Origin of the sequence: Consotaella salsifontis, from assembly GCF_900167365.1 — a bacterium.
Lineage (GTDB): Bacteria > Pseudomonadota > Alphaproteobacteria > Rhizobiales > Rhizobiaceae > Consotaella > Consotaella salsifontis.
In genome coordinates, this window is sequence record NZ_FUXL01000003.1 from 336474 (window position 1) to 392946 (window position 56473).

Here is a 56473-nt window from a genome sequence, read left to right on the forward strand (position 1 = left end):
AGCCCCGGCAGCCAAAGGATTAGGCAGAACAGCGCAAGCGCCAGCCTTGGCCAACGCAGCCACGGCTGCGCCAGCTGTCCCGCTTGCATCGGGCCTTCATGCGTCGTCATCGCTCGCGGCTCCGAAGGCGGGCAGGCCCGGCCGGCGCGTCACGCATCAAGCGAAACGGACGCCACCCGGCGATTGCGGAAGCAGAGCGCGACCCGGCCATTCAACAGCTCCAGAGCACGATTCCCGAAGATTTCCCGGCGCCAGCCGGACAGGGCCGGCACGTCGGCTTCGGCGCCCTTGGCCGCGAGCTTTTCCAGATCGTCGGACGAGGCGATCATCTTGCCGGCGACCGAATGTTCGTCGGCGGCGATCTTCAGCAGTACCTTCAGAAGCTCGACGGCGGCCGCCGCGCCCTCGGGAGGCGTCGGCTGGCGAGGCACGGGCGGCAGATCTGCCTTCGGAATGGCGACGGCCCGGGCCACGGCGGCGAGAACCTCGCGGCCGGTCTGAGAGCGTTCCACCCCCCTGGCGATCGTGCGCAGGCGGGCGAGGGCGGCCTCGTCCTTCGGCTGCTGCTGGGCAATCTCGTAGATGGCTTCATCCTTGAGGATGCGGCCGCGCGGCTGGTTCCGGGACCGGGCCTCGCGCTCACGCCATGCCGCGACCTCCTTGAGGACGGCCAGCTCTATGGGCTTTCGCACCCGCATCCTGAGGCGCTGCCACGCGTTCTCCGGGTCGAGATCGTAGGTCTCGGGGGCCGAGAGAACCGCCATTTCCTCTTTCAGCCAGTGGACGCGGTTCTCCCGCTCGATCTCGCCCTTCAGCGCGCGATAGACGTCGCGCAAATGCGTCACGTCCGCCAGGGCATAGTCGAGCTGCTGCTTGGAGAGCGGACGATGGCGCCAGTCGGTGAAGCGCGACGTCTTGTCGATACGCTCGCCAGTGGTCTTGGCGACCAGCGCGTCATAGGCGATCGATTCGCCGAAGCCGCAGACCATCGCGGCGATCTGGGTGTCGAAGAGAGGCGCCGGGATCAACCCGCCGAGCTTGTGTATGATCTCGATGTCCTGCCGCGCGGCATGAAACACCTTGATCACCAGGGGCTCCGCCATGAGACGCCAAAAGGGAGACAGGTCGAGCCCCTCCGCGAGAGGGTCGATCAGGACAGCCAGTTCGTCCGAGGCGACCTGAATGAGGCAGAGCTCGGGCCAGAAGGTCGTTTCGCGGATGAACTCCGTGTCGACGGTGACGAAATCAGCCTTGGTGAGGGTGCGGCACGCCTCATCGAGGCCCTCGGTGGTGGTGATCGGGTCCATTTGCCCGATTTAGCCTATGTCGCGGACCTTGGAAAACGATCCGCGCCGTAAAAGATGAATCAGACACAGAAAAAAAGCCCCGCCACCTGATCCAGGCGACGGGGCTTGGAAGACGTCGAGGCGGTCAGCGCACGACGTAGACGATCTGGTGTGAGCCGGGATCGACGAGGACCGGCTGGCCGTTCACGTAGACATACTGGTAACTGTAGTCCGGAATCTGATGCAGGACGACGGTATCGGGCAGCGTCGCGCCCACCACGGGCTCGCCTTCCAGGTAGACGGGGTCGACCCGGTTGCTCCGGACATATTCGATGCGCTGTTCGGGCGGGTTGAGCGCTGCGCCGGTGGCCGCGCCCGCTGCACCGCCGACGACCGCGCCGACCGGGCCCGCGATGATCGCGCCGGCCATGGCGCCGCTCGCCGCGCCCGCCGTGGTGCTGGCGCCCTGGTCGTTCTCATAGGTCACGACCGGCACCTGAAGATCGGACCGGTGCTCGGTGATGACCACGGTCTGGCCACTCATGTCGGTGGTCAGATACTTCGAATAGACCCAGCCCTGCGCGCCGTTGGCGCTCACCTGGCACCAGGAGCCGCTTTCGGTGCAGCCCATCAGCGAGGCGCTGCCGCTCACTGGGATCACGCCGACGATGTCGTAGGTCGGGCCGGGGCCGGCGCGCACGTTGAGGTCGGTCGTCGCCGATACCGCCGTCTGGGCGAGCGAGGGGGTGGCCGCCGCGCCCGCGAGAGCGATGGCTGCGGCGATCGTGCTGATTCTCATGGAGAGGTTCTCCTGACTGAATGGTTCCTTCGGCGCGCTTAACCGTCCGGCGCGCGTGGAGGTTCCCGCGAAAACCACCGGTCGCCGCACGCCTATTGCGCTTCGCCCGGCCAGCAACCTTGACATCCCGGGGCGCGCGTGCGCTTGTCCGACCCCGATTTCAATGCGCCAGGAACGGCTGGCGGCGTCCTCGCCGCGGCCCGACAGATTCAGGACAAGACCCATGCACCGCTATCGCACGCATACCTGCGCGGAACTGCGCCAGGAGGATGTCGGAGCGACGGTTCGCCTCTCCGGATGGGCCCACCGCATCCGCGACCATGGCGGCCTTCTGTTCATCGACCTGCGCGACCATTACGGCCTGACGCAGATCGTCATCGACCCGGATTCTCCCGCCTTCAAGACGGCCGAGCTGGTGCGCGGCGAATGGGTGATTAAGGTCGACGGAGAGGTCAAGGCGCGCGCCTCGGAGGCGGTCAATCCCAAGCTGCCGACCGGCGAGATCGAAGTCTTCGCCACCAGCATCGAGGTGATTTCGGCCGCCAAGGAGCTGCCGCTGCCCGTGTTCGGTGAGCCGGAATATCCCGAGGATATCCGACTGAAGTACCGCTTCCTGGACCTCAGGCGCGAGACGCTGCACAAGAACATCGTGCGGCGCACGCAGATCATCACCAAGATGCGCACGCTCATGCAGGAAGCGGCCTTCACCGAGTTCCAGACGCCGATCCTGACCGCTTCCTCGCCCGAGGGCGCGCGCGACTTCCTGGTGCCCTCCCGGCTCCATAACGGCATGTTCTATGCGCTGCCCCAGGCTCCGCAGCAGTACAAGCAGCTTCTGATGATCTCCGGCTTCGACCGGTATTTCCAGATCGCGCCCTGCTTCCGCGACGAGGACCCGCGCGCCGACCGCTTCTATGGTGAGTTCTACCAGCTTGACGTGGAGATGAGCTTCGTCGAGCAGGAAGATATCTTCCAGACCATGGAGCCGGTGATCCGCAAGACCTTCGAGGCCTTCGCGGACGGCAAGCCGGTCTCCGAAACGTTCCGGCGCATTCCCTATGCAGAATCGATGCGCAAATACGGCTCCGACAAGCCGGATCTTCGCAATCCGATCGAGATGCAGGCGGTGACGGAGCATTTCGCCGGTTCGGGCTTCAAGGTGTTCGCGAACATGATCGCGAATGACGAGAAGGTTGAGGTCTGGGCGATTCCGGCCAAGACCGGTGGCAGCCGCGCCTTCTGCGACCGCATGAACTCCTGGGCGCAGGGCGAGGGGCAGCCGGGACTCGGCTACATATTCTGGCGCGAGGAAAACGGCGCCGTGGCGGGCGCGGGACCGCTCGCCAAGAACATCGGCGAAGAGCGCACCGATGCGATCCGCACCCAGCTCGGGCTTGAGGCGGGCGACGCCTGCTTCTTCGTCGCCGGACGCCCCGACAAGTTCATGGCCTTCGCCGGCGCGGCGCGCACGCGGGTCGGCGAAGAGCTGAACCTCGTCGATCGCGACCGGTTCGAACTCGCCTGGATCATCGACTTCCCCTTCTACGAATGGCAGGAGGAGGAGAAGAAGATCGACTTCTCGCACAATCCGTTCTCCATGCCGCAGGGAGGCATGGAGGCGCTGACGAACCAGGACCCGCTCTCGATCAAGGCCTTCCAGTACGACATCGTCTGCAACGGCTTCGAGATCGCTTCGGGCGGCATCCGTAACAGCCAGCCGGAGACGATGGTGAAGGCCTTCGAGATCGCCGGCTACGACCGGGCGACCGTTGAGGAGCGCTTCGGCGGCCTCTACCGCGCGTTCCAGTATGGGGCGCCGCCTCACGGCGGCATGGCGGCCGGCGTCGACCGCATCGTCATGCTTCTGTGCGGGGCGAAGAACCTGCGCGAGATCGCGCTCTTCCCGATGAACCAGCAGGCCTACGACCTTCTGATGGGCGCCCCGGCCGAGGCCACGCCCGCTCAGCTCCGCGAGTTGGGCCTGCGCATCGCGCCGCAGACGAAGTAGCGGCCAGGACGGGTCGAAAGACCCGTTCCCCCAAAAGGCCATTCCAAAAAGAAGCGGCGGTGGAGAGAGCTCCACCGCCGCTTCTTTTTCTTCAACTCCTCAGGAGTTCTATTCGCTTACGGGCTGGTTCGCCTCGACCTTCACTTCCAAGAGGGTCGGGATGGTCTGCGGCGCGGCCATGGCGGCGCCCATGATCTGGGCCGCGGCGATGGGCTGCGCGGGCTCTGCCTGGATCGAAAGCGACTTCGGGTCCTTGAGGAACGTCGAAACGGCGTCCTCGATCTGCTTCTGGAAATCAGGGTTCTTGAGCGATGCCAGCATAGGCGAGAGGCTGCCCGTCAGCGTCTGGACATACTGGTCGCGCGGCTGGCCGGCCTTTTTGGCATAGAAGTCCAGCAGTCGGTTGGCGAGGGAGTCATCCTCGTAGGAAAGGACGATCCGGCTCAGCTGGAGCTGGGCCATCAGGCCCATGACCGCCATTCCGGCCGCCTGCTGGCCCTCGGGCTGGCTCTGCATCTGCTGGCGGAGCTGGCTCAGGGAGGCGATGAATTCTGGCGTATAGCCAAGCACCTTGTAGGAGAAGTTGAACGTGCCGGCGTCGTCCGCCTTGATCGTGAGGGGCTGAAGCGTCAGCTCGCCACTGCTCTTGGTCCAGCTGCCCTTGCCGGAGATATTGCCCGAAAGGTGGTCGTAGCCGATCTCTCTCAACGTGCCGGCCGCCCTCGCGTCGGAGTCTTCCGGCACGTCCATGTCGATCGTGCCGAGATCGAACTCGCTGCTGATGGCGCTGTCGCTCGTCGTGTTGGTGATCTTGGCGTCCTTCGTCGTGAAGGCGGTGCGCCCGTCGTCCTTGATCTCGAGCTGGTCGAGCGTCAGGTCGCTGAAGAAGACGTCGGCCGCCGGCGCGGACTTCGGGTCGGTCGAGGTCCCGGCGATCGTCAGGTCCTGGATCTTCAGACCCTCGACGGACCAATCCTTGCCCGTCATGTCCTTCTCGAATTCGGCGACCGTATATCCCTCCTCGGGCGAGCCCTCGACGCCGGAGAACGTAAGATCGCCGAGGTCCACCTTCTCGTCATTGGCCGCGACGCTCGCGCCCGAGAGGATGACGTCGTCGCCATCGGCCTTGGCGTCGGAATAGGTCAGGGTGAGCTGGCTCTTGGCCAGGACGGCCGTCAGACGACTGGCGAAGGCATTCGCGTCCGCAGCCAGGGCGGAGCCGCCCGAGACGAGGAGGAGCGCGGTGCCGGTCACGAGATGCGCCAGTCGGATGGGGGTCTTCATAATGTTTTCCTCAGAGGCGGAGTCGGGTCGATGGTAAAGTGCGCGGCAACAGCCGGCCTGCCCGCCATTTGGCGATTTGTCGCGCCGCGGCAAGAGCCGAGCCCGAAATTCATGGCTGCCTTATGTCGCGGGATGAGAAGCTAGGGTTAACAGCTGCCCGTCAAGCTTCTGGACAACTCTGTTCCGGCCTTGTTCCCGGTGATTGTGTGCCGTAAACAGACGGCCATGGGGAAAGACGCAGATCCGCCGAGCGGGGACATCGAAGCCGTCGATTTGAAGACGGCGCTGGAAGAGCGCTATCTCGCCTATGCGCTCTCCACGATCATGGGACGGGCGCTGCCGGACGTGCGCGACGGCTTGAAGCCTGTCCACCGGCGGATCGTCCACGCCATGCGCGTGCTGCGGCTCGATCCCGGCGAAGGCTACAAGAAATGCGCGCGCATCGTCGGCGACGTCATGGGCAAGTTCCACCCCCACGGCGACGCCTCGATCTACGACGCCTTGGTGCGCCTGTCGCAAGACTTTTCCGTGCGCTACCCGCTGGTGGACGGGCAGGGCAACTTCGGCAACATCGACGGCGATAGCGCCGCCGCCATGCGCTACACCGAAGCGCGCATGACCGACGTCGCCGTCCTGATGCTACGCGGCATCGACGAGAACGCCGTCGACTTCCGTCCGACCTACAACGAGGAGGACAAGGAGCCGGTCGTTCTTCCCGGCGCCTTCCCGAACCTTCTCGCCAACGGCTCCTCCGGTATCGCGGTCGGCATGGCGACGGCCATTCCACCGCACAATGTCGCGGAAATCTGCGACGCCGCCCTGAAGCTGATCGAAAAGCCGGACGCCGATATCGACACGCTCCTGCGCTACATTCAGGGGCCCGACTTCCCGACTGGTGGCGTCGTCGTCGAAAGCCCCACACAAATCCGCGAGGCCTATGCCACCGGCCGGGGCGCCTTCCGGGTGCGCGCCCGCTGGGAGAAGGAGGAGGCGGGGCGCGGCGGCTATGTCGTCGTGGTCACCGAGATCCCCTATCAGGTGCAGAAGTCGCGCCTTATCGAAAAGATCGCCGATCTGCTCTCGGCGCGAAAGCTGCCTCTGCTCGCCGACGTGCGCGACGAATCGGCGGAGGACGTGCGCATCGTTCTCGAGCCGAAGAGCCGGACCGTCGATCCGCAGCTCCTGATGGAATCGCTTTTCCGGCTCACCGAGTTGGAGAGCCGCATTCCGCTCAACATGAATGTGCTTTCCGGCGGCAAGGTGCCGAAGGTGCTTTCGCTGAAGGAGGTGCTGACCGAGTGGCTGGCGCATCAGCGCGAGGTGCTCGTTCGGCGCACCCAGTTCCGGCTCGACCAGATCGAGCGCCGGCTGGAGATCGTCGCCGGCTATCTGATCGCCTTCCTGAACCTCGACGAGGTCATCCGCATCATCCGCGAGGAGGATGAGCCCAAGGCCGAGTTGCGGCGTGTTTTCGAGCTGACGGATCTTCAGGCCGAATCGATTCTCAACATGCGGCTGCGCTCGCTGCGCAAGCTGGAGGAGATGGAGCTGAAGCGCGAGCACGAGGCGCTGACGATCGAGAAGGCAGAGAAGGAAGCGCTGCTCGCCTCTGAGGAACAGCAGTGGGAGGGCGTCGCGGGCGAGGTGCGCGAGGTGCGCGAGACCTTCTCGAAGAAGACCAAGCTCGGGCGCCGGCGCACGCTCTTCGCCGAGGCGCCCAATCGCGGCATGGAAGAGATCGCCGAGGCGCTGATCGAGCGCGAGCCAGTGACGGTGGTCCTTTCGGAAAAAGGGTTTCTGCGCGGCCTGAAAGGTCATCTCTCCGACTTTTCGGGACTGTCGTTCCGAGAAGGGGACGCGCTTCGCGTCGCCTTTCCGGCGATGACGACCGACAAGCTGGTGTTCCTGACGAACGGCGGACGGGCCTACACCATCGGCGCCGACAAGCTTCCCGGCGGGCGAGGGCAGGGCGAGCCGATCCGCCTCGCCTTCGACATGGAGAACGAGCAGGACGTCGTCACCGGCTTTTCCGCCTCGGCTGAGGCGAAGCGTCTACTGGTCTCTTCGGACGGCACCGGCTTCGTCATCCGCGAGGCAGAGATGCTGTCCTCGACGCGCAAGGGCAAGCAGGTGATGAATGTCGGCGACAAGATGCGTCTCGTCGCCTGTGTGCCGGTGACGGGCGACAGTGTCGCCATCGTCGGCGAGAATCGCAAGATGCTGGTCTTCCCGCTGATCCAGGTGCCGGAAATGACGCGCGGCCGCGGCGTGCGCCTGCAGCGCTACAAGGATGGCGGGGTTTCGGACGTCAAGACGTTCGCCATGGGCGAGGGGCTCATCTGGCACGATGTGGCGGGGCGCGAATTCCGCCGCTCCGAGGACGACCTCATCGAATGGCGTGGTGATCGGGCGCAGGCCGGGCGAATGGTGCCGAAGGGCTTCCCGAAGAGCGGAAAGTTCGGATAGCAGCCGGGGAGATTGGTTGCAGTAGCCGGGCTTGGCGGCTCGGCGGTCCGTCGGGGTCAGCGGCCTTCGTAGCGCTCCCATCCGTGGGGTGTCAGGTGCTCCTGGGGCTGAAAGCGGATCTTGTAGGCCATCTTGCGCGAGCCCTCGACCCAATATCCGAGATAGAGGTAGGGCAGTCCGAGAGCCTTGGTGCGCCGGATATGATCGAGGATCATCAGGCTGCCGAGGCTGCGGTCCTCGAAGTCCGGATCGTAGAACGAATAGACCATCGACAGGCCGTCGCCCATGACGTCGGTCAGTGCCGAGGCGATCAACTCGCCGCGCCCGCCCGCCGGATCATTCGGATCATCGCGGCGGTATTCGATCATCTGGGTCGCGACCTGAGTGTCCTCGACCATCATCGCAAAGTCCAGGACGCTCATTTCCGACATGCCGCCGCCCGTGTGCCGGGCGTCGAGATAGTGCCGGAAAAGGCTGTACTGCTCGCTCGTCGGGCTGGCCGGCCGCATCTCGGCTCTGATGTCGGCGTTTCGCGCAAGAACCCTCTTCATTGACCGACTGGGAAGGAAGTCATCGACCAGGATTCGCACCGAGACGCAGGCTTGGCAACGCTCGCAGGCGGGGCGATAGGCGATGTTCTGGCTGCGCCTGAAGCCGCCCTGCGTCAAAAGGTCGAGCAGTTCGGGCGCGCGATCGCCGATCAGATGGGTGAAAACCTTTCGCTCGTGCCGGCCTGCCAGATAGGGGCACGGCGAAGGTGCGGTCAGGAAGAACTGCGGCGCCTGGGCGTGCGCTGTCATGAACGCGCTAATCCTTTTCAGAGGTCATAGAACCAAGGACTGACGAGAGAGAATGTTAACCACACCAGGATGACCAAGGGAACACCCGCTTTGACGAAGTCGGAAAAGCGGTAGCGCCCTGGTCCCATCACCAGAAGGTTCGTCTGGTAGCCGATGGGAGTCGCGAAGGACGCGTTGGCGGCGAAAATGACGCAGGAGAGAAATGCCGCAGGCGGTGCGCCGAGGCGCCTTGCCATGTCGAGGGCGATGGGCGTGAACAGCACCGCCGTGGCATTGTTGGACAGAAAGTTCGTCAGGACGGCGATGACGAGGAAGAGGCCGGACAGAAGATAGGCCACCGGCAGGCCGGAAAGGGCAGTCACCGCGCTTTCGGCGACAAGCGCGGCTCCTCCCGTGCGCTCCAGCGCCGTCGCCGCCGCGATCGACGCCCCCACCAGCATGAAGATCTGCCGGTCGACCGCACGGGCCGCTTCGCCGGTGGTGAGGCATCCCGTCGCCATCATCGCCACAGCGCCGACGACGGACGAAACCTCGATGGGCAACACGCGCAACGCCGAGAGAAGCACCACCGCCAGGAAAATCGCGACGGCGAGCTTGGCCTTGGTCGTCTGTGGCACCGGCTGGACCGACCATTCGAGCAGCAGGAGGTCGTGGTTGCCGCGCAATCGCGAGATGTTTTCGCGCCTGCCGAACAGAAGAAGCGTGTCACCCGGCTCCAGGCGGATGTCGGAAAGGGCGGCGCGCGCCATACGCGCCTTGCGTTGAAGGCCGAAGGGCGTGATGCCGAATTGCGTCCTGAGCCCTGAGAACTGCATCGTCCGCCCGGCAAAGCGCGAGCCCGGCGCGACGACGGCTTCCACCATCACCGTATCGGGGCCGATGCGCTCCTCGGTCGCTGCCTCGCCCGCCGGTGCGATGGCGCGGATCGTCAAATTGCCGCGCGACAGCGCCCCGGTGATCGCCTTGCGCGTTGCAGTCACGATCAGGCGATCGCCTGCCATCAAGGTGATTTCGTCGAAAGGGGGGAGGATCGGCTGCTCGCCGCGTAGGATCATGCGCGGAGTGAGTTCGCCGAGCCCTGGAAAAAGGCCGGCGCGGGCCGAAAGTCCGAGAAAGGGATGGTTCTCTCCAAGGACGATCTCTCCCATGAACTGCTTGCCGGACAGCGCGGACGCGCTTTGCTCGTCGCTGTCGCGCGGCGACAGGATGCGCGGCATCACGCCGAGCACGTAGACCCCTCCGACCAACGCTATGCACAGACCAGGCAGCGTGATGTCGAAGAAGCCGATGTTGATCCCCGCGTGGGCGGCGACACCGGCCACCAGCAGGTTGGTCGATGAGCCGATGAGGGTGGTCATGCCGCCGAGGATGGTCAGGAACGACAGCGGCATGAAGACATGCGGCGAGGCGATGTTCCGCTGGGCCGCCAACATGGTGAGGATCGGGATGAAGATCACCACCACCGGCGTGTTGTTGAGAACCGCGCTCAAGGCCGCCGCACCCAGCAGGACGATGCTGATGCCGCCGGCGTCGCCCGCGTTGCCGAAGCGCGTCAGGGCCTGCGCGGGGCCTGCCATGGCATTCGTGGCGAAGAGACCCTGGCCGATGATGAGCAGCGCCAGGACCGTGATAAGCGCGGGGTTGGCAAACCCGGCCAAGAGATCGGCCGGCGAAACAAGGGCGCCAGAGGGGTCGGCATAGGGGAAGAGGCCGAAGAGCAGCAGGAAGGCGGCGAGGGAGCACCCCGCCACTGCCTCCACCGAAAATCGATCGCTTGAATAGCCGACGACACTGGCCGCCAGGATGAGATAGGTGAGCCAGAGATGAATGCCGTGCATTGCCTGCGTGCCGTCCCCCGTGAAGTCTCCTTCATCCCCCGAAGAACGGCCCGACCGCAAGCCCCGGCTGCGGCGGGATGCGTTTCCGCCGCTTGCGCTTACGCCTATTCGTCGCGGATCATCACCGTGCCGAGCAGCAGATCATGGGCGAGCTGCTTGCGCGCGGTGAGCAGTCCGAAGAGCAGGATGGCGGGCGTGAGAATCACGTTGCCGGCCCAGAACAGGACGCCGTGGAGGATGGCGAAGAGCGGGTCGATGGGACCGCCATCAAGGCGCTCGATCTTGATGCCGGCGAGGCGCATGCCAGGGGTCGCGTGGCCTCGCGAGCCCATGGTGAAGCCGACATAGATCGCGGCGACCAGCGGCACCAGGACGGCAAACAGCATCCAGCCGAGGCCTAGCGTCAGGATTCCCAGCAGAAATACGATGATGGACGCCGGGATCGTGAGGAGCGCGATGAAGAAATAGTCGAGGAGGAACGAGACGATCCGCCGCCGGCGCACGCCGCGATAGGCGCGCGGCTCGTCGAGTCGCGTGTCGAAAACGAAGCCTGCCGCCTGGTCGCTCATCATCCTTGTCTCCGGTTGCGGGACCTCGCCTTCGGGTCCCGCAATTTCAGATGGTGAGCGCGTCCTCCGATTTCAAAGCGTCGCCGGAGTCGTCATCTCGCCTTGAGCCGGGCGGCGACCTTCGGAGCGAAATAGGTGAGAATGCCGTCGGCGCCGGCGCGCTTATAGGCCGTCAGCACCTCCATGGTGCCGCGTTCCTCATCGAGCCAACCATTGCCGACCGCGGCCATCATCATCGCGTACTCGCCGGAGGTCTGGTAGGCGAAGGTCGGCATGGAGAATTCGGCCTTGAGGCGCGTCAGGATGTCGAGATAGGGCAGTCCCGGCTTGACCATGATCATGTCGGCGCCTTCGGCGATGTCCTGCGCCGCTTCGCGCAATGCCTCGTCGCCGTTGCCGTAGTCCATCTGATAGGTGCGCTTGTCACCCTTGAGCATCGAGGCGGAACCCACCGCGTCGCGGAAGGGGGCGTAGAAAGCTGAGGCGTACTTGGCCGCGTAGGACATGATGAGCGTGTCGCGCAGGCCGTGGCCGTCCAGCGTCTCCCGGATCAAGGACACGCGCCCGTCCATCATGTCCGAGGGGCCGATGATGTCGCATCCCGCCTCGGCCTGGACCAGCGCCTGGCGGCAAAGCGCCTCGACCGTCGGGTCGTTGAGGATGGTCTCGCCTTCCATGAGACCGTCGTGGCCGTGGCTCGTATAGGGGTCGAGGGCGACGTCGCACATGATGCCGATGTCGGGAATGGCGGCCTTGATGGCGCGCGTCGCGCGGCAAACGAGATTGTCGGGGTTGTAGGCTTCGCTGCCTGCCTCATCGCGGCGGGAGGGATCGGTGTAGGGGAAGAGGGCCAGTACAGGAATGCCGAGATCGGCCGCCTCGCGCGCCGCATCCACGGCCCGGTCCACCGAATAGCGATGGACACCCGGCATCGAGGCGACAGGCTTCACGATGTTGTTTCCGTCGACGACAAAAATCGGCCAGATCAGGTCGTTGATCGATAGCGAGGTTTCCCTGACCAGCCGGCGCGCCCAGTCGGTCCGCCGGAGCCGTCGCATTCTTCGCCCGCCCGTGACCGTGTCGATGCGCTGGGTGAGTTCGCTGGCTTTGCCCTCGATACGGTCCATAAGGTGCGGCCTCTATTTTGAAGGAATTGTGTGGTGCCGGGCGGACGGATAACCGGCCCCGCCGGCCGGCTTGAGTTGATGCGGCGCAGACCGGGTCGGTCACGGCCTGATCCGCGAACGCGTGGGGTATAGGCCCGAAGGCGAGGCTCGACAACGTGCGCAAGATATCGGAGACATTGAGGCAAAAGGAAGCGAACGCCCGTTGAAACAAAAAATCCAAAAAGGGAGCGCCGCGCCGATGACCGTTCCTGTGCGCCCCGGCGACAAGGCTGCGGCTCTGAACCGCATTCTCACCACCGTCCTCAAGCGGGGCTTCGGCCTCTTCCTGTTCGGGGGAGGGATCTACTACTGGGTCCGGCTGGTGGGCATCTTCGACGGTGCTCTCTGGCGCTTCGATCTCATGCCCTTCGCCTGGCAGGTGGCGGCGCCGGCGCTCGCGGTGCTCTATCCGGTCGCCGGCATCGGCCTCTGGACGCTGATGTCCTGGGGGCCCGTGATGTGGCTGCTGGTGGCCGGCGCCGAGGCGATTATGCATATCGGTCTGCCCTTCCTGTTCAGTGGCAAGCTCTTCTTTCTGGGTTTTCACCTCTTTGGGCTGGCGATGCTCGGCGTTCTTCGACTCGTGGGTGAGCTGGAGGCTGCGCAACGGCTTAAATCCCGCCCCAGCAGTATACCCGATATTAAGCACGAGATGTGATCCGCCAAACGTAACAACCTGTTAAGCCTGGAGTTTAAGTCGAATTTTAGAGGCGAGGGCTAATGTCGTGATCAAGATGGGACCAAAAAAATAATCCCCATCACGATCAACAGCGGAGACAATACTATGAAGTACGTTCAGGCGAAGCCCGAGCCGAAGCAGCCGACTGAAGAGAAGACCGAACTCAAGAATCTCTACCTCGAAACGCTTCAGCTCGTCGAACGTCTTCATCGGCGCCTGCTCGACGTGATCAAGGACGAGTTCGATCGCAACGGCCGCACCGACATCAACGCCGTCCAGGCGCTGCTCCTCTTCAATATCGGCGATGCGGTGCTGACCGCTGGCGAGCTGCGCTCCCGCGGCTTCTATCTCGGCTCCAACGTCTCGTACAATCTGAAGAAGCTCGTCGATCTCGGGTTCATCGATCATCAGCGCTCGCGCGTCGATCGCCGCGCGGTTCGGGTGCAGCTGACGGAGGCCGGCCGCGAGGTCGCTGGTGTCGTGGCCGAGCTCTACGAGCGTCACATCGGTTCGATCGACAAGGTCGGCGGGCTCGACGAGCAGGAATTCCAGAAGATGAACAAGGCCTTGCAGCGCCTCGACCGGTTCTGGAACGATCAGATCCTCTACCGGCTCTAGTCCCCTCAGGCGACCTCCAGCGCCTCGGGTCGGACATTTCAAGAGCCAGCCTCGCCCCGGACGTGTCAACGTTCCGGGGCGCTGCCGTTTCGATTTGGCCCCCCGGAGAGCTTGCCCGAACCTTGCCGTGCGCCTAATGCGTTGACGCCGCTGTGATCCTGGATGTTGGCAATCTTCATGCTTTGGCCATATTGGATGGTATCTACGATGACTGAAGCGGTGGAGAAGGTGTCGGCGCGATGCCCGAAAGCCATCGCTTGATTGAACGCTGCCCGAGGCACCCAGCGGGCCGCCACGTCCGAGGATCATGATGAACGAAGCTCGTCGCAGCAAACAGCAGGCCACGCTGTCCCGCCGCACCTTTCTCGCGAGCGCGGCCTTTGCGGGGTCGTTCGCAGCGGTGCCGGCCTTTGCCCAAAGCGCGTTGAACGACCTGCTCGCTGCTCCGACGCGTGGCAAATGGGACGACCAGTTTGACACGCGCTCGACAGGCGCGCGGACGGTCGCCACCAATCAGCCGGTTTTCTCGCCGATGACGGTTGCCGCGACCGAGGAGGCGATCGCCCGCTACCAGCAGATCGTGTCCTATGGCGGTTGGCCTGAGGTGCCGGAGGACGCCAAACTTCAGCTCGGCGTTCAGCACCCGTCCGTGGCGACACTGCGTCAGCGGTTGATCGTATCCGGCGACCTACCGGAGAGCGCCGGCGTTTCGACTGCCTTCGACACCTTCGTCGACGCGGCGGTCAAGAGATTCCAGGCGCGTCATGGCCTGCCGGCCGATGGTGTCGCCTCGACCTATACCTTCAAGGCGCTGAATGTTCCCGCCGGCATCCGCCTGGGCCAGCTGCAGACCAATCTCGTGCGTCTTCAGTCGATGTCGGGCTATCTCGGCGACCGCTTCGTGATGGTCAACATTCCGGCCGCCTCCATCGAGGCGGTGGAGAACGGTGTGGTCGTCCAGCGCCATACCGCCATCGTCGGCAAGATCGACCGCCAGACGCCGATCCTCAACTCCAAGATCACCAATCTCAACCTCAACCCGTACTGGCACGCGCCGGCGTCGATCGTAGAGAAGGACATCATTCCGCTGATGCGGAAGGATCCGACCTACCTCGAAAAGTCCGACATCCATATCTATGCGCCGGACGGGACGGAAATCCCGCCGCAATCCATCGACTGGAACACCAACGAGGCGGTGAAGTATCTCTTCCGGCAGAACCCAGGCAAGAACAACGCCATGGCTTCGGTGAAGATCAACTTCCCCAACCCCTATGCCGTCTATATGCACGACACGCCGCAGCAGAGCCTGTTCTCGGAGCTCCTGCGATTCGATTCGTCGGGCTGCGTGCGCGTCCAGAACGTGCGTGACCTCATCGTCTGGCTCGCGCGCGACACGCCGGGCTGGGACCGGCAGTCGATCGAGCGGGTCATCGCCTCGCGTCAGCGCCAGGATATCGATCTGACGACACCGGTGCCGGTCTACTTCACCTATATCAGCGCCTGGGCGACGGATCCGAGCGTCATCCAGTTCCGCGACGACATCTATCATCGCGACGGCGCGGATCAGCTGGCGATGAACGACCTCAACGCGGCGCCGCCCTCGGCGAACGGCGGGCAGTCGGCGGAGATGCCCTTCTAGGGCGAAGCGCCATCTCCAGAATTCGTGCGGCGGCTTCGGCCGCCGCTTGCATTTGTGACGGGTGACGCCGCCGCCTTGGCTGTGCTATCGACCGATCCTGACAATTCTCGATCGGGCCGCCGTCGTTTCGCGCCCGACAGGTTGGAGCCCGCCAATGTCTGATGCCGCCCGCACCGGGGTTCTCCCCGAAGACAGTTTCTTTTCCGCGACGATCGCCGACAGCGACCCCGAACTCTACGAGGCGATGCGCGGCGAGCTTGGCCGCCAGCAGCACGAGGTCGAGCTTATCGCCTCGGAAAATATCGTGTCGCGGGCCGTGCTCGAGGCCCAGGGCTCGGTGCTCACCAACAAGTACGCGGAAGGCTATCCGGGGCGGCGCTATTACGGCGGCTGCGAGTTCGTCGACATCGCCGAGACGCTGGCCATCGAGCGGGCGAAGAAGCTCTTCGGCTGTGAATTCGCCAATGTGCAGGCGAATTCCGGCAGCCAGGCCAACCAGTCCGTCCTCTTCGCGCTGTCCAAGCCCGGCGAGACGATTCTCGGCATGAGCCTCGACGCCGGTGGCCATCTCACCCACGGCGCACGGCCGAACCTTTCCGGCAAGTGGTTCAATGCCGTCCAGTACGGTCTCGACCTGGAGACGGGCATCCTGGACTACGACCAGGTGGAACGACTCGCCAAGGAACACAAGCCGACGATCATCGTGGCGGGGGGCTCGGCCTATTCCCGGCAGATCGATTTCGTTCGCTTCCGGCAGATCGCCGACGAAGTCGGGGCGATTCTCTGGGTCGACATGGCCCATTTCGCCGGCCTCGTCGCGGGCGGCAAGCACCCGAGCCCGTTCCCCCACGCCCACGTCGTCACCTCGACCACCCACAAGACCCTGCGCGGGCCTCGCGGCGGGCTTGTCCTGACCAATGACGAGGACATCGCCAAGAAGATAAACTCGGCGATCTTCCCCGGTCTTCAGGGCGGACCGCTGATGCACGTCATCGCGGGCAAGGCGGTGGCCTTCGGCGAGGCGCTGCGCCCGTCCTACCGGAACTACATCGCCGCCGTCGTCGACAATGCCAAGGCGCTGGCGGAGACCGTTCGCGAGGGCGGGCTCGAGATCGTGTCCGGTGGCACGGACACCCATCTGATGCTGGTGGACCTTCGGCCGAAGATGCTGACCGGCAAGGCTTCCGAGAAGTCGCTCGGGCGCGCTGCCATCACCTGCAACAAGAACGGCGTGCCCAACGATCCGCAGAAGCCGACCATCACCTCGGGCGTGCGCCTCGGTACGCCGGCCGCGACGACGCGCGGCTTCGGTGTCGCCGAGTTCCGCGAGGTCGGCCGGCTGATCGTGGAGGTTCTGGACGGGCTCAAGGCGGCCAATTCCGAAGAGGGCAACGCCTCGGTCGAAGCCAGCGTGCGCGACCGCGTTCGCGAGCTCACCAACCGTTTCCCGATCTATCCGGGGCTCGGTTGAGCACGTCTCATGCGCTGCCCCTACTGCGGATCGCAGGATAGTCAGGTCAAGGACTCGCGTCCCGCGGAAGACGGCGGCGCGATCCGTCGTCGCCGCGTCTGCCCGGATTGCGGCGGCCGCTTCACCACCTTCGAGCGGGTGCAGTTGCGCGAGCTGACCGTGATCAAGAAGAGTGGCCGCCGGGTCGCCTTCGATCGCGACAAGCTCGCCCGTTCCGTCCATGTGGCGCTGCGCAAGCGCCCGGTGGAAGCCGAGCGCATCGAGCGCATGATCTCCGGCATCGTTCGCCAACTCGAATCGTCAGGTGAGGCCGACGTGACGTCGGAGCAGATCGGCCGCCTCGTCATGGAGGCGCTGCGCGGCGTCGACGACGTTGCCTATGTGCGCTTTGCCTCCGTCTATCGCGATTTCCGTGAGGCGAAGGACTTCGCCGACATGGTGGGCGAGCTCGCCGGTGCCGGCATCGCCCAAGGTACCTTGCGTCTGGCGGAAGAGGGCGAAGGCGGGGCCGCCGAGGCGACGACCAAGGCTCCGTCATGACCTTTTCCTTCGAGACGGCCGGCTTCGACCGCCGCATGATGGCGGCGGCGATCCGCCTGTCGCAGCGCCACGCCGGGCGCACCGGCACCAATCCGTCGGTCGCCACGCTCCTGGTCAGGGAGGAGCATGGCGAGCCGGTGATCGTCGGGCGCGGCATCACGGCACTGGGCGGACGTCCCCATGCGGAGACCATGGCGCTGGCTGAGGCCGGCGAGCGGGCACGTGGGGCCACCGCCTATGTGACCCTTGAACCCTGTGCCCATCATGGCCGCACGCCGCCTTGCGCCGAGGCGCTCGTCGAGGCGGGCGTCGCCCGTGTCGTCACGGCCGCCGCCGATCCCGACCCCCGCGTCAGTGGGCGAGGCCATGCGATCCTGGTGGCCGGCGGCATCGCTGTCGACGCTGGCGTTCTTGCCGCCGAGGCCGAGCGGGCGATGGCGGGATATCTCTCGCGCCAGACGCGGCGCCGGCCGCTGGTGACGCTCAAGATGGCAGTGTCTGCTGATGGTTTCATCGGCCGTCTTGGCGCGGGTCAGATCCCCATCACCGGCCCCATTGCCAACGCGCAGACCCATCTGCGCCGGGCGCGGGCCGACGCGATCCTCGTCGGCGTCGGCACGGTGATCGAAGACGATCCGCAGCTGACCTGCCGCTTGCCGGGGCTGTTCGACCGCTCGCCCGTCCGAATCGTTCTGGACCCCCGGTTGAAGATTCCCGAGACGGCGGCCGTCGTGCGCACGGCGGCGGCGGTGCCGACCATGCTTGCCGTTCTCGGCGAGATCGATCCGTCTCGCCATGAGGCGCTGCGCCGCGCCGGCTGTACGATCCTCGCCTGCGAGGCCGATCCCGAAAGCGGCCGCATTGCGCTGCCGGAGCTTCTGGAGGATCTGGCGGCGCGTGGACTCTCCACCGTCCTCGTCGAGGGTGGGGCGATGACCGCCAAATCCTTTCTCAACCAGGATCTCGTCGATCGCCTGGTCCTCCATCTCGGTCAAGTGGCGCTCGCCGAGGGCGTTCCCGCGCCGATCATGCCGGATGCGGCGGCTCGCCGCTATCGTCTCGTGCGGCGGGCGCGCTATGGAAGCGACGAGATGATCGAGTTCGAACGGCGGGGGCCGGAATGTTCAGTGGAATCGTAACCGATATCGGAACCGTCGAGCAGGTGACGCCCCTGGCGGAGGGGCGCCGCTTTCGCGTCATGACAAACTATGATCCGGCGACCATCGAGATCGGGGCGTCCATCGCCCATGCCGGTGTCTGCCTCACTGTTACCGCCCTGTGCGAGCCGGGCTCGAACCAGCACTGGTACGAGGTCGAGGCTTGGGAGGAGGCTCTTCGGCTGACGACGCTCGGCCAGCTGGCGACGGGCGGGCGTGTCAATCTCGAACGATCGCTGAAGATGGGCGACGAGATCGGCGGCCATTTGGTTTCGGGCCACATCGACGGCAAGGCCGAGATCGTCGGGCGCGCCGAGGAGGGCGAGGCGGTTCGTTTCACCATCAAGGTGCCGGACGATCTGAAGCACTACGTCGCCCGAAAGGGCTCCGTCGCGCTCGATGGCACCTCGCTGACCGTCAACGGCGTTGATGACGATACCTTCGATGTTCTCATCATTCGGCACACTCTCGCCGTCACCACTTGGGGCGAACGTGAGGTCGGCGACGAGCTCAATCTTGAGGTGGATCAGATTGCGCGGTATGCGGAGCGCTTGTTCGGCACCGCCGTCCGGCAATCCTGAGGCTGGCTCGGCGGTCCGAACGCCTCTACAGTCCGGCCCCGCTTCGGTCGTTTCCAGGAACGGGCTTCGCGCCGAAGGACAGTAAGCTCCGCCCGTTCATTTTCGTCACCTCAAGGTCGTCCCCATGTCGTCCTCGTTGAATCTTCTGATCGTCGAAGCCCGGTTCTACGATCATATCGCCGATTTCCTTCTGGAAGGCGCCAAGGCGCGGCTGGAGGAGGCGGGCGTCACCTACGACGTCGTGACTGTTCCGGGCGCGCTGGAAATTCCGCCCGCGATCAGCTTCGCCATGAATGCGGCCGATGGCGACGGCGTCGAATATGACGGCTATATCGCCCTTGGATGCGTGATTCGCGGCGAGACCTATCATTTCGAAATCGTCGCGGGCGAGTCGGCGCGGGCGCTGATGGACCTTTCCGTCGGAAGCGGCGTCGCCATCGGCAACGGCATCCTGACCGTCGAAAACGAGGAGCAGGCGCTGGAGCGGGCCCGGCCCGACCGCAAGAACAAGGGCGCCGCCGCCGCCGAGGCGGCGCTGACCATGATCGCCCTCAAGGACGAACTGGGAGCCTGACGCATGAGCGACGCACGACAGCCGCGAACAGCCAACAAGCGTGGTGCCGCGCGCCTCGCCGCCGTGCAGGCGCTCTATCAGATGGACGTCGGCGGCACGGCGCTGCTGGAAACCGTGGCCGAGTACGAGGAATTTCGTCTTGGCCAGGAGCTGGACGGCGACACGTACCGGGACGCAGATGCCGCCTGGTTCCGCGACGTCGTTTCAGGCGTCGTGCGCGCGCAGAAGAACATCGATCCGCTGATCCATGGGGCGTTGACGCCGGACTGGCCGCTTTCGCGCCTCGACGCGACGCTGCGCGCGATTCTGCGGGCCGGCGTCTACGAGATCCTCAACCGGCGGGACGTTCCGGTCGCGGTGGTGGTCACCGAGTACATAGATATCGCCCGCGCCTTCTATGAAGAAGAGGAGCCGCGCCTCGTCAACGCCGTGCTCGACCGCATCTCGCGCGACGTACGCGGCGAGGGCAGGGGCGAGAGGAAGGGCTCGGAGGACAGCGCTTCTTGAGCGTCGCGGCGGTCCGCTCCACAGCCATGCGGCAGACGCGCCGCAACGCCCTGGTGCTGGCGACGGCCCAGGCGATTGTCGGTGGCGGCACTCCGGCGGCCTTCGCCGTGGCCTCGCTCGCCGGTTCCTGGCTTCTGGCCGACGACAAGACCCTGGCGACGCTCCCCGTGACCGGCTTCAATGTCGGCGTCGCGGTGATGGCACTGCCGGCCGCGGCCTTGATGCGCGCCATCGGCCGCAAGAACGGGTTCATGGGCGGGGCGCTCGTGACGGCGGCCGGGGGCCTTCTCGGCGCCATGGCGCTGTTTCAGCAGCAGTTCTGGCTGCTCGTCCTGGCGATGGCGGTGGTTGGTGCCGGCGGCTCCTTCGTTCAGCAATACCGCTTCGCCGCCATCGACGGCGCGCCCGCCGCGTTTCGCCCGCAGGCCATCTCCTGGGTGCTCGCCGGCGGCGTCTTCGCGTCCGTCATCGGGCCGCAGATCGTCCGGTTGACGCAGAACGCGTTTCTGCCGATCCAGTTTGCCGGCGCCTATCTCGGCATCGCCGTTCTGGGGCTGATCGGCGCCGCCATCCTCTCCACCCTCCACATCGCCGAGGCTCCCGCCGCGCCGGTTTCCCATGATACGGCACCGCCGCGTTCCCTTTTTCGGATCGTCAGCCAGCCGCGCTTCCTCGTGGCGCTGATCTGCGGCGTCGGCAGCTACTCCATGATGAACTTCGTCATGACCGGCGCGCCGCTCGCCATCATCGACTGCGGCTACTCCGAGGACATCAGCACCCTCGGCATCCAGTGGCACGTCATGTCCATGTATGCGCCGAGCTTCTTCACCGGCGCGCTGATCGCGCGGTTCGGCAAGGTGCCGATGATTGCCCTTGGCCTTGTCATGGTGGCGGCGAGCGCGGGCGTTGCGCTGCAGGGGACGGAAATCTGGAATTTCTGGCTCGGCCTTGTGCTTCTCGGAACCGGGTGGAACTTCGCGTTCATCGGCTCCACCGCGATGGTGACGGACTGCTATGGCATCGCCGAGAAGGCGCGGGCGCAGGGCTTCCACGACTTCATTTTGTTCGGCGCGGTGGCACTCGCCTCCTTCTTCTCGGGACAGGTGCTGGCGAGTTCGGGCTGGCAGACGATGAACATCATCGTCTTCCCGGTGGTCGCGTTGTGCCTGATCGCTCTTTCTATTTTTGCATGGACGAATCGTCGCGGTTTAGCGGAGGATTAGGCTTCGCGGGCATCCCCGGCGCTTGACGGATGGGCGACCTGATATAAAGAGCGTCACCGGAAGCCACGCGCGCCTGCTCCGCAAGGAGCGGGCTTCGTGCGCTGTTAGAAGAGACCGGCGCCATGGCCGGCAGGTTGGGGACACGGCATGACGACAGTTCTGCTTTTGGTGATTTTATGCGGCGTGCTTTCGATCGCCTATGCGATCTGGGCTACCCGCTCCGTGCTGGCATCGGACCAGGGCACGGCGCGCATGCAGGAGATCGCAAGCGCGATCCGCGAGGGCGCGCAGGCCTATCTTGCCCGCCAATACATGACCATCGCCATCGTCGGCGTCATCGTCTTCCTGGTCAGCTGGTGGCTCCTTTCGATCTATGCCGCCATCGGCTTTGCCATCGGCGCGGTGCTCTCGGGGGCCGCCGGCTTCATCGGCATGAACGTGTCGGTGCGCGCCAATGTCCGCACGGCGCAGGCGGCCTCGCGCTCGCTTGCCGCCGGCCTCTCCGTCGCCTTCAAGTCGGGCGCGATCACCGGCCTTCTGGTCGCCGGCCTCGCCCTTCTCGGCGTCTCGGTCTACTTCTATGTCCTCACCGGGCCTCTCGGCCTCGCGGTTTCCGACCGCACCGTCGTTGACGCGCTGGTCGCGCTCGGCTTCGGCGCGTCGCTGATCTCCATCTTCGCCCGTCTCGGCGGCGGCATCTTCACAAAGGGTGCGGATGTCGGCGGCGATCTCGTCGGCAAGGTCGAGGCCGGCATTCCCGAGGATGATCCGCGCAACCCGGCGACCATCGCCGACAACGTGGGCGACAATGTCGGCGACTGCGCCGGCATGGCGGCCGACCTTTTCGAAACCTACGCCGTGACCGTCGTCGCGACGATGATCCTCGGTGCCATCACCTTTGCCGGCACTGCTGTCGTCGACAGCGTGATGCTGCTGCCGCTCGCCATCTGCGGCGCCTGCATCATCACCTCGATCGCTGGCACCTTCTTCGTCAAGCTGTCGCCGAACGGCACGATCATGGGCGCTCTCTACAAGGGCCTCTGGGCCTCGACGCTCCTGTCGATCGTCGGCCTTGCCATCGCCACCTGGGGCACGGTCGGCTTCGGCGACATTGGCCAGACCGCCAAGGGCCTCGAGATCAGCGGCCTCAGCCTCTTCTTCTGCGGCATCATCGGCCTTGCCGTCACCGGTCTCATCGTCTGGATCACCGAGTACTACACCGGCATCAACTATCGCCCGGTGCGCTCGATCAGCCAGGCGTCCGTCTCCGGCCATGGCACGAACGTGATCCAAGGCCTGGCCGTCTCGCTCGAGTCGACCGCGCTGCCGACGATCGTCATCGTCGCCGGCATCATCTCGACGTATCAGCTCGCCGGCCTCTACGGCATCGCCATCGCCGTGACCACCATGCTCGGCCTTGCCGGCATGATCGTGGCGCTCGACGCCTTCGGCCCCGTGACCGACAATGCGGGCGGCATCGCCGAGATGTCGGGCCTGCCGTCGGACGTTCGTAAGTCCACCGACGCGCTCGACGCCGTCGGCAACACCACCAAGGCCGTGACCAAGGGCTACGCCATCGGATCGGCCGGCCTCGGCGCCCTGGTGCTCTTCGCCGCGTACAACTCCGACCTTGCCTATTTCGTCGAGCAGGCCTCGGCGGGCAACGGCAGCGGCGAGTTCAGCTACTTCCAGGGCGTTGCGCCGGACTTCTCGCTGACCAACCCCTACGTCGTGATCGGCCTCTTCCTCGGCGGTCTCATCCCGTTCCTCTTCGGCGGCATCGCGATGACCGCCGTGGGGCGCGCGGCGAGCGCCGTCGTCATCGAGGTGCGCCGTCAGTTCAAGGAAAAGCCGGGCATCATGGCCGGCACCGAGCGTCCTGACTACGCCCGCGCCGTCGACATGCTGACCCGCGCCGCCATCCGCGAGATGGTGATTCCCTCGCTTCTGCCGGTCCTGGCTCCGATCGTGGTCTACTTCCTGGTCTATGCCATTTCCGACAAGAGCCAGGCGTTCTCGGCGGTCGGCGCGATGCTCCTCGGCGTCATCGTCACCGGCATCTTCGTCGCCATTTCCATGACGTCGGGCGGCGGCGCCTGGGACAACGCCAAGAAGTCGTTCGAGGACGGCTTCGTGGATTCGGCCGGCGTCAAGCACTTCAAGGGCTCCGACGCCCACAAGGCTTCGGTGACGGGCGACACGGTGGGCGATCCCTATAAGGATACGGCTGGTCCGGCGGTGAACCCGGCGATCAAGATCACCAACATCGTCGCCCTGCTGCTCCTCGCGGTTCTCGCGCACCTCTAAGCGGCCTTCGGTCCAGACTGGACCGGCGACAATCGACCTTTGGACCCGGCGTCACAATCGTGGCGCCGGGTCTTTCTTTTCCGCATGGGGCTTCGGGCGACTGCCTGCAGCGAGGGCCGACGGCCGCTTCGCTGAACGAGAGTGCGAAACGGAAGTCCAGATACGACGAAGCCGCCGCGATGGGCGCGGCGGCTTCGGTATGGGTCTTGATTGTGAGCTGGCGTCAGCCGCCGAAGATGCCCTTGGCCGCGTTGCCCGCGCCACCTGCGCTGCCGGTGTCGGACAGGATCTGCATCAGGAAGCTCGAATCGGCGCCGCCCGTGGGCGTGGTGCGCGAGACGAAATCGAAGACCTTGCCGTCCTTCAGGCCGTAATTGGCGATCCGCCCGACCTGATTGTCCTTGTTGAAGTAGATGGCGAGGATGTGCTGATCGACCACCTTCGGGCGCATGAAGGCGAGGGGGCGCACCCGCTTCTGCGAGAAATAGTAGAAGACCTCGTTATCGAACGTCGCCGTGGTGGAGGGAGAACCGAGCGCGAGAAGGACCTGCTCGCGGCTGGAACCCACCGGCACCATCTCCAGCGTCTTCTCGTCGATGATATAGCCCTGGTTCAAGACTTCGCCGGTCTGACAGCCGCTGACGATCGCGCTCGTGCCGATCATGGCACAGACCGCGACGGGGCGGAGGAAACGGGCTGAACGGATCACGCGACAACTCCTTCTCTGCGGACATGCAGAAGATTCGAGGCTGCGCCGCAAAATGCGGCGGTTTAGCGTCTCAACCGCAGTTTTCGGCGTGCCCTCGATAAAGCACCTCGCCAAACGTTGCAATCGCGTCGATGCTGTGTCAGGGGCAGGCTTGGGAAAGCAAAACGTCCAGGGCGATGTTCAGGCTCTTCGAGGCAAGAAAACAAAATCGCAAGATCGTCGATCGGCTGTACGCCGAGATTGTCGAAGCAGCGCGAGAACCGGCTCTCTATATCGAAATGGGCTTGGCCGATACGGTCATGGGTCGATTCGAGGCGCTCACGATCCATGTCTACCTGATTCTCGCCCGTTGCCGGGGCGAACCATCTCTGCAGGCATTGGCGCAAGACCTGGTCGACCGCTTTATCGCCGATCTCGATCGATCGATGCGTGAGTTAGGGGTTGGCGATCTTTCTGTACCGAAGAAGATGCGCCACTTTGCCGGCATGTTCTACAAGCGCGTCGCCGCCTATGACGCGGCGATCGTCGCGGGCGACCGTGAAGCGCTGGGGCAGGCCCTGGCCGCTCATGCGCTGCCCGAGGCAACTTGTGCGGATGCCGCTGACCGCCTGGCCGACTACATGCTGACCAGGAAGTCGAGCTATGAAGCTTTGGCTGCGGAGAATTTTCTCCGTGGCGAGCTGTCACCTTAGGTCCTCACCATGTCATTGTCGAACAACAGCGCGGCCGCGCCGATCCATGTTCCCGTGCCGGGGCGGCCCCATCGCGATAAGCTGTCGATTGCCTGGGAGGCGGACCAGAAGGCCCTGGAGGCGCTGGCAACCTATCTCGACATCTTGAAGGTGGAGAGCTTCGCGCTCGATCTCGCCGCCTCGTCGTGGCGAGGCGAGGGGGTGCGGATCGAGGGGCGACTCACGGCGTCTGTCCAGCAAGCCTGTGTCGTCACCCTCGAACCCGTTCCACAGATCATCGACGAGCCGGTCGATGCCTTCTATGTGCCGGTCGGGTCGAAACTCGCCCAGCGGCTCGAGCGCTCGCAGGCCGAGACCGAGGTGGAAGTGGACCCCGAGGGCGACGAGACACCGGAAATCTTCTCGGGCGATACGATCGACGTCGGCGGCCTCGCCACGGAGATTCTTGCCGTGGCGCTCGATCCCTATCCCCGTGCGCCCGGTGCCGCCTTCGAGGTGGAGGAGGACGGCGAGGACGATACGGTTTCGCCTTTCGCGGTCCTCAAGGGGCTGGGCTCCGGCACCGGCGGCAAGTCGGAATGAGCGCGTGGCTGCAGTTGTCACAGGCGCCAGAATGACTATCTTGCGCGCCGCAGACGCGGCGAGCGCCCGTCATGGGACGAAAGCGAGCGAATATTGAGTTCTTCCTCCGCTATCACGGTTTCTCTCGACCTCATGGGGGGCGATCACGGACCCTCCACGGTCATTCCTGGGGCCGAGCTCGCCTTGCGGCGTCATCCCGACCTTCGCTTCGTGCTCTTCGGCGATGAGGCCGTGGCGCGGTCGTTGCTGGATCAGGCGCCGCGCCTGAAGCAGCAGTCGGTCTTCCACCATTGCGAATTGTCCGTTCGGATGGACGACAAGCCCTCGCAGGCGCTGCGCCAAGGGCGCTATCGCTCGTCCATGTGGCGAACGCTGGAGGCGGTGAAGTCCGGCGAGGCCGACGTGGCCGTATCGGCCGGCAACACCGGCGCCCTGATGGCGATGGCCAAGTTCTGCCTTCGTACCATGGCCAATATCGAGCGGCCTGCCATCGCGGCGATCTGGCCGACGCTTCGCGGCGAAAGCATCGTGCTCGACGTTGGCGCCACGATCGGCGCGGATGCTCAGCAGCTGATCGACTTTTCCGTGATGGGTGCGGCCATGGCCCGCGCGCTCTTTCATATCGAGCGCCCGACCGTTGGCCTCCTGAACATCGGCGTCGAGGAAGTGAAGGGTCAGGACGAGATTCGTGAGGCCGGGCGCCTTCTTCGCGTCGCCGAGACTCAGGGGCTGGACTATCACGGCTTCGTCGAGGGGGACGATCTCGGCAAGGGGACGGTTGACGTTGTCGTGACCGAGGGCTTCACTGGCAATGTTGCGCTGAAGACGGCGGAGGGCACGGCCAGGCAGATCGCCAGCTATCTCAGGGCTGCGATGGAGCGCACGTTGCTCGCCAAGCTCGGCTATCTCTTGGCCAAGAGCGCGTTCCAGCGCTTGCGGGACAAGATGGACCCGAGCAAGGTCAATGGCGGGGTCTTCCTCGGGCTGAACGGCATCGTCATCAAGAGCCATGGCGGAACGGACGCCGAGGGTATCGCAGCGGCGATCGACCTCGCCTACGCCATGGCGAAAAACGGTTTGAGAGACAAGATCGAAAGGGACTTGAACGGCTTCCATTTGCGCATCTCCGATGATGTCGCGGCCGACGAGTCGGAGAAGAGCGCATGAGCGTCGCAAGGTCGCTGATCAGAGGAACGGGTTCGGCTCTGCCTGCGCGCGTCTTCACCAACGATGACTTCGCCGGAATTGTCGAAACGTCGGACGAATGGATTCGCCAGCGCACCGGCATCGTCAGTCGTCGGATCGCGGGTAAGGGCGAGACCACGGTTTCGCTCGCCGTGGAAGCCGCCGAGAAGGCGCTTGCCGCCGCCGGCGTTTCCGCCGAGGAGATCGACCTCATCGTCCTGGCGACGGCGACGCCGAACAACACCTTTCCGGCGTCCGCCGTACAGGTCCAGGAGAGGCTCGGCATCCGCCACGGCTTCGCCTTCGACATGCAGGCCGTGTGCAGCGGCTTCGTCTACGCGCTCACCACCGCGGACCTCTACCTCCGGGGCGGGATGGCGCGCCGGGCGCTGGTGATCGGGGCTGAAACCTTCTCGCGCATTCTCGACTGGGAGGACCGCACGACCTGCGTGCTCTTCGGCGACGGCGCGGGGGCGGTCGTCCTCGAGGCCGGTGAGGGCGAGGGCACCTCTTCCGATCGCGGCATTCTCGTCTCGCGGCTCCGCTCCGACGGCTCGCACGAAAAGAAACTCTTCGTCGATGGCGGACCTTCCTCCACCGGCACGGTCGGAAAGCTCCGCATGGAGGGGCGCGAGGTCTTCAAACACGCGGTCGCGATGATCACCGATGTCATCGAGGATTCGTTCTCGGCGCTGGGTATCGGCCCGTCCGACATCTCCTGGTTCGTACCGCATCAGGCAAATCGTCGCATCATCGATGCTTCAGCCAAGAAACTCGGAATCGCCCCGGAAAAGGTGGTCGTGACGGTCGACGTCCACGGCAACACGTCGGCGGCGTCCATCCCCCTGGCGCTCGATACGGCGGTGCGCGACGGTCGCGTCAAGAAGGGCGATCTCGTGCTTCTCGAGGCGATGGGCGGCGGCTTCACCTGGGGCTCCGTCGTCATCCGCTGGTGAGCGTTATCGCTTGATTCATCACGGTCTTTCGGTATTGTAAGGCCCTCTGTGACCGGAGGCGGTTGAGGGGCTCCTCTTGAGGTCTAAAGGAAATTAGGGGACGCGGATGGGAGACAAAACGCTCACTCGAGCCGATTTGGCGGAAGCCGTCTTTCGCAAGATCGGGTTGTCCAGGACCGAGTCTGCCCACCTTGTCGAGACGGTTCTCGAAGAGATCTGCTCGACCATCGCTCGAGGTGAATCCGTCAAGATTTCGTCCTTCGGTTCCTTCGTCGTTCGCAGCAAGAACGAGCGGATCGGCCGGAACCCGAAGACCGGCGAGGAAGTGCCGATTTCGCCGCGCCGGGTGGCGGTTTTCAAGCCGTCCAATGTGATGAAGGACCGTATCTTGTCCGCCCACTGCAAGCGCCAGCGCACCGGGGCTGTCGTTCGCGAACCGATGAAGGCCGCGGCCGAGTAGGCCGCGTCGCGATCTTTCGATGACCGACAAGAGCGCCGATGCCTTCCGTACCATCAGCGAGGTGGCCGACGATCTCGGATTGCCGCAGCATGTGCTGCGCTTCTGGGAAACCCGCTTTTCGCAGATCAAGCCGCTGAAGCGCGGCGGCGGCCGGCGCTACTACCGCCCCGACGATATCGAACTCCTCAAGGGTATCCAGTTCCTCCTCTATGAGAAGGGCTTCACGATTCGTGGCGTCCAGCGCATCCTCAAGGAAAATGGAAATCGGTTCGTGATCGCCATCGGTTCGGGTGATCTCAGTGGCCTTGATAGTCTGGCGGCGGGCCGCGCGCAGAGTTCGGCTACCCCGGAAGACGCGCAGACCGAGGATGAGGATGACGTGATCGTTGGCGAGAGCGTTTCGCCGCGTCCTATCGCCGGTCTTCTGCCCTCGCTTCGCCGCCATCACGAGACGAACGATAAGATCGCGGGGCTCAACAAGCCCGACGAGAAGAAGCTCAACGAGGCCATCCTGGAGCTTCTGGAGTGCAAGCGCCTGCTCGACCAGGTGCGGTGATCAGGCCCTTAGCCGGCCGATGTCGACGTTCGCTGCCGGAGCCTCGCAAGACATTTCTTGTTGCGTGCTCCTGACGACCTTTTTCGGCTTCGATGACGGCCCCGGTTCCGCGGATGTGGATTTTCTCCTTTAGCTGCGCGAACCATGTTGAACTCCCGCGTCGGGCTCTCTATAAGTCTGCGCGAAATCGGAGCGTAGCGCAGCCTGGTAGCGCACCTGAATGGGGTTCAGGGGGTCGGAGGTTCGAATCCTCTCGCTCCGACCATTTCAAGCCACTGACAGAATCAATGATGGCTTGAGTGATCCTTCACGACATTCCCCTCGTATCTGTCGATCCTGACGCCGCAGTTGTGGCTCGGGCGGAAACTTCTCGGTGTGTTTCCGCCAAACCGCGTGAGCGAGAATCCGCCGTGCGGTGACAATGTGGTGCCCTGACGCGGCAGGAGCCCGAGGCGTCGGACAGAGCGCTTGCGCTTCCAGCGTTTCCTCGATCAAACCGACTGGGTCGCCTTGCCGGGATCAATCCGCCTCCGGCAAATCCGGTCCACGCCTTCGATCCGCGCCGATCTTCATCGACCACACGTTCAGTGACGGTCCCTTCGTAAGCGCCGCGCGGGCATGCTTGTGGGCCGCCTCTACGATCGAGTCGGGCAAATCTTCGTGCAAGGGCGGCCTTTCTTAAATTGCGCCCAGGTGCCGGCGAGAGCGTGTAACGCCTCGCTGTTCAGACGTTCGTCGCGAAGTCTCATCCCGAAGCTCTCGCAACAGCCGTTCTGCCATGGCTGTTGGGCTCGATGGGCTCGATTCTCGCGCCCCATCGACGCCTTTATCCCTCGCCGCATTCGCGATGCGCTCCGAGACCCTGTCGGCCGCACGTGGGCGGGAACTGCGCATCGCATGAATAGCTCGGTCGGGGATGTAGATAGCGTTGATCAAGTTCAGCGTTCGACAGAGGCGCAGGGTCCGCTCTTTGCGACACCCGCTGAACGCGATCGAACCAAGTGGGACGAGGCGATGATCCTCCTCGAGGAGGCCGGGCGATGCAAAGCCGGTGGGGCAGATTGTCGCTCAATGCCTTTGCCGTCGCGCGGAGCGACCGGCCAAACGCCCGTATTCCCGGCGCGGGGTCCATCCCTGCTGGCTTTGAGCATGAGCATCGGCAAGCGGAAAAGGTACACAAAACATAGAGACCGGTTGACCGAAAAAAAGAACCTCTCTATGGTCGCGCTATCGATTGGCCCGATAAAGCGCCTTGGTGTTCTACTCCTCGGCCGCGGTCGTCGGTGCCCGCACCTGTCGGATGGCAACGCGTCATCCGCCCGTTCCAAGGACCGATACGTTGCTTGACATTGACACCACCAAAATCGATTTCCTCGTCACCGAGACCATGGCTGACGAGGCGGAGCATCTGCTCTCGAGCGGCCTTTCTCAGGTGAACGCCATATTCGCATCGCTAGGCGGGGACCGGCGGATCGAACGGGTGGTGTTCGTGGCCTGCGGCTCGCCGCTGTGCGCCTGCCAGACCGCCGCGATGTTGCTGGCCCAATACTCGACGGTGCCGTGCGCCGCGTATTCCGGTTGGGACTTCCTTGACCGCACTCCGGCCGGCATCAACGCGACGACCCTTGTGGTCGGGGTCAGCGACTCCGGTAACACCGAAGAGGTCGCCAAAAGCCTTGCCGCAGCACGCGCAGCCGGCGCTGTCACTGTCGCTGTCACCAAGGACGCGACGGGCAACCGGGTCGCGGAAGCCGCCGAGCACGTCGTCGCGTATGGTGGCGCCGCAATCTGGGTTCTGCACTGCCTCGTCTGCTACGCGATCGTGATGGCCGTCATCGACTCTCACGGCGGGCATCCGGAGATCGACGCCCTGCGGGCGGACCTGCCCAAGCTTCCCGAGCTTCTGCGCCGCCTTGTAGCTGAGCAGGAGGCCCCCGCCAAGGAACTCGCGACCCGCGCTGTGCCCTGGTCGTTCATCTATACCGTCGCTGGCGGCAACCTGGTGCCACTGGGCTATAAAGAGGGCGTCATCACGATGCTCGAGTTCACCTGGACGCACGGCGCGGCGTTGAATGCCTCCGAGTTCCGGCATGGCCCTCTGGAAGTCGTCGAACAGGGTGTTCCTTACATCTTCCTGCTCGGCACCGACGGCTCACGGCACACCACCCAACGCTGCATCGACTTCGTCACCAAGTTGACCGACGACGTGCTGGTGTTTGACGCGGCCGAACTGAAGACCGGCCTCCACCAGGCGCTGGACCCGATCGCGCTGTTCGTCCCGCTGGAATATTTCTACCTGCACATGTCTCTCGGCAAAAATCACAACCCGGACGATCGCCGGTACTACGGCGGGCTCGTCGCGTACTGACGGGCTGCGACCGTGGGAGGCGGTAATGCGCATCGGAATGTTCACATCGGGGTACCAGCGGAACCCGCTGGACCACGTATTCATCGACGCGGCGCGGTTCGGCTACGACTATGTCGAGCTGTGGGGAGGGCGGCCTCACGCTTTCGCGCCTGACCTGCTCGCCGGCGATCTGGCGGGGATTCTGGACCTGATTCAACGCTACCAGGTCCCCGTCGAGGTCTATACGCCCGAGCACAATGCATATCCCTACAACTACATGATCGGCTCGGAGAGCCAGCGGCTGGACGCGCTCACCTACTTGCGGTCCTGCCTCGAGGCCGGTCACGCGCTCGGTGCTCGCTGCACGACGATCTCGGCCGGTCACGCGGGGTACGCCACTCCGCGTGTCGAAGTACGCAAGCGGTTGGTTCGCTCCCTCCGCGAGCTCGCCGATCATGCCGAACGGCTGGATCACTTGCTGGTGCTCGAAGCACTGACACCCGCCGAGTCGAACTCGTGCACATCGGCGGATGACCTGGTCGAAGTGTTGGACGCCGTGGGCTCACCCCGGCTGGCAGCGATGTGCGACATCGTCCCGCCGTTCCTCCGGCACGAGCCGATTACCGGCACGCTCGATCGGCTCGGCGACCGATTGGCGCATCTCCACATCGTTGATTCCGACGGCGTCACCGACACTCACCTTGTTCCCGGTGAAGGCGCCCTGCCGCTGCGAGAGCTGATGGCAGAGCTGGCGGAGGCCGGATACGCCGGCACCGCCACCATTGAGCTCGTCACGAACTACCTCCACGAGCCCCGGCTCTACGCTCGCCGTGCGTTGGCCAACCTGCGCGCACTGATGCGCGACTGAACGAGCCTTGCGCCGTCCTGCGTCCGCTTTTTGGGGGGACGGCACGCGGCACCTCTTGGCCCACATCGCAATGGGCTCGTCCATGACAAGGAGCACGTCCATGACAAGCAGCGCAGCGCATGACGGACATACCGGGCACCTCGCCCGACGCCTCGGACTCCCGGCCGCGGTGGCGATCTCGGTCGGCACCACGATCGGCTCCGGGATTTTCTCCTCGCTCGGCGCAGTCGCCGGTGCCGCGGGCACCGCCACGTTCGTTATCTTGGCGTTCGTGATCGGGGGGATTATGCAGATCCCGGCCAATCTCTGCTATGCGGAGCTCGCCACCGCCTACCCCGAGGACGGAGGCCAGTATATCTACTTTCGCGAGGCTGGATCTCGACCGCTGGCCTTCCTAACCGGCTGGATCAGCTTCTGGGCGACCGACCCGCCCTCAATCTCGATCATGGCCCTCGCGATCGTCAACTACATTGGCTACTTCGTCGGAATGACGCCGCTCGTCGGTGCCTTCGTCGCCACCGCTTTCGTCCTCGTTTTTATGGTGGTGCATCTGCGCTCGGTCGAGGGTGGCGGGCATTTCCAAACGATCATCACCGCCTTCAAGATCATTCCTTTCGTGCTGCTGATCGGTGTCGGGATGTTCTTCATGAAGGGCGATTACCTGTTCGCCGAAGCGGCGGTCGGCGCGCCGATCGGGATCATGGCCCTGCTTGCGGGTGTGTCTGCCACCACGTGGTCTTACGACGGCATGGCGTCGGTCTGCTATATGACCGGCGAGATCAAGGATCCGCAGCGGACCATGCCGCGGGCGCTGATCATCTCGGTTATCGTTGTGATGGCTCTATACGTGCTGCTTTCCACGGTGGCGGGCGGACTGCTGCCGATCGATGCGCTGGGGACCAGCGCTGCCCCCGTGGCGGACGCTGCCGCGAAGATTCCGTTTATCGGCAACGCCGCCGGCGCTGTCACAGCGGTCATGGCCATCATCGTCATCATCGGATCGCTGTCCAGCTGCATCATGTTCCAGCCTCGCATCGAATACGCTATGGCGAAGGACGGTCTGTTCTTCCGCTCGTTCGCCAAGGTGCATCCGCGCTGGCACACGCCGCACGTCTCGATCATCATGCAGTGTGCCGTCGCCATCGTGCTGATCTTTGCCTCCGATCTGACGGCTCTGCTTGGCTATTTCACGCTCGTGGCTTTGGTTAAGAACTTCCTCACCTTCGGAACGATCTTCGTTCTGCGCCGCAAGGTGCCCGGCTACCAGCCGAGCTGGCGCATGCCCTTCGGCTATCTCATGGCTGCGATCGCCATGTTTATGACCGGGACCCTGATCGTGTCGACGTTCTTCTGGGCACCGGTGCCGAGCTTGGTCGCCGCGGTCGTCGCCATCGCGACCGGCCTGCCAGCCTACTACTATTGGTCGCGTCACAACGCCGATATGGTGCGTGGGCCTGCCACGGCGGACGCCCGCGCGGAAGGCTGAGCGTTCACAAGCGCGACCGGAGGATAGAACCATGCAGCGACTCACAGTACGACCCGCCCAAGCGGTACAGGAGTTGCTGCAGGCGTACATCCGGCGCGAGGGGCTGCGCCCCGGCGATCGCCTGCCCGCCGAGCGAGAGCTCGCTGAACGGTGGGGCGTCAGCCGGGGGGCCTTGCGTGCGGCGATCCGCACGCTGTCCGAGGAACAGGTGCTCAGTCAGCGTCACGGGGCAGGAACCTTTGTCGCCACGCCCCGGGTGCTGCGTAACCTCCGCGACCTGCGCCCCTTTACACAGGTGGTCAGCGATGCGGGCCGAACCGTGCGCACTGAGGTGCTACATTGCACTGCCGTGGACGCCCACATGCAGCTCGCGGATCGTCTCGATCTCGATCCGGGCGAACGGGTGTGGCATCTGCGCCGGCGACGCTTTATCGACGGCCAGCCGGCCGCGGTGGAGGACTCCTATCTCGGCGTCCTTCGCTTTCCCGCCCTCGACGAGCAGGTGAGCGCGGATCGTTCCCTCTACGACATGATGTCCGAGAGCTACGGCATCGACGTGGACTGCGGATATCAGCGCCTGGAGGCCAGTGCAGCCGACCAGGCGGACGCCGAATTGCTCGAACTCCCGGTTGGAGAGGCGGTGTTCCGCCTGACGGGTGTTGCCGACGATGCCAACGGCGCGCCTGTCGAGTTCTTTACGTCGCGGGTCCGCGCCGACCTGGTGGCGTTCGCCAGCACTCTGGATGTCGCTCGTGTCTGAGCCTGGCGTCCGAGTTTCCAACCCTCAAACCTCGTGCCGCCCGGCCCTGGCCGCACGGTGATATTGCTTCCTAGGAGCCCTTCATGACCAGTATCGTCGCAGTTGGCGACAACTGCATTGACTACTACGCGGCGCTCGACGCCGCCCGTCCGGGCGGCAATGCCGTCAACGTCGCAGTGAACGTGGTTCGTTGCGGGGGCCAGGCGGCCTATGTCGGCGTCGTCGGCGACGATCACCACGGCCGGCTGCTGCTCGATGCTCTGCGCAACGAAGGCGTCGACATCAGCCACGTGCGTATCGCGCCGGGCAAGACAGCTGTCACCCAGGTCTCTCTCGACAACGGGGAAAGGGTGCTGGGCGAGTATGACGACGGGGTGCAGGCCGACTTTCGGCTTACCGACAGCGACCTTGCATTCGTCGCTCAGCACGACCTGCTGACTGCGGGCTTGTGGGGGCATGTCGAGCATGACCTGGCGGCTGTCCGCGCGCTCAATGTTCCCATTGCGTTTGACTGCGCCACCGAACCGGGTCACGCGATCGTCGACGTTGCACTCCCCTCGGTCGACGTCGCCTTCTTCTCTGCCGACCGCGCGCCGGACGACGCGCTTCGGGATCAGCTTCGCTCACTCGCTGCCCGGGGGCCTCGGCTGGTCGTCGCGACGCTCGGGGAGTATGGCTCGGCCGCCTGGACGGAAGGCAGGATGATCACCTGTCCCGCCGAGCCAACTCGAGTGGTCGACACCATGGGTGCCGGAGACAGCTATATTGGAGCTTTCTGCTGGGCTATGGTCACTGGGGCTTCAATTGCGGACTGCATGAAGGCCGGCACCCGTTCGGCGACGCGCACCCTCTTGCTCGACGGGGCTTGGTGACCGGGTGTTCGGGGAGGACGGAATTGGGAACTGACGGCCCCGCATTGCCCCGGTATCTGGAGCTGCGTCGCTGGCTGCGCCGGCAGATCGAGGAGGGGGCGTTCCAGCCCGGATCTACGATCCCCTCGCTTAATGAGCTCGCGGCCGAGCGGGGCGTGAATCGCCTCACTGTCCTCAAGGCTCTTGAGCCGCTGGTGGGCGAGGGTGTGCTGAAGCCGGTGGTCGGCCGGGGCTTCTTCGTGGTTGGCGAGGCCGTCGCCCGCGAGCTCGAGACGCTCGACGGATTCACTCGGACGATGACCGAGCGGCATGCTCGACCGTCCGTCAAGGTGTTGACCAAGGCGTTGCGTTCGGCCGGTCCCAAGCATGCGGCCACGTTCGGGATCGCCGAGGACGATGATCTGGTGCTGATCAAGCGCCTATGCCTTGCCGGTGGCGAGCCATTCTCTCTTGAGGAGATATTGTTCCCGGCAAACCTCCTGCCGGACTTGGATGCCTTGGATCTCCAGGTCTTCTCGCTCTACGAGCTGTTCAGCTTCTACGGCGTCACGCTATCGCAGGCGTGGCAGACGGTCGAGCTGACGCGCCTCGACCAGAAGGATGCGCGCACCCTCGGCATTACCGCCGATACCGCGGTCCTGCTCTTTCAGTGCACAAGCCGGGACGCCGACGACCGGGTCGTCGAGTTCACCCGCACGTACACCCGCAGCGACCGCGCGAACTTCGTCATCCACTTTCGCCGCTGACCCCCTGGCTGGGGGAGACATTGGGTTTCGCCATGACTTTGCCGACAATCGATCTTCTGCTGCGCTCCAATCTGATCTTCACGCCCTCCGGCCTCATCGATGGTCATGTCGCCGTCGCCGACGGCCGGCTCGCTGCCGTTAGCCCTGGAGCCCCGGACTCCAGGCTCCTTGCTTCCGCTGCCGAGGTGCTTGACCTCACCGGGCACCTGGTGGCTCCCGGATTCATCGACGTGCATACGTTTTTCGTCGGATGGCTCGCCGAGCGGGAAGGTAAAACGATCGACGACCCTTCCCTGTTGGCTAATCCTGCAGGGGTGCGGGACGGGTTCGCCGCCTACCAGCGGCTGCTGCACAGCCGCGGCGTCACCACGGTGAAGGAGATGACCTTCGACGCGGAGAGAGGCATTCCGGAGCTGCTGGCTTCGCTTCAATCCGACGGTGCGCTGAGCCTGAATGTGCATGTGATGTCCCAGCCGGTCGATGCACCTCTCGACCTCGACACGGGCCGGCGTCTCGATGCGTTGCTGACCGGTCCGAAGGTGCGGTTCAGCGGCTTCAACATCATGACCGACGGCTCGCTCAGTGATCATGAGGCGGAGCTGCTGGAGCCCTACGTCGATGGCGTGGCTGGTCCAGTCGTCGATTGGCCGGCTATCGAGAAGGCCGTTCTGGCTGCGGACGACGCGGGATTCCGAGTTGCGCTCCATGCGCAGGGCGACCGTGCGGTTCGCCGCTCGCTTGACCTACTGGAGCGTTGCCGCCGTGACGAGTCGGGGCGGTTGCTACTGCGGCACGCCCTGACGGATCTCGAGATGACCGACCCTGTCGACCTGGCTCGTATGGGGCGGCTCGGCGCGGTCGCCGAGGTCTATCCGCAGATCACGTCGCGCCGGACACACGAGCAGGCTGCCGAGCTGCTGGACACCAAGGTTGGCCCGGAGAGGCGCAACCGGTTTTGGCAGCGGCGCGCGATGGCTGAGGCGGGCGTCGTTCTGGCTTGCGCAACCGACCTGCCCTTGCTGATCCCGGATATCCCCGCCTCCGTGGACCACGCCTGCTGGGGACGTTTCGCCGACGGAGGGGCGGCACTCGTCGACGGCCGAACCCTGGCCCCCGATGAGCTTTTGCGAGCGTGGACCGCCGGCGGCTCCTGGGATCTTGGCACAGAACAGGAGACAGGCGCGCTCGTCACAGGGCTTCGGGCTGACATTGCGGTGTTGGACTCCAACGTGCTTACGGCGAGGCCAGAGGCGCTCGCGGCCATCGAAGTGGTCCTAACGGTGGCCGAAGGACGGATCGTGTACCGACGCTGATCAGACCGATGCGGGGCTGGCAGGCCGTGCCATGACGAAAGCCGCTCGATGAGTTGAAGGCATCTGCCGAACGCGGCTCGGGGCGAGACGGACCATCGCCTGCGGGCGAAGACCGCGCCTGCAGTCGTCGCAATGGCTGCCGCAAGAAAAAAGGCGACGATCGGTCCGGCGCGCGCTCCTGCCCCGGATTGGCAGGATGGTCGAGAGTCGTCTATACGCTTGGCGCTTCTCGGTCGGAGCTCGATCATTGGAAGTCTGCGTGGCGCGAAATGAGAAACGAGGCGGCCGGATCCTCGTCACAGGCGGAACCGGCTTCATTGGCCGGCATGTGGTGGCCGCCTTGCTGGAGCAGGGTCGCGAGATCGTTCTCGCGGTTGGTTCCAATTCTCTCGTCCCCGCGAATTTCCAGAAGACCGCGACCGTCCAGACGATCCCGGACGGTTTCGATGAGCTGGATGTCTCGCTCTTCGAGGGGGTAGACCAGATCGTTCATCTCGCCGGGTTGGCGGCTGTTCCTAGAGGGGAGCCGGAGCCGCGAAAGGCACTCGAGAGCGCGAACATTCTGCTCACCCGGCAGCTTGTGAAGTTGGCCACGACGCTTGAGGTCGGCTCCTTCGTCAACATGAGCAGCGTTAGGGCAATTGTCGGTAACAGCTCGGGGGGTGTCGTCGATGACGCCTTGGATGAAGAGCCCCTGGACCTCTACGGCCAAACCAAGCGAGAGGCCGAAAAGTGCGTCGAAGGCCTTGCTCACCGGGGAGCATTCGCAATCTCTCTTCGGCCGCCTTTAGTCATAGGATCGGAGGCGAAAGGCAACTGGCGCAGCTTGATGAAGCTCGCCGCGACGGGGTGGCCGCTGCCTTTTGCATCTGTCCGCAACGAGCGCAGTTTCATCAGCGTGCAGACATTGGCCGAGGCTATCGTGCTCCTCTGCGGCCGCGCTTGGCCGGCCGAGGCGTCGGGAGAATACGCCATTGCCGATCCGGCGCCGCTGTCTCTTGCTGAAGTCATCAGGCTTCTGCGCGTCGGCATGGATCTGCCACAGCGCATTTTCTTCTGCCCGCCTGCCGCCTTCGAGCTCATGGGCAAACTGACGGGACGCAGCAGGCAGGTCGCGGGTCTGACCGGATCTCTCAGGATCGATCCCTCCCGATTCTATTCGACATTCGGATTTACGCCGACCCTTTCGCTCGCAGAGGCGATCCGGATGGCCGGCAGGGACTACCAAATCAAGGCCGGGCGCCAACATTTCGCGCCAGGCTCCTGAACCCAATTGCCAATGAACCCAGTCAGCGCTCGGCTAATAGCCGGGTTTGGGAGTTTTGATGAAGCGGACTTTCGACTTGGTGCTGGCATTGCTGCTGCTACCCTTCGCTTTGCCGATCGTCCTCGTACTGGCAGCGGTGATACGTTCGACCACGGCGGGGCCCGCCATATTCCGGCAGGTGCGGGTGGGGCGCGAAGGCAGGCCGTTCGTATGCCTCAAACTACGCACGATGCGGACGGACACCCTGAACGCTCCCAGCCACGAGGTTGGATCATCGGGTGTTACGTCTGTCGGCCGGGTGCTTCGGCGCACGAAGCTCGATGAGCTGCCGCAACTGTGGAACATCCTCCTTGGCGAAATGAGCTTTGTCGGGCCCCGTCCTTGTCTGCCCTCGCAGACCGAACTGATCGAGGCCCGCCGTGCCTATGGGCTCGATGCAATCCGCCCGGGCATCACCGGCGTCTCGCAGGTCAAGGGTGTGGATATGTCCAATCCGGCTCGGCTCGCGGCACTGGATGCGACCTATCTCGACAACATGTCATTGACGAACGATCTGCGCCTGATGGCGCTCACAGTATTCGGGGCCGGACGCGGCGACAGGCTCAACGCATCCCGTTGACGCGGCCGCCATTGCCGAGAACTCGACGCCATCCTCGTCAAACTGGATCAAGAGCGTCGGCCTTGTTGGTCGAAGCGGGCTGAACTTTTGCGTGCTCCGCCATGCGCCGTGGCAAGGCGGGCAGCACTGCCTGCCTGAGAAGCAGGGAAGCCGGATGTTTCAAGCCGGCAAGGCCGTCGGCTCCGGCCTCCTCGACGATGCGGCCTTCGTCCATCACCAGGGCGCGGGCGGCGAAGCGCTCCACCAACCTCAGGTCATGGGTCACGAAGAGATAGGCGATGGCCTCGCTTCGCTGTAGCTGCGAAAGCAGATCAAGGGCCGCCGTCTGGAGGTGGATGTCGAGATTGGAGACGGCTTCATCCAGAATAATGAGCTTGGGTCCCGCCGCCAAGGCGCGAGCAATGCAGACGCGCTGAAGCTGGCCGCCGCTGATCTGCGAGGGCAACCGCGTCGCGATAGAGGCGGGCAATTCAACCATCTCCAACAATTCGCTGACGCGGGCTTCGCGCTCCGCCGCATCCAGCTCCGTCAGATGGCGCAACGGTTCGCCGATGATGGCGCTCACCGTGAAGCGCGGGTTCACCGCGCTCGGTGAATCCTGGAAGACCATCTGGATATCGCGGCGGAAGGCCCGTCGCGCCGGACGATCCAGCATGGACAGCGGCGTGCCGCGATAACTCACCTTGCCGGCGTCCGGTTTTTCCAGACCGGCGAGAAGACGAGCGAGCGTGCTCTTGCCGCAGCCGCTGCGCCCGAGCAGGGCGACCGTCTCGCCCTCGGCGATCGACAGCGAAACATCCTCCAGGGCCGTGCGCGCGACACCGGCGCCGACGAGCGAATGGGTGCGATAGCGCCGCGTCAGCGCCTCGGCTTGAAGCAGCGACATCAGGCGAGTTCCATTCCGTAGAGGGAAAGATGCGCGTTCACGAGAAGGCGCGTGACCGGATGGCGGGGCGAGGCGAACATCGCTTCGACCGGCCCTTCTTCCACCAGTCGGCCGTGGTCGATCAGGGCGACGTCGTCCGCAAGCCTGGCGACGACGCCCATGTCGTGGGTGACGAGGAGCACGCCGAGGCCGCGTTCCGCCACCAGCCGTTCCAGAAGATCGAGGATGCGCATCTGCACGACAAGATCAAGGTCGGTCGTCGGCTCGTCGGCGAAGAGGAACGGCGCGTCGCTGAGGAGCGCGAGCGCGATCATCATGCGCTGAAGCATGCCGCCGCTCATCTCGAAGGCGTGGAGGGGAAGGACTTGCTTGACTTCTTTAAGGCCGACTTCGATCAGTGCGGACGCGATCCTATCGTCGGCGTCGCTATCGAAACGGCCCAATGCCTTCAGCGTCTCGACGGCATGATCGCGCATGGTGCGCACTGGATTGAAGGCGCCGCGCGGGTTCTGCATGATCGCCGCGACATGGCGCCCGCGAAGCTCTTGCCACGTATGCGACCTGCCGTCGATCCGCACCTCTCCGCCTGTCTGGAAGACGCCGGGAGGAAGGACGCCGAGGCTCGCAAGGCAGGTCATGGATTTGCCCGAGCCGCTGGCGCCCACCAGAGCCAGGACCCGGCCGCGCTCGATGGTCAGCGAAAGGTTCTCGACCAGCGGACGAGGCGCGCCGGCGGCGGCGACCGTCATGGCCTCGATGGTGAGAAACGTCGGCATCAATGGACGTGCTCCGCCCGCAGGTGAGGGTCGAGACGATCGCGCAGCGCGTCGCCCAGGATGTTGAACGCCATGACGCTGACGAAGAGGGCGAGGCCCGGCCAGAAAATCAGCATCGGCTGGTTCCAGACGAACTGCCGCGCATCGCTGATCATGACTCCCCACTCGGGTGTGGGTGCCGTGACGCCGAGGCCCAGGAAGGAGAGGCCGGAGACATGCAGCATCATGTGGCCGATATCGAGCGTGGCCAGCACGACGAGCTGGGAGAGGGTTGCCGGCAACAGATGCTCCACGAAGGCGCGCATCCGACTGGCGCCGGCGAGGCGCGCCGCCAGCAGGAACTCGCGATGGCGTAGCGACAGGACGATGCCGCGCACTATGCGGGCGTACCAGGCCCAGTGGGAGAGGGCGATGGCAACGATGACGTTGACGAGTCCCGTGCCCAGCATGCCGATCATGAAGAGGGCGAGCACGAGCGTCGGGAAGGTAAGGAAGATGTCGGCGACGCGCATGATGATCTGGTCGATGCGTCCGCCGATGAAGCCTGATGCCCCGCCGATCGTGATGCCGAGGACAAGGATCACGGCGAGGGTGATGGCCACCGAGCCGAGCGAGACGCGCGTGCCGACGATGAGGCGCGAGAGGATGTCGCGCCCGAGATGGTCGGTGCCAAGCCAATGCGCGAGGCTCGGCGATTTAAGCCGCTCGCTCAGCTCAACGAGGTTGGGATCATAGGGCGCAATCCAGGGCCCGGCGATGACCGCCACGATCAGAAGCGCTACGACGAAGGTCGCGAGCCTGAGGCTGATCTGTCCCGCAAGACGGCGATGCCGCGACGGGGAATGCAAGACTGCTTCAGTCATTGCTGCCCCTCCGCGGAGAGGCGGATGCGCGGATCGACGAGGGCATAGAGGATATCCACCGCGAGGTTGCACAGCAGGAAGACCGCCACCATCACCAGGGTAAAGCATTGGATGACGGGGTAGTCGCGGTTCATGATGGCGGAGATGGCATAGCGCCCAACTCCCGGCCAGCCGAAGATGCTCTCGATGATCAGCGTTCCGCCCAGCATCTCGCCGACATGCATGCCCATGGCCGTGATGATGGGCAGCCAGGCATTGCGCAGAACATGCGAGCGCTCGACGTGGCGTTCGGACAGGCCGCGCAGTCGCGCGTAGCGAACGTGCTGTTGGCCGGCGACCTCCAACATGCTGGCGCGCAGGAGGCGGGCGTTGATGGCGAGCGACATGAAGGCAATGGCGACGGCCGGCATGACGATATGGGCGAGGCCGCCTCGCCCCATGGCGGGTAGCCAGCCGAGGTGGACCGAGAAGAGCAGCACCAGGAGGAAGCCGAGCCAGAAGTTCGGCATCGACACGCCGAGAAAGGCGAGAAAGCGAACCGCCTGATCCGGCCAGCGTTCGCGGCAGCGCGCCGCCAGCATGCCGAGCGGCACCGAGAGAGCGAAGGTCAGAGCCAGCGCGGCGCCGGCAAGCTGCAGGGTCGCCGGCAGGAAATGCAGGAGATCGGGCAGAACCGGGCGCTGGAGCGCATAGGAGGTGCCGAAGTCGAGGCGCCCCGCCTTGCCCAGCCAGTCGAAATACTGCACCGCCAGTGGCCGATCGAGGCCCAGCATCTCCCGCGTGTGTTCCAGGGCTTGCGGCGTTGGCGGCACGCGCGACAGGCGCAGATAGTCCATCGCCGGATTGCTGGGGCCGAGCCGCAGCATCAGGAAGATGACGAGCGAGGCGCCCAGCAGCATCGGCACGAGCAGGAGAATCCGCTTCAGAATGAAGGAGGCCATCTGATTTATCGGGCCTGGAGCTGGAGCCGATCGAAGGGGATCTCACTCGACATGGCGCCGAAAGGAACCTCGCCGACTTCCGGCTTGGCGACGGCAATCGCCGTTACATAGGTCAGCGGCAGATAGACCGCCTCCTCATGCAGCCGGGTCAGGATGTCCCGGTAGAGTTCCTGCCGCTCCGTCTCGTCCGTCGAAACCAGAACCTTGCCGATCTCGGCGTCGATCTCGGCCTTGTCGGCCAGCCCGAGTTGGGCCTGATAATCCGCATGCGATGGCACGCGCATCGAGCTGACGAAGGCGTGCGGATCGTAGGGTGCGCCCCAAGTGCGGTTGAAGATCATGCCGAAGCGGCCGTCGTGCTGGCGCGCGAAGACGCTGCTTTCCTCCTCGCCGAGCAGCCTCACATCGATACCGACGGCGCGCAGATCCGCCTGGATGATCTCCGCCATGGACTTGCTGACGGCATCGGTGCCGACGAAGCAGAGCTCGATGGATAGCGGCTGGCCATCCTTGGTTCGGATATCGCCGTCGCTGGCGGTGTGCCAGCCATCCTCTTCCAGAAGGCGTTTTGCCTCGGCCGGATCGAAATCGTAGGGCTTGAGGCCGAGATCGGCATAGGGAACGTTGGGCGCGAACAGCGTGTCGGCGCGAAGCTGCGTCCCATAGAGGACGGTCGCGATCATCGCGTCCTTGTCGACGGCATGGTTGATCGCCTGGCGCACGGCAAGATCGCATGTTGGCCCGCGGTTGGTGTTGAGCGCGAGCGATTTCGTCTCAAGCGGCCCGGAAAGGGCGGCCGTATAGTTTCCTGTCTGGCGGAATCGGTCGAAGGTGTCGGGAGAGATCGGCCCGTCCGTGCCGTAGATCAGGTCGATCTCACCTGTCTCGAACGCGATTGCCCGTGTGTTGGGATCGGGAATGACCTTGACGTCGATCTCGTGATAGACCGGCTTCTTGCCCCAATAGGTGTCGTTGCGAACAAAGACGTCCTCTTCGCCGAGCTTCGTCTCCGCCAGTTCCCACGGGCCCGTACCGATCGGCGCGGCGATGCCTTCTTTTGTCCCGCCGTTCTTGAACTGAGAGGGCGCGACGAAGCGGAAGGGGCGGGGCAGTGCCAGTTCCTGGAGAAGCGGATAATAGGAATCCTTGAGCGTCAGGCGCAGGCGGAAAGGGGCAACCACTTCCGCCGAGACGATCTGGTTGGCGAGTTCCAGCCAGGCGTGGCGCTGCCGATTGGCGAGCACCGCGTCAAAATTGGCCTTGGCGACGGCCGCATCGAACACCTCTCCGTTGGAGAAGGTCACATCCTCGCGCAGCTTGAAGGTATAGATACGGCCGTCCCGGGAGGCCTCCCAGGATTCGGCCAGCCAGGGCTCGATCGTTCCGTCAGGACGATAATGCACCAACGGCTCATAGACCATGTTCTGCGCGAACATCTGGTTCGGAGAATAGAGGTGTGGGTTGAGCGACCCGACATTGACCGGCCAGGAAAAGTTCAGCCGCTCGCCGGCCGATGCGACGCCGGGAAGTGGGGCAGCGATAGACAGCGCGATCAGCGCGCCTGCGAGGATTGGCCTGAGCAAGGAGGGCTCCCGGTACGACTCATACAGTATGATGAACCGATAGATTCCTCATACTTGGCATGTGGTCAACTGGACGTGGAGCCTATGCTGATGGCCGATTTGTCGCGCGCGGCGTTCTCGACGAAGACGCCTTACACATTTCGAGGTTCACTTCTCGAATGTTGCATAAGCCGCATGGGTCCGATGCGTCAGATGCAGGCTTATTAGTATGGAAGTTCTTAACTGCATGAATCTTCGGTGATTCCGGTGAATCCGCAGTTGTGTCGTTAATCGTATTGTCCTTCTAAAGTAGAAACTTCCTTGCAACCTTCCGGGCCTTCGTACATTTAGAAGGCATAAATCATTCGTTAAGGAGGTTGATGATGCAGAGCATGAACGTGCCGAGACTGTCTCCTGAGCTCCGTGCCATTCTGACCAAGGCGGCGCTGGCTGCCATGACGGTTGGGGCGCAGCGCCCGGACGGTTCCGTGTCTGCGCGCCCTGCCAATTGACCGGGTTGCGCCTGGTGCAGCCATCCGAGTACGAGTGGATGTAAGTCACATAAGAGGCCCCGCTTCGGCGGGGTCTTTTTTATGTGAGAGATTTGTCTGAGCCGCCGCGCGGGCGGTTCGGTGCGCAATTCTTGTGGATGCGGGCTCTGAGGCCCTCGGAGCGCGTCTCGGCGCCTCAAGACTGTTCCATATTTCCCATCAACATCTTATAAGCCGATCATGCAGGGCTGCTCCGCGAGAACGGGTGTCAGCCGCGCAAGAACTGCAGTGACGGCCGATGCAGGCGCGATGGGAGAAAGACGATGGCAACGGAGTGGGCCCCCACCAGTTGGCGAGGGAAGCCGATCCAGCAGGTTCCCGATTACCCGGACTTCCAAGTGCTGGAGAGCGTCGAGAAGCGCTTGAAAAGCTATCCGCCGCTGGTCTTCGCCGGCGAGGCGAGAAAGCTCAAGCAGTCGCTCGCGGCCGTTTCCGAAGGACGTGCCTTCCTGCTTCAGGGCGGCGACTGCGCCGAATCCTTTGCCGAGCATGGCGCCGACAATATTCGCGATTTCTTTCGTGCGTTCCTGCAGATGGCGGTGGTGCTGACCTTTGCCGCCGCCTCGCCGGTGGTGAAGGTCGGGCGCATCGCCGGCCAGTTCGCCAAGCCGCGTTCGTCGGGCTCGGAGACCCGCGATGGCGTGACGCTGCCCTCCTATCGTGGCGACATCATCAACGGCATCGACTTCGACGAGCCCTCGCGCCTGCCCAATCCCGAGCGGCAGGAGATGGCCTACCGCCAGTCGGCGGCGACGCTCAATCTTCTGCGCGCCTTCGCCCAGGGCGGTTATGCCAACCTGGAAAACGTCCACAGCTGGATGCTCGGCTTCCTGTCCGACAGCCCGCAGGCGGCGCGCTACCGGGCGCTCGCCGACCGCATCTCGGAGACGATGAGCTTCATGAAGGCCATCGGGATCACCTCCGAGGCGCATACGGCGCTGCGCGAGACGGATTTCTTCACCAGCCATGAAGCCTTGCTTCTCGGCTACGAGGAGGCGCTGACGCGCGTCGATTCGACCTCGGGCGATTGGTACGCGACCTCGGGCCACATGATCTGGATCGGCGATCGGACGCGGCAGCTCGACCACGCCCACGTCGAGTACTGCCGGGGCGTCAAGAATCCGCTCGGCATCAAGTGCGGCCCGAGCCTTGCGCCGGACGACCTTCTGCGCCTGATCGATGTTCTCAATCCCGCCAACGAGGCCGGGCGGTTGACGCTCATCGCCCGGTTTGGGCATGAGAAGGTGGAGTCGCACCTGCCGAAGCTCATCCGGGCGGTGGAGCGCGAAGGGCGGCGGGTGGTGTGGTCGTGCGATCCGATGCACGGCAACACGATCACCCTCAACCACTACAAGACCCGGCCGTTCGACCGCATCCTCTCCGAGGTGCGGAGCTTCTTCGACGTTCACCGCGCCGAGGGCACCCATGCCGGCGGCCTCCATATCGAGATGACCGGCAAGGACGTGACCGAATGCACCGGTGGCGCCCATGCGCTGTCGGCCGAGGATCTTTCGGACCGCTACCACACCCACTGCGATCCGCGGCTCAACGCCAATCAGGCGCTGGAGCTCGCCTTCCTGGTGGCCGAGCTGATAAAGAGCCACCGCATGCTGCCGGCAACGCAGAAGGCGGCGAACTTCTGATACTCCCGCCGTCCGCCGGCGCGTTACCGGCGGTGGACGGCAACGGGCGATGAACGCTCCGTTCGCTCGTTGAGCGGCTAATCGGCAATGCGCGTGCCGGCTATCTTTCTGGTCGAAGGAGATAGCCATGAACCGCTTGCCAACACTCTTCCTCTCTCACGGTTCGCCCGATGTGGCGATCGCAGAGACGGCGGCGACGCGCTTTCTGCGGGACCTCGCAGTTAGCCTGCCACGACCAAAGGCGATTGTCGTCGCCTCGGCGCACTTCGAATCGGACCGCGTCCTTTTGAGCGCCGACGCGAAGCCGGACACCATTCACGACTTTGGCGGCTTCGATCCGCGGCTTTATGACATGCGCTATCCGGCGCCCGGCGATCCGGAGCTTGCGGAGGATCTGGCGCGGCGACTGCGCGGTGTCGGCTTCGACGCGGCGGCGGTGCGCCAGCGCGGCTATGACCACGGCACCTGGGTGCCACTCATCCTGGCCTACCCTGAAGCGGACATTCCCGTCGTTCAGCTGTCCGTCGACCCCATGGCGGGGCCTGCGCATCATCTGAAACTCGGTCAGGCGCTATCGGCGCTGCCCTCCGAAGACGTGTTGGTGATTGGCTCGGGCTCCTTCACACACAATCTGCGGGCTGCCTTCACGGCCATGAGTGGCGGCCGGCGCGACGCCGAGGCGCCGCACTGGGTGGTCGAGTTCGCTGATTGGATGCGCGAGAAGATCGAGGCCGGCGATACCGAGGCACTCGTCGATTATCGGACGAGGGCGCCTTTCGCGGTGGAGAACCATCCGAGCGACGAGCACTTGATGCCGCTGTTCGTGGCGTTGGGCGCGGCGGGGGACGGCGGCCGTGTGAGGCGCCTTCATTCCAGCCACGACTTCGGGGCGCTCGCGATGGACGCCTATGCTTTTGGAGACTCGTGACGTTCTTTGGTCATCGCTCAGTCGTCAGAGAACGGGCTCGGCTCCTTGCCGCGGCGCATGACGGGAATGAACCGCAACCGCGGGCGGCCGTCGCTGTGGCCCTCGGGGAAGCGCGAACGCTTGATCAGAGCCGGCCCCCACTGACGCCATGCGAACCACAGGGTCAGGGCGACGGCGATGACGCCGAGCGTGATGCCGACGCCGCGTTCCAAAATTTCGAGATGGGCGAAGACGGAACCGATCGAGTAGCCGAAGACGTAGCCGATCGTGGTGAAGAGGCCGGCCCAGATCGCCGCGCCGACGAAGTTCAAGAGCAGGAAGCGAACGACCGTGATCCGCGACATGCCAAGGGCGATCAGTCCCGGAACGCGCAGGCCGTAGATGTAACGGTTCACGATGACGAAATAGGCTTGATAGCGCTCGACCAGGCGTAGCGCCTTGGCGAACTTTCGCCGCGCCTTCCAGCGCCGAACCCAGCGATGACCGGAGAAGAATCGGGCGAAGAGGAACACCGCGAGATCGCCGAGAAACGAGCCGATGAAGGCGAGGGCGGCCATCAGCTCGAAGGGGTAGACATTGCGATAGGCAAGAAAGCCGCCGATGATGGCGAAAACCTCACCCTCGACGAACGTGCCCGCAAAGACGATGAGCGGCCCAAACTGACTGATGAGAGCGAGGATCTGATACACGCTTTCTCCGCGCGGTCATTTTCCGGCCGACCGGGCCGAACTGTGATGAAGATGGCGATACTCGCCTTTGCCGAACTTGCAAAGACGGTACAGCAACAACGGTAAACTCCTCGCGTCCGATATCGGCTCTTGTTTCCGCAAGGTCTGGCGCAAAGGCAACCAGGGTGGCTCCGCGCGCTCGAAACTCAAGCCTTGGCCGGTACGAACGCGATATGGGGGCAGGCGCCGCGCGTTGCAATCGTGTCAGCGCCGCTTTACTCGTCCAGACAATTGAGCTCCACCTCCTCCATGACAGGCGAATGCGGCACGAATCCGGAAGACGCTCCGCGATCCGCCGCTCCCACCGACGCGCAGAGGGGCTTTTTGAATGATGGACCTGCCGAAGCCGGATGCGTTGGCGACTCTCGCCTTTGTTCTCGCAGGGCTCTTCCTTCTGCGCTTTCTGCTTCTGGTTCGCCGGCTTGATCGGTGGCAGGCGCGAGAAAACGGGGTTCGCGAGGGGGACTATCGCCGGTTCTTGCGCAAGGGGAGCTTCGGCGCCGATCTCGAACCGGAACGCACGATGGCGGTGCGTCAACTCGTCATGGCCGGTCTCTTCCTGGCTGCGGGGCTCAGCCTGTTCCTCTGGCTGTTTCTCACGGGGCAACCCGTTCGGTTCTCGCTGTGAAGGGCAAGCGAGTCGATTGCCAGAGCGCCGCCCCATGATCTAGTGAAGCTTCATGACCGTCACCGTTCGTTTCGCGCCGTCGCCCACCGGCTATCTCCATATCGGCAACCTGCGCACCGCGCTGTTCAACTGGCTTTTCGCCCAGCGGAGCAATGGCCGGTTCATTCTTCGCTTCGACGATACCGACCGCGAGCGCTCCAGGAGCGAATATTCCGAGGCGATCGTCGAGGACCTTGCCTGGATCGGCATCCAGCCCGACCGCGTCGAACATCAATCGCGCCGGATCGCGCTCTATGATGCCGCCGCAGAGCGGCTGAAGGCGGCCGGCGTGCTCTATCCCTGCTATGAAAGTGCCGAGGAGCTGGAGCGCCGCCGCCGTTTGCGGCGGGTGCGGGGGCTGCCGCCGATCTATGGCCGCGAGGCGCTGAAGCTGACGGAAGACGACAGGCGCAGGCTGGAGGCCGAAGGACGCCGGCCCCATTGGCGTTTCCTGCTGCCGAACTTCGCCGATGATCCGTTCTCGCCGCGTCGAACGGAGATGAGCTGGAACGACCTCGTGCGCGGCGAGCAGAGCGTCGATCTTTCCTCGCTCTCGGACCCGATCCTGGTGCGCGAGGAGGGCAGCTATCTCTACACGCTGCCCTCGATCGTCGACGATGGCGACCTTGGCGTGACGCACGTCATCCGGGGCGACGACCACGTGACCAACACGGGCGTGCAGATCGCGATCTTTCAGGCGCTGGGGCTGGCGGTGCCGGTCTTCGGCCACCACAATCTTCTCACCACGATCAGCGGCGAGGGCCTTTCGAAGCGCACCGGCGCCCTGTCGCTGAGGACGCTGCGCGATGAGGGCTACGAGGCCATGGCGGTTGCCTCGCTCGCGGTCGAAGTGGGCCTTTCCGGCTCCATCGAGGCGGCGCCCGATCTCGACGCGCTCGGCGAGCGCGCCGACCTTTCCGCCGTTTCGGGCGCGCTTTCGAAGTTCGATCCCGCAGAGCTCGACCGTCTTAATCGCGATATCGTCCACCGCATGGACTATGGGGCGGTGGCTCCACGCCTAGCGGAGCTTCCGATTCCCTCTGGCGAGGCGGAGGCGTTCTGGCAGGCGATCCGGGCGAATTGCGCGAAGGTGGCGGATGCCGCGCTTTGGGCGGATGTCGTCTATGGGGGTATCGCGCCGGCCGAATTTGCGGATGACGATCTCACCTTCGTCCGAGAGGCGTTCGAGCTTCTTCCCGAGGAGCCGTGGGACGGTGAGACGTGGAGCGTCTGGACGAGCGGGGTCAAGGCCGCGACTGGGCGCAAGGGGCGCGCGCTTTTCATGCCGCTGCGCCGAGCGCTGACGGGGCTCGACCATGGTCCGGAGCTGAAAGAGCTTCTGCCGCTGATCGGCCGGGAGCGGGCGCTGGCCCGCCGCCCCTGATCGAGGACGAGGCGCGGGCCGGCGGCGTTTCACCCGCCCGCGCTTTGCCGTGTTATTTTGCTTCCACCGCTTCGGCGATGGCGATGGTCGCCATGTTGACGATGCCGCGTCCCGTCACCGACGGCGAAAGGATGTGCGCCGGCTGAGCCGCGCCGAGTAACATCGGCCCCACATGAAGCGCCTCGGTGATGGCCTGGACGGTCGTCATGGTGATGTTGGCCGCGTCGAGGCTTGGGAAGACCAGCAGATTGGCTTCGCCGGAAAGCGTCGTTCCGGGCAGCAGGCGCTTGCGGATCTGCTCGGACAAGGCCGCGTTGCCGTGCATCTCGCCATCGATTTCCAGACCGGGGTCGCGCTCGCGAATGAGGGCGAGGGCGTCCCTGAGCTTGCGCGTGTCCTCCAGGTCGTCGCTGCCGAAGTTCGAATGCGACAAGAGGGCCGCCTTGGGCTCAAGGCCGAAGCGGCGGATCTGTCGGGCGGCCAGGACCGTCATTTCAGCGAGATCCTCGGCGTCGGGATAGCGCTGGAAATAGGTGTCGAGGAAGAACTTGGTCGTCTGCTGCGTAATCAGGGCGCTGAGGGCCGCGAATTTGCGCGTCCCTTCCTTGGCGCCGATGATCTGGATGATGTCGCGCGCATGGGCCGCGAAGCCACCCTCAAGCCCGCAGAGCAGTGCGTCCGCGTCGCCGCGCGCCAGAGCAACGGCGCCAATTACCGTGCGGTTGGTGCGAAGAACCGTGCGCGCCTGATCCGGGGTGACGCCCTTGCGGCCGACCTTGTCGAGGTAGAAATCGACATAGGCGCCGTAGCGCGGATCATCCTCGGGGTTGATGATCTCGAAGTCCTGGCCGGGACGGATCTTGAGGCCGAAGCGCTCCAGGCGTGAGGCGATCACCGGCGGGCGGCCGATGAGGATCGGATGTCCAATGCTTTCCTCGAGAATGGTCTGGGCGGCGCGCATCACGCGCTCGTCCTCACCATCGGAGAAGATGACGCGCTTGCCGGAGTTGTTGGCGATCTGGAAGATCGGCTTCATCATCAGCCCCGAGCGGAAGACGAAGCGGCCGAGGCGCTCGAGATAGGCGTCGAAATCGGTGATCGGGCGAGAGGCGACGCCGGAATCCGCTGCCGCCTTGGCCACCGCCGGCGCGATCTTCAGGATCAGCCGAGTGTCGAAGGGCGAGGGGATCAGGTAGGTCGGCCCGAAGACCGGAGTTTCCGATCCATAGGCGCGCGCGGCGCTTTCGGAGACCTCCTCGCGGGCGAGCGCGGCGATGGCGTCCACCGCCGCCTTCTTCATCTCCTCGTTGATCGCAGTGGCGCCGCAGTCGAGGGCGCCGCGGAACATGAAGGGGAAGCAGAGGACGTTGTTGACCTGGTTCGGGAAGTCGGACCGGCCCGTGCAGATCATGGCGTCCGGGCGCACGGCGCGCGCCTCATCCGGCATGATTTCCGGTGTCGGGTTGGCGAGGGCGAGAATCAGCGGCCGCGGGGCCATCTTGGCGACCATCTCCGGCTTGACCAGCCCGGCGCGGGAGAGGCCGAGGAAGATGTCGGCGCCTTCCATGGCCTCAGGAAGCGTGCGCAGGCTCGTCTCTCGCGCATAGACAGCCTTTGAATAGTGAAGGTTCTCCTCGCGGCCGGCATAGATCACACCCTTGCTGTCGCAGCAGGTGATGTTCTCCAGGCGGGCTCCGAGCGAAACGAGCAGGTTGAGGCAGGCGATCGCCGAGGCGCCGGCGCCGGAGGCGACGATCTTCACATCCTCGATCTTCTTGTCCGCGAGCATCAGAGCGTTGCGCACGGCGGCCGCGACGATAATGGCCGTGCCATGCTGGTCGTCATGGAAGACCGGAATGCCCATCTTCTCCACCAGGCGCTTTTCGACCTCGAAGCACTCCGGCGCCTTGATATCCTCCAGATTGATGCCGCCGAATGTCGGCTCCAGCGACGAGATCACCTCGACCATGGTCTCGACGTCCGGCGCATTGATCTCGATGTCGAAGACGTCGATGTTCGCGAACTTCTTGAAGAGAACGGCCTTGCCTTCCATGACGGGCTTCGAAGCGAGCGGCCCGATATCGCCGAGCCCCAGGACCGCGGTGCCGTTGGAGATGACGGCGACGAGGTTGGCGCGGCTCGTGTATTCGGCGGCTGTCGCCGGATCCTCGGCGATCGCAAGACAAGGCGCGGCGACGCCCGGCGAATAGGCGAGCGCGAGGTCGCGCTGGTTGCCCACGGGCTTTGACGGCCTGATGTTCAGTTTTCCCGGCACCGGATAGCGGTGATAGAAAAGAGCCTGCTCGTTGAGATCGCTTCCCGCCGAGGAAGGCTTGATTTCCGATTTCGTCATGGATTTTTCTTCCCCCATCGCGCTCGCGCGGCGCCGGATGGCCTCGCAGGGCACGCCAAGTGGCCCCGCGAAGGGGGCCGTGGCGCTCCTCATACTGCAGCGCATCGACACGAGAAACAGAGCCTGCTCAATTCAATCGATTTGAAAATCGATTGAATGCCGAATGTCCTTGTGCGTCCTGCTCCTTCGCCCGCCGTCACACGGCTGATACGAGAATCATGCACTTAGGCCTCGGACAAGGCACGAGGATCGCAAGATGGCTGAGGCGACCGAGCCGACCGGGATACGGCACTTCCGAACGCTTTTCATTTCCGACGTTCATCTCGGCTCCAAGGCCGCGCAGGCCGAGTTGCTGGTGGACTTCCTGCGGCGGCACGACGCCGAGACGATGTATCTCGTCGGCGACATCATAGACGGCTGGCGGCTTCGCCGATCCTGGCACTTTCCCCAGCCCCACAACGACGTAGTCCAGAAGATCCTGCGCAAGGCCCGCAAGGGCTGCCGCGTCGTCTACATCCCGGGCAACCACGACGAGTTCCTCCGCGATTTTCCGGGCGAGCACTTCGGCGGCATCGAAGTGAAGATGAACGCCACCCATGTCACCGCCGACGGCCGCCGCTTCCTGATCATGCACGGCGATGAATTCGATGTCGTGGTGCGCAACGCCCGTGTGCTCGCCTATCTCGGCGACTGGGCCTACGACGCGGCGATCATTCTCAACTCGCTCTTCAACACCGTGCGCCGGCGCCTGGGTTTCCCCTATTGGTCGTTTTCCGCCTGGGCCAAGCTGAAGGTCAAGAATGCCGTGAACTTCATCGGGGCCTTCGAGGAGGCCCTGGCCGAGGAAGCCCATCGCCAGGATTGCGACGGGGTGATCTGCGGCCATATCCACCACGCCCTGATCGGCGAACGGGCCGGGATCGTCTACATCAACACAGGCGATTGGGTGGAAAGTTGCACGGCCGTCGCCGAACGTCACGACGGAGCCTTCGAGCTCATCCGCTGGACCGAGGTCATGGGGCCGATCGCTATGCCACTGAAGGCGGTTGGCGCGTCACTGGAAACCAATCACCGCGCACGCGCCGCCGAAGCCGCCTGAGTTCTCGCCCTTCATGTCATCGTTGCGAATCCTGATTGCCACCGACGCGTGGTTTCCCCAGATCAACGGCGTCGTTCGGACGCTTTCCAATCTCTCCAACGAGTTGCAGAACCGTGGCGCCGAGGTCGAGATGGTCACGCCGTCCGATTTCGCCACGGTTCCTTGCCCCAGCTACCCCGAGATTCGCCTCGCTCTCGCGCGCCCGGCGAGGATTGCGGAGAGGATGGCGCGGTTCGATCCGCATGTCGTGCATATTGCCACCGAAGGTCCGATCGGCCTCGCCGCCCGGCGCGCGGCGCTGAAGAGCGGGCGGGCCTTCACCACCAGCTTTCACACGCGCTTTCCCGAATATCTGCGACGGCGGGCGCCAATCCCGGAAAGCGCGACCTATGCCTATCTGCGCTGGTTCCACCGGCCGGCCGCCGCCTGCCTGGTTCCGTCGAGCGGAATGGTCACGCTCTTGGAGAACAAGGGGTTCAACCGACTGGTGACGTGGCCGCGCGGCTTTGACCGCGCCGTTTTCCACCCACGTGACGGGATCGACCTCGGCCTGCCACGACCGATCTTCCTGACTGTCTCGCGTCTAGCGCCGGAGAAGAACATCGGCGCCTTTCTCGATCTCGATCTGCCGGGCTCGAAGGTCGTCGTCGGTGACGGGCCTTCTGCCGCTGCCTTGCGGCAACGATATCCGGATGCACACTTCCTTGGCGCCAAGACCGGCGAAGAGCTGGGCCGGGTCTATTGCGGGGCCGACGTCTTCGTCTTTCCATCCAAGACCGATACCTTCGGCATCGTCCTCATCGAGGCGCTGGCCTGCGGACTGCCTATCGCCGCCTATCGCGAGCCGGGACCTCTCGACGTGGTCGGCGAGGGGGCGGCGGGGTGTCTTTCGGATGATCTCACTGAGGCGTGCGCCGCCGCTTTGTCCGTGGACAGGGCGGCAGCGCTTCGTCGGGCCGATGATTTTTCCTGGAAGGCATGCGCCGACGTCTTCCTGTCCACTGTCGAGGCGAGGTTGCCCGGTGTGGCATCGGAGGCCGCCTCCCTTTCATGATCTCTTGCTTCCGCTCTTGCCTCGCCGCTTGGGTCCAATCCCGCACGGGTCGCGAGAAGTGTTGCGGCGCGACTACTCCTTGTTAAAAATGAGTTAACCGGTTCAAGCTGACCGCTCGCTTTCATGACAGGCGGCGGTTGTCTCGCTAAGGTTCGGCGCCAAGTGACGTCCGTCCGCGATGCCGGGCGAGGCGTCCGCTGTAATTTGCGTCGAGAGAGAAGGCCGCGTTGGCAAATCTTCTATCCATAGGCCTGTCGCTCTTCGTCTCCGCCGTTTCATCGGCTGAGAAGGGGCTTATGGGGCAGCCCATGCTCGGCGATCAGCCGGGCGGGTGTTCAGGCACCGAAGGTTGGGTGCCATCATGAGCCCGACGGATGCCACCGCGGGCCATGCCTCGGCACAGGACATTCTTTCTCTCACCGGCGACCGCCGCATCGTGCCGCCGGAGCTCACCGCCGATCGCCAGGGCCACAAGATCGCCCTCCGACTTTCCGGCGATTGGCTGGCGCGCACCGTCGGCTCCGTCGAGAAGGTGGTCGGCGAGACCGAGGAGACGGATCTTGGCGGCGCCGTGGTGATCGATGGCGCCGAGCTCGGCCGCTGCGATACGGCCGGGGCTCTTTTGATTGAAAATCTGTCGCGCGCCATCTCCGCCAAGGGAGCCACGGTGGAAACCGAAGGGTTCGGCGATCATGCCCCGCTTTTCGATGCCGTTCGCCGGGCGCTTGACCAGAAGGAGCCTCCCGCCAAGCTCCGGCACCGCTTTTCCGTCGCTGACGGTCTGGCCGCGATCGGCGCGGGTGTGTTCTCCGTCTTCCATGAACTGATGCTCTGGCTCAACATCGTCGGCGCCTCGCTCTATGGCGCTGGGCGCCGGATGACGGGCAAGGCCAAGCTGAGACCTGCGGCGATCGTCAGCCAGATGGACCGGATGGGGCTGCGGGCCGTCCCGATCATCTCGCTGATGAGCTTTCTCATCGGCGGCATCATCGCCCAGCAGGGCGCCTTCCAGCTGCGCTATTTCGGCGCCGAAATCTTCGTCGTCGACCTCGTCGGCATCCTCTCGCTACGGGAAATCGGCGTGATCCTGACGGCCATCATGATCGCGGGCCGCTCGGGCAGCGCCATCACGGCCGAGATCGGCTCGATGAAAATGCGCGAGGAAGTCGACGCCCTTCAGGTGATCGGCCTCAACCCGATCGGCGTCCTGGTGTTTCCACGGCTCGTCGCCCTGACCCTGGTGCTGCCTCTTCTGACCATCATCTCCGATCTCATGAGCCTGCTTGGTGCCATGGGTATCACCTGGGTCTATTCCAATATTCCTCCCGACGCCTTCCTTCAGCGCCTGCGGGAGGCGATCGACGCCTCGACGGTTCTCGCCGGATTGATCAAGGCGCCCTTCATGGCGATCATCATCGGCCTCGTCGCCTCGGCGGAAGGCCTGAAGGTGGGCGGAAGCGCCGAAAGTCTCGGCCTTCACGTGACCTCGTCCGTCGTCAAATCCATCTTTCTCGTCATCCTGGTGGATGGCATTTTTGCGATTTTCTATGCAGCCATCGGATACTGAGGACAGCACGGCGCGGCAGGCGCCAGACCAGGACGTCGTGATCCGCGCGAAAGGCGTAACGGTCGCCTTCGACGGGCGCACTGTGCTCGAGGAACTCGACCTGGACGTCCGTCGCGGCGAGATTCTGGGCTTTGTCGGCGCGTCGGGCACCGGCAAGTCCGTTCTCCTGCGCACGATCCTCGGCCTCAACCGCAAGCAGGCGGGAACCATAGAGATCTTCGGCATCGACTATGAAAACGCCCATGACGAGGAACGGCTCGCCGTGGAACAGCGCTGGGGCGTCCTGTTCCAGCATGGCGCACTGTTCTCCTCGCTGACGGTGCTGGAGAACATCCAGGTGCCGATGCGCGAATATCTCGACCTTTCGCCGCGCCTGATGCGCGACCTCGCGCGCCTCAAGATCGAGCTGGTGGGGCTTCAGCCCGACGCAGCGGACAAATACCCTTCCGAACTGTCGGGCGGCATGATCAAGCGCGCCGCGCTCGCGCGTGCTTTGGCATTGGACCCGGATATCGTCTTTCTGGACGAACCAACCTCGGGG

Annotated in this window: 53 protein-coding genes, 1 tRNA gene and 1 pseudogene (2 of these 55 only partly in view); 38 read left to right on the forward strand and 17 right to left on the reverse strand. The window is 64.5% G+C overall.

What is annotated here, in order from left to right; all coding sequences use genetic code 11:
- From B5D38_RS05765 to B5D38_RS05775, 3 genes are all read right to left on the reverse strand, one after another.
- On the reverse strand, positions 1–110 hold the beginning of the coding sequence (locus B5D38_RS05765; protein WP_078707414.1) for an ArnT family glycosyltransferase. The gene continues 1573 nt to the left of window position 1, outside the view; the window shows 110 of its 1683 coding nt (coding positions 1–110); it begins with the start codon at positions 108–110; its stop codon lies off the left edge, out of view.
- Positions 111–149: 39 nt separating this feature from the next.
- Positions 150–1307 (reverse strand): ribonuclease D, encoded by a 1158-nt coding sequence (gene rnd, locus B5D38_RS05770; RefSeq protein ID WP_078707415.1) that lies wholly within the window; start codon positions 1305–1307, stop codon positions 150–152.
- A gap of 124 nt (positions 1308–1431) precedes the next feature.
- Positions 1432–2085: a DUF1236 domain-containing protein gene (locus B5D38_RS05775; RefSeq protein ID WP_078707416.1), complete on the reverse strand. Its 654-nt coding sequence runs from the start codon at positions 2083–2085 to the stop codon at positions 1432–1434.
- A gap of 223 nt (positions 2086–2308) precedes the next feature.
- Here B5D38_RS05775 and aspS point away from each other — a divergent pair, with 223 nt between their 5' ends.
- Complete coding sequence (aspS, locus tag B5D38_RS05780; protein WP_078707417.1) at positions 2309–4093, forward strand: aspartate--tRNA ligase; 1785 nt, start codon at positions 2309–2311, stop codon at positions 4091–4093.
- A 108-nt stretch (positions 4094–4201) separates the two neighbouring features.
- On the opposite strand, the gene B5D38_RS05785 is transcribed toward aspS, so the two are convergent.
- Positions 4202–5377: a hypothetical protein gene (locus B5D38_RS05785; RefSeq protein ID WP_078707418.1), complete on the reverse strand. Its 1176-nt coding sequence runs from the start codon at positions 5375–5377 to the stop codon at positions 4202–4204.
- 225 nt (positions 5378–5602) lie between these two features.
- Between B5D38_RS05785 and parC the strand changes: the two genes are divergently transcribed.
- Positions 5603–7843 (forward strand): DNA topoisomerase IV subunit A, encoded by a 2241-nt coding sequence (parC, locus tag B5D38_RS05790; RefSeq protein WP_078707419.1) that lies wholly within the window; start codon positions 5603–5605, stop codon positions 7841–7843.
- Between the two features lie 56 nt (positions 7844–7899).
- On the opposite strand, the gene B5D38_RS05795 is transcribed toward parC, so the two are convergent.
- The 4 genes from B5D38_RS05795 to hemB all read right to left on the reverse strand — a co-directional run bounded on the left by B5D38_RS05795 (position 7900) and on the right by hemB (position 12177).
- The gene (locus B5D38_RS05795) at positions 7900–8643 is read right to left on the reverse strand and encodes an arginyltransferase (protein ID WP_078707420.1); all 744 of its coding nucleotides are present in this window, start codon (positions 8641–8643) and stop codon (positions 7900–7902) included.
- Positions 8644–8660: 17 nt separating this feature from the next.
- Positions 8661–10481, reverse strand: a complete 1821-nt coding sequence (locus B5D38_RS05800) for an SLC13 family permease (protein WP_078707421.1) — start codon at positions 10479–10481, stop codon at positions 8661–8663.
- 104 nt (positions 10482–10585) lie between these two features.
- Positions 10586–11053 (reverse strand): RDD family protein, encoded by a 468-nt coding sequence (locus B5D38_RS05805; RefSeq protein ID WP_078707422.1) that lies wholly within the window; start codon positions 11051–11053, stop codon positions 10586–10588.
- A gap of 89 nt (positions 11054–11142) precedes the next feature.
- Positions 11143–12177: a porphobilinogen synthase gene (hemB, locus tag B5D38_RS05810; RefSeq protein WP_078707423.1), complete on the reverse strand. Its 1035-nt coding sequence runs from the start codon at positions 12175–12177 to the stop codon at positions 11143–11145.
- Between the two features lie 238 nt (positions 12178–12415).
- Between hemB and B5D38_RS05815 the strand changes: the two genes are divergently transcribed.
- Positions 12416–12874 carry a DUF6163 family protein gene (locus tag B5D38_RS05815; RefSeq protein ID WP_078707424.1) on the forward strand — a complete coding sequence of 153 codons (459 nt, stop codon included), beginning with the start codon at positions 12416–12418 and terminating at the stop codon, positions 12872–12874.
- A gap of 126 nt (positions 12875–13000) precedes the next feature.
- Positions 13001–13513 (forward strand): transcriptional regulator LdtR, encoded by a 513-nt coding sequence (ldtR, locus tag B5D38_RS05820; protein ID WP_078707425.1) that lies wholly within the window; start codon positions 13001–13003, stop codon positions 13511–13513.
- A 65-nt stretch (positions 13514–13578) separates the two neighbouring features.
- Here the strand turns inward: ldtR and B5D38_RS21990 are convergent, their stop codons facing one another.
- Complete coding sequence (locus B5D38_RS21990; protein WP_131829870.1) at positions 13579–13809, reverse strand: hypothetical protein; 231 nt, start codon at positions 13807–13809, stop codon at positions 13579–13581.
- Between the two features lie 14 nt (positions 13810–13823).
- On the opposite strand from B5D38_RS21990, the gene B5D38_RS05825 reads away from it, so the two are divergent.
- From B5D38_RS05825 to B5D38_RS05865, 9 genes and pseudogenes are all read left to right on the forward strand, one after another.
- Positions 13824–15152: a L,D-transpeptidase family protein gene (locus B5D38_RS05825; RefSeq protein WP_078707550.1), complete on the forward strand. Its 1329-nt coding sequence runs from the start codon at positions 13824–13826 to the stop codon at positions 15150–15152.
- A 154-nt stretch (positions 15153–15306) separates the two neighbouring features.
- Positions 15307–16623 carry a serine hydroxymethyltransferase gene (gene glyA / locus B5D38_RS05830; protein ID WP_078707426.1) on the forward strand — a complete coding sequence of 439 codons (1317 nt, stop codon included), beginning with the start codon at positions 15307–15309 and terminating at the stop codon, positions 16621–16623.
- Positions 16624–16632: 9 nt separating this feature from the next.
- Positions 16633–17163, forward strand: a complete 531-nt coding sequence (nrdR, locus tag B5D38_RS05835; RefSeq protein WP_078707427.1) for a transcriptional regulator NrdR — start codon at positions 16633–16635, stop codon at positions 17161–17163.
- Positions 17160–18302, forward strand: coding sequence for a bifunctional diaminohydroxyphosphoribosylaminopyrimidine deaminase/5-amino-6-(5-phosphoribosylamino)uracil reductase RibD (gene ribD, locus B5D38_RS05840; protein ID WP_078707428.1), 1143 nt, complete (start codon positions 17160–17162; stop codon positions 18300–18302). Before nrdR ends, ribD begins: the two co-directional genes overlap by 4 nt.
- Complete coding sequence (locus tag B5D38_RS05845) at positions 18284–18901, forward strand: riboflavin synthase (protein WP_078707429.1); 618 nt, start codon at positions 18284–18286, stop codon at positions 18899–18901. The genes ribD and B5D38_RS05845 overlap by 19 nt, the downstream gene beginning before the upstream one ends.
- Before the next feature lie 121 nt (positions 18902–19022).
- Positions 19023–19475: pseudogene (locus B5D38_RS05850) on the forward strand (6,7-dimethyl-8-ribityllumazine synthase); the annotation flags it as partial.
- Positions 19476–19478: 3 nt separating this feature from the next.
- Entirely contained in the window at positions 19479–19982 is a 504-nt protein-coding gene (gene nusB, locus B5D38_RS05855; RefSeq protein WP_078707431.1) for a transcription antitermination factor NusB, read from the forward strand.
- The gene (locus tag B5D38_RS05860; RefSeq protein WP_342587347.1) at positions 19979–21205 is read left to right on the forward strand and encodes an MFS transporter; all 1227 of its coding nucleotides are present in this window, start codon (positions 19979–19981) and stop codon (positions 21203–21205) included. The genes nusB and B5D38_RS05860 overlap by 4 nt, the downstream gene beginning before the upstream one ends.
- Positions 21206–21352: 147 nt before the next feature.
- A complete protein-coding gene (locus B5D38_RS05865; RefSeq protein ID WP_078707432.1) occupies positions 21353–23512 on the forward strand; it encodes a sodium-translocating pyrophosphatase in 2160 nt (719 codons plus the stop codon).
- Between the two features lie 223 nt (positions 23513–23735).
- Here the strand turns inward: B5D38_RS05865 and B5D38_RS05870 are convergent, their stop codons facing one another.
- Positions 23736–24176 (reverse strand): outer membrane protein assembly factor BamE, encoded by a 441-nt coding sequence (locus B5D38_RS05870; protein ID WP_078707552.1) that lies wholly within the window; start codon positions 24174–24176, stop codon positions 23736–23738.
- Between the two features lie 221 nt (positions 24177–24397).
- Here B5D38_RS05870 and B5D38_RS05875 point away from each other — a divergent pair, with 221 nt between their 5' ends.
- From B5D38_RS05875 to B5D38_RS05950, 16 genes are all read left to right on the forward strand, one after another.
- Entirely contained in the window at positions 24398–24913 is a 516-nt protein-coding gene (locus B5D38_RS05875) for a ubiquinol-cytochrome C chaperone family protein (RefSeq protein ID WP_078707433.1), read from the forward strand.
- A gap of 9 nt (positions 24914–24922) precedes the next feature.
- Positions 24923–25495: a YceD family protein gene (locus B5D38_RS05880; RefSeq protein ID WP_078707434.1), complete on the forward strand. Its 573-nt coding sequence runs from the start codon at positions 24923–24925 to the stop codon at positions 25493–25495.
- A 93-nt stretch (positions 25496–25588) separates the two neighbouring features.
- The gene (gene plsX / locus B5D38_RS05885; RefSeq protein ID WP_078707435.1) at positions 25589–26662 is read left to right on the forward strand and encodes a phosphate acyltransferase PlsX; all 1074 of its coding nucleotides are present in this window, start codon (positions 25589–25591) and stop codon (positions 26660–26662) included.
- On the forward strand, positions 26659–27636 hold the full coding sequence (locus tag B5D38_RS05890) for a beta-ketoacyl-ACP synthase III (protein ID WP_078707436.1): 978 nt from the start codon (positions 26659–26661) through the stop codon (positions 27634–27636). The genes plsX and B5D38_RS05890 overlap by 4 nt, the downstream gene beginning before the upstream one ends.
- Positions 27637–27742: 106 nt before the next feature.
- Positions 27743–28096, forward strand: coding sequence for an integration host factor subunit alpha (locus B5D38_RS05895; RefSeq protein ID WP_078707439.1), 354 nt, complete (start codon positions 27743–27745; stop codon positions 28094–28096).
- A gap of 19 nt (positions 28097–28115) precedes the next feature.
- A complete protein-coding gene (locus B5D38_RS05900; protein WP_078707440.1) occupies positions 28116–28652 on the forward strand; it encodes a MerR family transcriptional regulator in 537 nt (178 codons plus the stop codon).
- Between the two features lie 188 nt (positions 28653–28840).
- Positions 28841–28917, forward strand: a tRNA-Pro gene (locus B5D38_RS05905).
- A 1074-nt stretch (positions 28918–29991) separates the two neighbouring features.
- On the forward strand, positions 29992–31020 hold the full coding sequence (locus B5D38_RS05910; protein WP_078707443.1) for an SIS domain-containing protein: 1029 nt from the start codon (positions 29992–29994) through the stop codon (positions 31018–31020).
- Positions 31021–31045: 25 nt separating this feature from the next.
- Positions 31046–31867 carry a fructoselysine 3-epimerase gene (frlC, locus tag B5D38_RS05915; RefSeq protein ID WP_078707445.1) on the forward strand — a complete coding sequence of 274 codons (822 nt, stop codon included), beginning with the start codon at positions 31046–31048 and terminating at the stop codon, positions 31865–31867.
- A gap of 100 nt (positions 31868–31967) precedes the next feature.
- Positions 31968–33353, forward strand: a complete 1386-nt coding sequence (locus tag B5D38_RS05920) for an amino acid permease (RefSeq protein ID WP_078707447.1) — start codon at positions 31968–31970, stop codon at positions 33351–33353.
- 31 nt (positions 33354–33384) lie between these two features.
- Positions 33385–34113: a GntR family transcriptional regulator gene (locus B5D38_RS05925; protein WP_078707448.1), complete on the forward strand. Its 729-nt coding sequence runs from the start codon at positions 33385–33387 to the stop codon at positions 34111–34113.
- Between the two features lie 83 nt (positions 34114–34196).
- On the forward strand, positions 34197–34985 hold the full coding sequence (gene frlD / locus B5D38_RS05930; protein WP_078707449.1) for a fructoselysine 6-kinase: 789 nt from the start codon (positions 34197–34199) through the stop codon (positions 34983–34985).
- A gap of 23 nt (positions 34986–35008) precedes the next feature.
- On the forward strand, positions 35009–35731 hold the full coding sequence (locus B5D38_RS05935) for a GntR family transcriptional regulator (protein ID WP_078707450.1): 723 nt from the start codon (positions 35009–35011) through the stop codon (positions 35729–35731).
- Positions 35732–35751: 20 nt separating this feature from the next.
- Entirely contained in the window at positions 35752–37044 is a 1293-nt protein-coding gene (locus B5D38_RS05940; protein WP_131829871.1) for an amidohydrolase family protein, read from the forward strand.
- A gap of 196 nt (positions 37045–37240) precedes the next feature.
- A complete protein-coding gene (locus tag B5D38_RS05945; protein WP_078707453.1) occupies positions 37241–38311 on the forward strand; it encodes an NAD-dependent epimerase/dehydratase family protein in 1071 nt (356 codons plus the stop codon).
- A gap of 58 nt (positions 38312–38369) precedes the next feature.
- A complete protein-coding gene (locus B5D38_RS05950) occupies positions 38370–38930 on the forward strand; it encodes a sugar transferase (protein ID WP_078707553.1) in 561 nt (186 codons plus the stop codon).
- Positions 38931–38967: 37 nt separating this feature from the next.
- Here the strand turns inward: B5D38_RS05950 and nikE are convergent, their stop codons facing one another.
- The 5 genes from nikE to nikA are packed head-to-tail and all read right to left on the reverse strand — an operon-like array spanning position 38968 to position 43967.
- Complete coding sequence (gene nikE, locus B5D38_RS05955) at positions 38968–39816, reverse strand: nickel import ATP-binding protein NikE (RefSeq protein WP_078707455.1); 849 nt, start codon at positions 39814–39816, stop codon at positions 38968–38970.
- The gene (nikD, locus tag B5D38_RS05960; RefSeq protein ID WP_078707456.1) at positions 39816–40592 is read right to left on the reverse strand and encodes a nickel import ATP-binding protein NikD; all 777 of its coding nucleotides are present in this window, start codon (positions 40590–40592) and stop codon (positions 39816–39818) included. The genes nikE and nikD overlap by 1 nt, the downstream gene beginning before the upstream one ends.
- Complete coding sequence (nikC, locus tag B5D38_RS05965) at positions 40592–41455, reverse strand: nickel ABC transporter permease subunit NikC (protein WP_078707457.1); 864 nt, start codon at positions 41453–41455, stop codon at positions 40592–40594. Before nikC ends, nikD begins: the two co-directional genes overlap by 1 nt.
- Complete coding sequence (gene nikB, locus B5D38_RS05970) at positions 41452–42396, reverse strand: nickel ABC transporter permease subunit NikB (protein WP_078707458.1); 945 nt, start codon at positions 42394–42396, stop codon at positions 41452–41454. Before nikB ends, nikC begins: the two co-directional genes overlap by 4 nt.
- 5 nt (positions 42397–42401) lie before the next feature.
- Positions 42402–43967, reverse strand: coding sequence for a nickel ABC transporter substrate-binding protein (gene nikA, locus B5D38_RS05975; protein ID WP_425349315.1), 1566 nt, complete (start codon positions 43965–43967; stop codon positions 42402–42404).
- A gap of 374 nt (positions 43968–44341) precedes the next feature.
- Here nikA and B5D38_RS22715 point away from each other — a divergent pair, with 374 nt between their 5' ends.
- The 3 genes from B5D38_RS22715 to B5D38_RS05985 all read left to right on the forward strand — a co-directional run bounded on the left by B5D38_RS22715 (position 44342) and on the right by B5D38_RS05985 (position 47080).
- Positions 44342–44470: a hypothetical protein gene (locus B5D38_RS22715; RefSeq protein WP_280949367.1), complete on the forward strand. Its 129-nt coding sequence runs from the start codon at positions 44342–44344 to the stop codon at positions 44468–44470.
- A gap of 302 nt (positions 44471–44772) precedes the next feature.
- The gene (locus B5D38_RS05980; protein WP_078707460.1) at positions 44773–46152 is read left to right on the forward strand and encodes a class II 3-deoxy-7-phosphoheptulonate synthase; all 1380 of its coding nucleotides are present in this window, start codon (positions 44773–44775) and stop codon (positions 46150–46152) included.
- A 127-nt stretch (positions 46153–46279) separates the two neighbouring features.
- Entirely contained in the window at positions 46280–47080 is an 801-nt protein-coding gene (locus B5D38_RS05985) for a dioxygenase family protein (RefSeq protein WP_078707461.1), read from the forward strand.
- A 17-nt stretch (positions 47081–47097) separates the two neighbouring features.
- Here the strand turns inward: B5D38_RS05985 and B5D38_RS05990 are convergent, their stop codons facing one another.
- Positions 47098–47769 (reverse strand): DedA family protein, encoded by a 672-nt coding sequence (locus tag B5D38_RS05990; RefSeq protein WP_078707462.1) that lies wholly within the window; start codon positions 47767–47769, stop codon positions 47098–47100.
- A gap of 367 nt (positions 47770–48136) precedes the next feature.
- Here B5D38_RS05990 and B5D38_RS05995 point away from each other — a divergent pair, with 367 nt between their 5' ends.
- Positions 48137–48436 carry a hypothetical protein gene (locus tag B5D38_RS05995; protein WP_078707463.1) on the forward strand — a complete coding sequence of 100 codons (300 nt, stop codon included), beginning with the start codon at positions 48137–48139 and terminating at the stop codon, positions 48434–48436.
- Between the two features lie 52 nt (positions 48437–48488).
- Positions 48489–49859: a glutamate--tRNA ligase gene (gene gltX, locus B5D38_RS06000; protein WP_078707466.1), complete on the forward strand. Its 1371-nt coding sequence runs from the start codon at positions 48489–48491 to the stop codon at positions 49857–49859.
- A 52-nt stretch (positions 49860–49911) separates the two neighbouring features.
- Here gltX and B5D38_RS06005 read toward each other — a convergent pair whose 3' ends face one another.
- Positions 49912–52212, reverse strand: coding sequence for an NADP-dependent malic enzyme (locus B5D38_RS06005; protein ID WP_078707468.1), 2301 nt, complete (start codon positions 52210–52212; stop codon positions 49912–49914).
- A 256-nt stretch (positions 52213–52468) separates the two neighbouring features.
- On the opposite strand from B5D38_RS06005, the gene B5D38_RS06010 reads away from it, so the two are divergent.
- The 4 genes from B5D38_RS06010 to B5D38_RS06025 form a co-directional block, all read left to right on the forward strand.
- Entirely contained in the window at positions 52469–53311 is an 843-nt protein-coding gene (locus B5D38_RS06010) for a UDP-2,3-diacylglucosamine diphosphatase (RefSeq protein WP_078707469.1), read from the forward strand.
- 13 nt (positions 53312–53324) lie between these two features.
- Positions 53325–54365 (forward strand): glycosyltransferase family 4 protein, encoded by a 1041-nt coding sequence (locus tag B5D38_RS06015; RefSeq protein WP_207552896.1) that lies wholly within the window; start codon positions 53325–53327, stop codon positions 54363–54365.
- A 361-nt stretch (positions 54366–54726) separates the two neighbouring features.
- Positions 54727–55932, forward strand: a complete 1206-nt coding sequence (locus tag B5D38_RS06020) for an MlaE family ABC transporter permease (RefSeq protein WP_078707470.1) — start codon at positions 54727–54729, stop codon at positions 55930–55932.
- A protein-coding gene (locus tag B5D38_RS06025) for an ABC transporter ATP-binding protein (protein WP_078707471.1) crosses the window boundary here: on the forward strand, positions 55913–56473 show its 5' portion. Its footprint extends 279 nt past the window's final position; 561 of the gene's 840 nt are visible here — the first part of the coding sequence; its start codon is at positions 55913–55915; its stop codon lies beyond the right edge, outside the window. The genes B5D38_RS06020 and B5D38_RS06025 overlap by 20 nt, the downstream gene beginning before the upstream one ends.

What these genes read in the sequence shown, in the direction of transcription:
- hemB (WP_078707423.1), bottom strand. Translation starts at nt 12,177, where the DNA reads ATGGACCGTATCGAGGGCAAAGCCAGCGAACTCACCCAGCGCATCGAC.
- B5D38_RS05875 (WP_078707433.1), top strand. Translation starts at nt 24,398, where the DNA reads ATGTTCAGGCTCTTCGAGGCAAGAAAACAAAATCGCAAGATCGTCGAT.
- B5D38_RS05920 (WP_078707447.1), top strand. Translation starts at nt 31,968, where the DNA reads ATGACAAGCAGCGCAGCGCATGACGGACATACCGGGCACCTCGCCCGA.
- B5D38_RS05845 (WP_078707429.1), top strand. Translation starts at nt 18,284, where the DNA reads ATGTTCAGTGGAATCGTAACCGATATCGGAACCGTCGAGCAGGTGACG.
- ribD (WP_078707428.1), top strand. Translation starts at nt 17,160, where the DNA reads ATGACCTTTTCCTTCGAGACGGCCGGCTTCGACCGCCGCATGATGGCG.
- B5D38_RS22715 (WP_280949367.1), top strand. Translation starts at nt 44,342, where the DNA reads ATGCAGAGCATGAACGTGCCGAGACTGTCTCCTGAGCTCCGTGCCATT.
- B5D38_RS05815 (WP_078707424.1), top strand. Translation starts at nt 12,416, where the DNA reads ATGACCGTTCCTGTGCGCCCCGGCGACAAGGCTGCGGCTCTGAACCGC.
- B5D38_RS05800 (WP_078707421.1), bottom strand. Translation starts at nt 10,481, where the DNA reads ATGCACGGCATTCATCTCTGGCTCACCTATCTCATCCTGGCGGCCAGT.
- B5D38_RS06010 (WP_078707469.1), top strand. Translation starts at nt 52,469, where the DNA reads ATGGCTGAGGCGACCGAGCCGACCGGGATACGGCACTTCCGAACGCTT.
- nikD (WP_078707456.1), bottom strand. Translation starts at nt 40,592, where the DNA reads ATGCCGACGTTTCTCACCATCGAGGCCATGACGGTCGCCGCCGCCGGC.
- glyA (WP_078707426.1), top strand. Translation starts at nt 15,307, where the DNA reads ATGTCTGATGCCGCCCGCACCGGGGTTCTCCCCGAAGACAGTTTCTTT.
- B5D38_RS05785 (WP_078707418.1), bottom strand. Translation starts at nt 5,377, where the DNA reads ATGAAGACCCCCATCCGACTGGCGCATCTCGTGACCGGCACCGCGCTC.
- B5D38_RS05825 (WP_078707550.1), top strand. Translation starts at nt 13,824, where the DNA reads ATGAACGAAGCTCGTCGCAGCAAACAGCAGGCCACGCTGTCCCGCCGC.
- B5D38_RS06020 (WP_078707470.1), top strand. Translation starts at nt 54,727, where the DNA reads ATGAGCCCGACGGATGCCACCGCGGGCCATGCCTCGGCACAGGACATT.
- ldtR (WP_078707425.1), top strand. Translation starts at nt 13,001, where the DNA reads ATGAAGTACGTTCAGGCGAAGCCCGAGCCGAAGCAGCCGACTGAAGAG.
- B5D38_RS05865 (WP_078707432.1), top strand. Translation starts at nt 21,353, where the DNA reads ATGACGACAGTTCTGCTTTTGGTGATTTTATGCGGCGTGCTTTCGATC.
- nikE (WP_078707455.1), bottom strand. Translation starts at nt 39,816, where the DNA reads ATGTCGCTGCTTCAAGCCGAGGCGCTGACGCGGCGCTATCGCACCCAT.
- B5D38_RS05950 (WP_078707553.1), top strand. Translation starts at nt 38,370, where the DNA reads ATGAAGCGGACTTTCGACTTGGTGCTGGCATTGCTGCTGCTACCCTTC.
- nikB (WP_078707458.1), bottom strand. Translation starts at nt 42,396, where the DNA reads ATGGCCTCCTTCATTCTGAAGCGGATTCTCCTGCTCGTGCCGATGCTG.
- nrdR (WP_078707427.1), top strand. Translation starts at nt 16,633, where the DNA reads ATGCGCTGCCCCTACTGCGGATCGCAGGATAGTCAGGTCAAGGACTCG.
- B5D38_RS05925 (WP_078707448.1), top strand. Translation starts at nt 33,385, where the DNA reads ATGCAGCGACTCACAGTACGACCCGCCCAAGCGGTACAGGAGTTGCTG.
- parC (WP_078707419.1), top strand. Translation starts at nt 5,603, where the DNA reads ATGGGGAAAGACGCAGATCCGCCGAGCGGGGACATCGAAGCCGTCGAT.
- B5D38_RS05900 (WP_078707440.1), top strand. Translation starts at nt 28,116, where the DNA reads ATGACCGACAAGAGCGCCGATGCCTTCCGTACCATCAGCGAGGTGGCC.
- aspS (WP_078707417.1), top strand. Translation starts at nt 2,309, where the DNA reads ATGCACCGCTATCGCACGCATACCTGCGCGGAACTGCGCCAGGAGGAT.
- B5D38_RS06005 (WP_078707468.1), bottom strand. Translation starts at nt 52,212, where the DNA reads ATGACGAAATCGGAAATCAAGCCTTCCTCGGCGGGAAGCGATCTCAAC.
- B5D38_RS05870 (WP_078707552.1), bottom strand. Translation starts at nt 24,176, where the DNA reads ATGATCGGCACGAGCGCGATCGTCAGCGGCTGTCAGACCGGCGAAGTC.
- B5D38_RS05895 (WP_078707439.1), top strand. Translation starts at nt 27,743, where the DNA reads ATGGGAGACAAAACGCTCACTCGAGCCGATTTGGCGGAAGCCGTCTTT.
- frlC (WP_078707445.1), top strand. Translation starts at nt 31,046, where the DNA reads ATGCGCATCGGAATGTTCACATCGGGGTACCAGCGGAACCCGCTGGAC.
- B5D38_RS05890 (WP_078707436.1), top strand. Translation starts at nt 26,659, where the DNA reads ATGAGCGTCGCAAGGTCGCTGATCAGAGGAACGGGTTCGGCTCTGCCT.
- gltX (WP_078707466.1), top strand. Translation starts at nt 48,489, where the DNA reads ATGACCGTCACCGTTCGTTTCGCGCCGTCGCCCACCGGCTATCTCCAT.
- nikC (WP_078707457.1), bottom strand. Translation starts at nt 41,455, where the DNA reads ATGACTGAAGCAGTCTTGCATTCCCCGTCGCGGCATCGCCGTCTTGCG.
- B5D38_RS05775 (WP_078707416.1), bottom strand. Translation starts at nt 2,085, where the DNA reads ATGAGAATCAGCACGATCGCCGCAGCCATCGCTCTCGCGGGCGCGGCG.
- B5D38_RS05995 (WP_078707463.1), top strand. Translation starts at nt 48,137, where the DNA reads ATGATGGACCTGCCGAAGCCGGATGCGTTGGCGACTCTCGCCTTTGTT.
- B5D38_RS05980 (WP_078707460.1), top strand. Translation starts at nt 44,773, where the DNA reads ATGGCAACGGAGTGGGCCCCCACCAGTTGGCGAGGGAAGCCGATCCAG.
- B5D38_RS05805 (WP_078707422.1), bottom strand. Translation starts at nt 11,053, where the DNA reads ATGATGAGCGACCAGGCGGCAGGCTTCGTTTTCGACACGCGACTCGAC.
- B5D38_RS05795 (WP_078707420.1), bottom strand. Translation starts at nt 8,643, where the DNA reads ATGACAGCGCACGCCCAGGCGCCGCAGTTCTTCCTGACCGCACCTTCG.
- nusB (WP_078707431.1), top strand. Translation starts at nt 19,479, where the DNA reads ATGAGCGACGCACGACAGCCGCGAACAGCCAACAAGCGTGGTGCCGCG.
- B5D38_RS05985 (WP_078707461.1), top strand. Translation starts at nt 46,280, where the DNA reads ATGAACCGCTTGCCAACACTCTTCCTCTCTCACGGTTCGCCCGATGTG.
- frlD (WP_078707449.1), top strand. Translation starts at nt 34,197, where the DNA reads ATGACCAGTATCGTCGCAGTTGGCGACAACTGCATTGACTACTACGCG.
- rnd (WP_078707415.1), bottom strand. Translation starts at nt 1,307, where the DNA reads ATGGACCCGATCACCACCACCGAGGGCCTCGATGAGGCGTGCCGCACC.
- B5D38_RS06015 (WP_207552896.1), top strand. Translation starts at nt 53,325, where the DNA reads ATGTCATCGTTGCGAATCCTGATTGCCACCGACGCGTGGTTTCCCCAG.
- B5D38_RS05880 (WP_078707434.1), top strand. Translation starts at nt 24,923, where the DNA reads ATGTCATTGTCGAACAACAGCGCGGCCGCGCCGATCCATGTTCCCGTG.
- B5D38_RS05945 (WP_078707453.1), top strand. Translation starts at nt 37,241, where the DNA reads ATGGTCGAGAGTCGTCTATACGCTTGGCGCTTCTCGGTCGGAGCTCGA.